Source organism: Arthrobacter sp. Hb9-2, assembly GCF_059091165.1.
The window spans coordinates 1-55907 of sequence record NZ_JBNHGJ010000011.1 but is presented as its reverse complement, the minus strand read 5'-3'; the positions used below and the strand labels follow the sequence as shown (position 1 = coordinate 55907).

Here is a 55907-nt window from a genome sequence, read left to right as displayed (position 1 = left end):
CCGCGAAGCCCTCACCCTCACAGTCCTGCTTCCCTACTTGGCCATGGGGGCAACGCTGGTGTTCGTCTACGTCTGGACCGGCAGGAACCTGATGTTCTCCTACTTTGTCCATGCAGCAAAGAACCTGCTGGCGGTGGTGTTCATCTACGCCATTCCGCCGGAATTCTACGAGCAGCTCCAGCAGGTCCCGGCCTGAGCAGTCATCCCAGGCGCCAGCCTAGGAGGACTGCTGGCTGAGGGCCCGCAGCGAAAAGACCTGCCTGCCTTTGGTCCTGCCAGTGATGAACACCTTTATCCCGTCTGAAGCATTCGTCCCGGCAAGGTACCGGTAGTTCCCGCCGGGATTGTAGGCAGGTGGTGTGTCCGGATCCGCAGGAAGGCCCGGACCGAATTCGATAACGTCCGCACCCACCCGGTAGCGCCCCATCCCCTCCATCACTTGGAAGGCGTCAGGTGAACCCAGCGGCAGCACGCCGTCGAGCACTCCCCCGGGCCGGAAGGTGAGTTTCAGGGCAAAGGAGGTGTCCGCGCCGTCGAACCCGACACTCAGGAGCGTTTGGTCGCCCTGGCCTCCACCACAATCTCCGTGTCCAACCGGTGCACCACGGTGGGCCGGCTGCTGAAGTCCATGCCGGCACTGAACTTGCCCCCCATGCTCGAGCGCGTAGATTCCGTCTTTCCGCGCTTTTCGGTGCGAAGGGGCAGGTAGAAATTCGCCGCCACTGTCTCGGAGAGCAGTACCGTGTTGCCGTTGCCGAAACGGAGGAACGTGGGGTTGCTGGCCAGCCCGGACACCACACCGGGAACCAGGTCGTCGCAGCCGCCAAACGCCGTGGTGACGGAGGCCCCGCTCCGGAAGCGGTAAAGGCCGCAGCTCCCCAGTGACGCCTGCGCCGGGGCGAGCGCCGCGAGCAGCTCCGGCGCTCGCCCCCGGACTGGACCAAGGGAACGTCCGACGGCGATGGATGGGCTTCGGGGACAGCGTCGGCGGCCCGATGTGGCTGGGAGGAGGACTCGGTGTGGTGGGTTTCCAGCATCGCCTGGACGTGCTGGTCCGCCGCCTCCACTTTGCGCCCTACAAATCCTCCGGGCCACGCACGCGGAAACTCGCAGCACCTACCGTAGGAGCACCTGCCACCGTACCTTGGTGGGATGGGACTGAACATCCAGATTGTCATCGACTGCAGGGATCCGCACTACCTGGCCGACTGGTGGGCCGAATCGCTCGAATGGGCGGTGGAACCGCAGGACGAGGGCTTCATCCGCTCCATGATCGAGCAGGGGTTCGCCACCGAGGACCAGACAACGGTGCACAACGGCAAGCTGGTGTGGCGGGAAGGCTGTGCGATCCGCCCACCGGAGGAACTGGAGGCAAAAGCACCGGCCAGGCGGCTCCTGTTCCAGACGGCCCCTGAAGGCAAGACCGTCAAGAACCGCGTGCACTGGGACCTTGACTTGGCAGGGCGGGACAAGGACGAGGTGCGCCGGGAACTCGAGGCCCGGGGCGCCACTTTCCTTTGGAGCGCCAGCCAGGGGCCACATTCGTGGCACACCATGGCGGACCCTGAGGGCAACGAGTTCTGCATCAGCTGACCCCGATTACTAGACTTGGACGGTGAGCAACCAAATCCCCGCCTCGGTGTCCGACGTCTTCGATCCCACCCGCTGGCGTGTTGTGTCCGGCTTCGACGACTTCCAGGACATGACCTATCACCGGCAGGTGGAGCGGGATTCCGACGGCGAATGGGTGCGCGACCTGCCCACGGTGCGGATTGCCTTCAACCGCCCCGAGGTCCGCAATGCCTTCCGTCCCGGCACCGTTGATGAGCTGTACCGGGCGATGGACCACGCCCGGATGTCTCCTGATGTTGCCACTGTGCTGCTCACCGGAAACGGCCCCTCCCCCAAGGACGGCGGGCACTCGTTCTGCTCCGGCGGGGACCAGCGGATCAGGGGCCGGGACGGCTACCGGTACGTAGTACAAAACACAGCAAACGGCGAGACCCAGGAAAGCATCGATCCCGCGCGCGCCGGGCGGCTCCACATCCTGGAAGTCCAGCGGCTGATGCGCACCATGCCCAAGGTGGTCATCGCCGTAGTCAACGGCTGGGCAGCCGGCGGCGGGCACTCCCTGCACGTCGTCTCAGACCTCACCATCGCCTCACGCCAGTTCGGCAGGTTCAAGCAGACGGACGCAACGGTCGGAAGCTTCGACGCCGGGTACGGCTCGGCCCTGCTGGCGCGCCAGATCGGGCAGAAGTCCGCCCGCGAAATCTTCTTCCTCGCCCGCGAATACTCCGCGGAGGACATGGTTCGGATGGGTGCCGTCAACGAAGCCGTGGACCACGAACGCCTCGAAGAGGTTGCCCTGGAGTACGCCGCCGATATCGCCCGGCAGTCGCCCCAGGCAATCCGGATGCTCAAGTTCGCTTTCAACCTCGCGGACGACGGCCTGGCGGGCCAGCAGGTGTTCGCCGGCGAAGCCACCCGGCTGGCTTACATGACTGACGAAGCGGTGGAGGGCAAGGAAGCGTTCCTGGAAAAACGCGATCCGGACTGGTCCGGCTTCCCGCACTACTTCTAAGGCAGGACGCTCGATGAACACCGAACCCCAAGGTAATGAAATCCTGAACACCGGATCCCTCCGAGCAGGCACGCCCGGAAGCGGCGTCCTGGACATCGACCCGGCGCTGAAGGCGCTGGCAGCCGCCCTCCACGGCGAGGGCCCCGCCGTCGAACTTTCCGTGGGTGAAGACGGTGCCCTGGTTGTGGGCCACCTTGAAACGCCCGGCTGCGATGATGCGGTTGCCGTGGTGCGCACCTCCGGTTCCACCGGCGCCCCCAAGGCCACGGTCCTGACGGTGGAATCCCTGGCCGCTTCCTCGATGGCCACCGCGCTGGCCCTCAAGGGCGAGGGCCAGTGGCTGCTGGCACTGCCCGTCCAGTACGTGGCCGGAATCCAGGTCCTGGTCCGTTCGCTGTTCGCGGGCACGCGCCCGTGGGTGATGGACATGTCCGGCGGGTTTACACCCGAAGCCTTTACGGCCGCCGCACAGGAACTGACCGACAAAATCCGTTTCACCTCGCTGGTCCCCACCCAGCTGCAACGGTTGCTTGACGCGCCGTCCCCGGAGACCCTCGCGGTCCTCCGGCGCTTCAACGCCGTCCTGCTGGGCGGCGCGCCCGCCCCCGCCTCGCTGCTGGCGGCCGCTAGGGATGCCGGCGTCCGGGTCATCACCACCTACGGTTCGGCCGAGTCCTGCGGCGGCTGCGTTTATGACGGCTTCCCGCTGGAAGGGGTGTCCATGCGCGTGGAAGAGGACGGCCGCATCCTGCTGGGCGGCGACACGCTCGCTGCGGGCTACCTGGAAGCACCGGATGAAGCCGGGAGCACCTTCTTCGAGGAGGACGGCGTGCGCTGGTACCGCACCAGTGACCTCGGCAGCATTGACGACGACGGGCGGCTCACCGTCCTGGGCCGCGCCGACGACGTGATTATCACCGGCGGGATCAAGGTTTCCGCCGCGCACGTTCAGGAGGAACTGGAAAAGTCCGACGCCGTCGCCGCCGCTTTTGTGGCCGGCGTACCGTCCGCGGAATGGGGCCAGGCCGTGGCAGCTTACGTGGCCTTGGCCACCCCGCCTGAAGGGACCGCAGTGCCCGCGGAGCCAGCCGGAACCGGAGGGACCGGGGACCACGCCGTCGTCCTTGAACAGGAGTGGCACCGGACACTGGGCATCCTTGCGCCGAAAACAGTCCTTGCGGCGTCCTCCCTGCTGATGCTGCCCAACGGCAAGCCAGACCGCCTGGCCATGGCCGCCCAACTCAACGCCCTGCATCAGGGAAAGTAAAGTAGACCTGCACCACCCCGGCGGGCCCCCATCCTGCCGCCTTCCCCAACAACGCGAGGTACTGACCGTGGCCACAGCCGCACAATGGATCCAAGGCGCCCGACTTCGAACACTGCCGGCCGCGATTGCGCCGGTACTGATCGGCTCCGCCGCCGCCTATGAAATGGATTCGTTCCTGCTCTTCAACGCCATCCTCGCGGCGCTGGTGGCCCTACTGCTCCAGGTGGGCGTGAACTTCGCGAACGACTATTCGGACGGTATCCGCGGCACGGATGACGACCGCGTGGGCCCGCTCCGCCTGGTGGGCTCGGGCGCTGCCAGCCCCGAGCACGTGAAGCGTGCCGCCTTTGGTGCCTTTGCCGCCGCCATGGTTTTCGGGCTGATCCTGGTGGTAATCACGCAGAGCTGGTGGTTGATCCTGGTGGGGCTCGGCTGCGTGATGGCGGCTTGGGGCTACACCGGAGGCAAGAACCCGTACGGCTACATGGGCCTGGGCGACGTTTTTGTGTTTGTGTTCTTCGGGCTGGTGGCCACCCTGGGCACTACCTACACGCAGGCGGGGCAGATTAACCTGCCGGCCATTATCGGCGCGATCGGCACCGGCTTGATTGCCACCGCGCTCCTGATGGCCAACAACGTCCGCGATATCCCCACCGACATGCAGGCCGGCAAGAAGACACTCGCGGTGCGGCTCGGCGACAAGCATGCCCGGGAGAGCTACGTGCTGATGCTCGCCGTAGCCATCATGCTGGTGGTGATCCTGGCCCCCGGGCGGCCGTGGATGCTGATCGTCCTGCTGCTGATCCCGGCCTGCCTCATGCCGGCATGGCTGATGATCAACGGCCGCAAGCGCAAGAGCCTGATCCCGGTCCTGAAGCAGACCGGCCTGATCAACCTCGGCTACAGCCTGCTGTTTTCACTGGGTTTGGTGCTGAGCCACGGCTTCTAGGACTGCCGGGGCCGCGCGGCTTCTTGCCGCCGGGAGACTTGCGCTACAAACTGTTGCGCTTGGGGTCCTTGGCGTCATTGCTGATGGCAACATCCGGGTTGGCGTCCAGGAGGGTGTCCTCCGCGTGGGCGTCCTGGACTTCATTGGCTGAACGGATCGGCTTGGCCTTGCCCGAGAAACGCTGGTGGATGGCCGCTGCGGCCTCATCCCGCTGCTTCTGGAAGAAGAGGTAGCTCACGGCGAAAGCGATCAGTGCTGCACAGATCACGGACATCAGCACGCCCAGCTGAAGGAGCATAAAAACCACAAACAGGGGCGCGAACAGAGCCAGGCGGATCAGGGAATATTTCAAAAAGGCCACTATTCAAGTTTAGCCGCCTCCCGCCCAAGGCCCCTGCGCCTCCTGACGATAGACTTAATGGCATGCTCCTCCGTGTGGCTTTGGCCGTCGCAGTCCTCGTCATCTTTGTGTATGGCCTCGTGGATGTGATCCGCACTGATGGACGCCTCACCCGAGGGATCTCCAAGCCAGCCTGGATCGTTGTCATGATCGTCCTGCCAGTGGTCGGCGCCATTCTCTGGCTCCTGATCGGCCGGCCCCGTGGCAGCTCCCCGCAGCAGCAGAGCCAGCGCCATCCCACCGCGCCTGACGATGATCCGGACTTCCTCCGCAACCTCGAAGCCCGCCGCCGCAACCAGGCAGAAGCAGAGCGCCTCAAGAAGCTCAAGGATGAGCTGGATGCCAAGGCGAAGGACGACGGCAAGGGTAGCGGCAAGGACAAGCACGAGACCGACGAACACGATGCCGACGGCCTGAAGTAGGGGCGCATCGCTGAAGGGCAGCCGGCGGGCTCCCCGTTGTTAGGCGGGTTGTTAGGCTGGCTGGCGTTGGCGGGCCGACGATTCCGCCAGCACACCCTCGCAGCTGCGAACGACAACCCGGCAGGCATCAAGGGCTGCACGGTCAGTTAGCGGGTTCTCGGCCACGGCGCGCCATCGAATCAGATGGCGGCGAGCCGCATCAGCGAGCTCGCCCGGCGTCGTGTCTGCATCCAGCCCCAGGCGAGCGTATGACGCTGCGCCCCAGCCGCCGAGCAGGCCCTCAGCCTCCGCAGCCAGTTCGGGGCTGAGCGGCACGCCCGTGGTCCGAAGTGTAGCGAGCAGCCTCAGTTCCCTGAACTCATGCGCGTTGGCCTGAAGCCGCTCCAGGTCTGCGGCCAGGTGCCCGGTCCCCGGGCGGGGGGAAGTGCGCAGCAGCGATTCCACTCCCACCAGGGCCGTCCGGGCCTTCAATGCCTCGGCACGCGCCTGGAAGTGGCGGTCCAACAGGTCCAGCAACGGATCCAGGCCGCTGCGCCTCGCGAGCTCGTGCGCCAACGGGGTGGGTTCGTTGAATCCATTAGGGATCAGGACGACGGCCAGCCGGATGCCGAACAGCCCGTATTTCTCCAGCAGGGAGGCCCTGGACTCCGCACTCAGCCCTTCCGGAATGGTGGACCGAAGGAACCTGTCAGCCGAGAGCAACATCTTTTCGCGGTCGGCGCGGTCCAGTCCCGCCAGCAGTTGAAGTGCGGCGAAGTCCTGCTGCCGCATTGTCCGGGCGCTCTGGGCAAGGAGGCCAGCCACCGGCACCACTCCCAGTGCGAGCTTCCGCAGGTTATGGTCATGATGGTACCTGTCCGCAATCTCTCCTGCGGAAAGCAGCGAATCGATGCGGCCCCCACCCACTTCATCGGCCCTCGCGAGGACCGCGATTGCGTTGACCGTGCCCGAGCGTCCCGCTTCCGTGTCGCGGAAGGATTCGAGGAACCGCAGGTCGGCGGCGTGCATGTGGCGCATGAGGTAGATGATCGCGTCCGCTTCCGACTGCGTATCCGCTGGGGCCAGGAAGGTGGTGGAGCGGGCAGACACATCTTCGGACAGTGAAGCGATACCGGGGGTATCGATCAGGGTCATGTTCCGCAGCGCCGGCGACGGCCATTCCACGTCCAGCCGGTCCACATCCCTGGCCTGCACCTCCCCCAGCACGAACACAAGCCGGCCATCCACGCGTTTGAGCGGCAAAATCCGGGGCTTGCCGTCCAGTGGATACAAGGTGATCCGTGGAGTGTGCCCGTGCCGATACCACGTGATGATCCGGGTACATTCGCCCGTGTCTGTGGGCGCTATTTCCTCGCCGATTATCGCGTTGAGCAGGGTGGACTTGCCGGCTTTCACCATGCCGGCAATCGCAATGCGCAACGGCTCCTCGAGCCTCCGGGCAAATCCTTCGAGAACTGCGGCGCTTGCGGGATCATCGCCGTAGACTTTCAATGCCTCCTGGACCAGGTCCACGGCTCCCGCAATTGTTGAGCGATTCATTGTGCGCCCTGATGAGTCCTGTTTGCGGCATCCGATACTTCTGCAGCAACTGCTTCCGCCGCGCGGTAGAGGGCATCCACCTTCTTGAGCTCAGCCGTGATGTCCCTGATGCGGGCGCCCTTCTCCAGAGCGTAGGTGTTGGCGGCCTTCTGTGCCGCCGAGACAGAATCGGCGAGGGAGCGGTGATGCTCGTCCGCTATCTCGGTGAAGTGGTCGCGGATAGTGCGCTGCACCAGCCGCAGCCGGTCCTTCAGTTGCTTGCCAACCTGGAAGGTAACGTCATCGAGCTGCCGCCTGACCAGGGCCTTGGCTTCAACCTGCCGGCGCTTGAGCCGCGCTTCCTTATCTTCGCGGTAAGCCTTGCGTCCCAGCAGTAGGCCGGCGCCCAAGGAGAGCGGGTTGATGAGTGCCATACCGAAGATCCCGGTCAGGAGCCCGAACATGAGCACCCCGCCGTAGGACCCGCGCATGCCGATCAGCACCTTTTGCACCGGATTCACGTGTCCTGAATCCATTCCGGGCATCGCATCCACGGGATTTATCAGGTCTACCGAATTGGAGGCGTGCATCACCGGCAACCTCGCTTCCTCTGCCGCGAAGTGTTCAGCCACCTGGGCAGCCAGCCATTCCGCCCGCTCGCTGGTCAAAACGAAGGTGTCAGAAATGGCGGCGGCAACACATTCCTCCAGCCACTGCGAAAACTCCGCCCAGACGGGTCCCGGGTCCTCCTGCTCAATGGCTGTTTCGGCTTCGCGTTGGACTTGGCGAAGGCGGTTTCGGAGATCGTACTCCATGTCGGCGATCAGGTCGCTGACGCCGTCGTTGAGCGTGATTTGCCAGCGTGCCGAGCGTTTCCGCAGGTCATCCGCTTCTGCCTTTGCCAGCTCCAGCTCCGCTATCATCTGGGGGGTGCCTTCAGGGTTTTCGAGTGCTGCAAGCTCAGATTGCAGGGAAAGGCGCAGGTTTTCGGTGACCCCCAGCAGGTCCTGGCTGACCGAGCGGCCCTGGATGCGCTGCGCCTGCCCCACGATCCCGTTGCGAAGGTAGGCAATTAATTCAGGGAAGCCTGATTCAACGTTCAGTTCACTGTCCTGCAGCCGTGCTGCTTCGAGGCGGAGGTCGGAGGACACGGGAAACAGCGGAATATCGGCGGCGACCGTGCTGAGGTGGCATCGGTCCATCTCTTCAACCCGCCGCCAGTCGGGGTAAAGGTCGGTTTTGGTCAGTACCCCCACAACGTTGGGGGTGATCCGCATGGCCTGGCGGAGGAAGCGCAGCTCCGGTTCGGTGTACTCCTGCGAGGCGTCCGAAACCAGGAGCATCGCATCAGCCGTGGGCAGTGCCGTGAGGGTGGCCAGGGTGTGGGCCGACCCCATGCCCCCCACACCTGGTGAATCGATGACGCTAAGTCCGCCGGCCAGGATCTTGCGGGGCAGGCATATTTCGGCAGCCAAGAGTTTCTTGCTGTTCCCGGGGTTCCCCTTTTCGGAAACATAGGCCGGGAGCTCGGCGATAGGGATTGGCTGGCGCTCAGCGTTGCCGTCGTCGCCAGGGTCCGCGTCTGCTTTGGGGGTCAGAACCGCTGCCGACGCCGGATCCCCGTAGCGGACAACCGTGGGCACCGAGGTAGCGATGTCGTCGTCAACAGGGCATGCCGGTGCGCCGACCAAGGCATTGATGAGCTTGCTCTTGCCCTGCTTGAACTCACCCACCACGATGACCCGGATGCTGGGATCCCTAAGCCTCCCCAGGGTCAGGTCGAGGCGTTTTTTGAGATCCTCCCGGTCTCCAGTGCCGACGAGTTGAAGGCCGTGCTCCACAAGTTGGATCAGCTGCCCAGCCGTCACCGCTGTCAATGGGTTTGCCGGTCCAGTTTCTGCCACAGCCAGTCCTTTGCCTTATGCCTCAGATCGGTTATAGCACCTGAACCGGCTCCTAGGCATCAAACTCCAAATGGTCCTCCGTCTCCTCAGCGTCAGCGGCGTCGTCGACATCGCTGAGGACCGGGTCTTCCTGGGTGAAGTTGGGCTCGTTATCGAAGTATGCGGCCGTGTCCTCGCTAAAGGAATCACTGATGGAGATGGATGGGCTGGTGGTGTGGCCCGTATTCTCCGCGTGGGCATCAGTGGCAACGCCAAAGTCGAACAGGTTGTCGATCCTGGTATCGGCGAAGCCCATGTCGCTTCCAACACCGGGGGCAGGGCTGTCGAAGGCAAGCGAGTCACTGTCGAACCATTGCTCAACGTCGCCGTCCGCCCAGATGTTTTGGCTCACGGACTGGTCCATGACGGCGCCGCGGTCATCTCCCGCGGAAGGGTAGGAGTAATTGGCTACTACGTGATGAAGCTGCTCCACCGCGTGTCCGTGGTCATCGTGCCCGCCGGCACCGGGAGGCGGAGTCCAGCCACCGCCGGCAAGGCCGGTGCTGGCGTCGTTGCCGCCGGGGTTGTACTGCTGGTCGAAGCGGGATGCATTGACGCTGATGGGAGCGTAATCCAGGACGACTGGCATCGCGGCATCAACATCCGCGGAACGGACACCGGCCAGGCCGTGGTTCTCCAGCACGCCTTCGGGATCATCCAGGAAGTCCTGCGCCGCCTGGCGGTCACCGAAGAGGTTCATTAGGAACTGGACGACATCCTTTGCGACTGTCATGTGCTGGTCCTCAAATCTTTTCTGTTGTCCGATTCTCCGGCCTGGATGTCGAGCCTGGATCAAACGTACTGTTGCTGCCGGGGACGGGGCATCGGGGCGGTTCCCCTAACCGGTGGTCGCCCTCGTGGGGAACCGACACCGAACCTCTTTGGGGCGTTAGGGGCTAGTCATCGGCTTGACTTTCCGGGCCCAAGGCAACCCGCAGCTTAGCCAGCAGATCCGAACGGTTTTCAGCACCCAGCCGGCGCCGCATCCGGGCGATGTGGTGCTCCGCGGTCCGGGGGGAGATGTAAATGGCTTCGCCAATTTCACGGTACGTCTTGCCATCAAGCACCAGCCTGGCGACTTCTTTTTCCCGTTCGCTAAGCCCTGCGCCATCCGGATGCATCGTGTTACCCGTATCGGCGGCGGGAGCATTGCGGGATTCGGCTGGCACGGATGCACCCGTGCCAGCCGAACTGGCCTGCGGGTGGAGGTCCCGGGCGCAGGACAGCAGGCGCACCATGTCTTTGCGGTCATCCGACCGGGCTGCCGCGTGGCCGGCAAGCCTGGCTCCTTCCCAACGCATTCCCACGCCGCCCAGGCCCCGCGCCGCCGTCTCGACATCGTCAGGATGGAACCGCTCGGCCAGCACGGTTACCCAGGCTCTCCCGGCCGCCGCGAATACGGCGGCGATGTGGCTTTGCCCTGCGGCGCGGGCCAACGCCGCGGCATGCGGTGCCAGGTCGGCGGGCCGCTCGTTCAGAAGGGCTGCCTGGACTGCCGACCAGTGGAATGGTACGGCCCACAGCGGCGGATCTCCGAGGCGCTCCAGCAAGTTCCATGCCTCATCAAGGTAAGGGCTGACCCTGCGGCCCTCGCGAAGGCGGGCGGCTGCGATCATCAGCTCGCCCCACGGCAGAAGGCTGTACAGGTCTACGGCCGTGTGGAGCGTCGCTTCACGCGCCCGTTCCCAAGCCTTGATGAGCCCGGGAACGTCACCGTTACGGCGGGCAATGCCCACTTCCAATGCCGAACAAAGGAACTCGTCCCGCGGCACCAGCGGCCAATGGTTCGCCTTCGATGCCTCATTGATGGAGAGCCGGGCGTCATCGAGCCGGTCCTGCATCATCGCTGACCATGCTTTCAGCAGGAACAGCCTTGGCTTGGCTGCATCGCCCCCCTGACCAGCGGCAGCTGCTGACCGGCAAATTGTTTCCGCCAGGTTCGGCTCCCCGCTGTTCAGGGCCATCAGGGCTGCCAGCGCAGCCGGCGTCTCGGGCAGGGGAAGTACGGTACCCGCTGCGTTGAGCATGTCCGAGGCATGGATGAGCATCTGGAGGCCCTGATGGGGGTCGCCGGCAAGCGACTGGAGGATGCCTTTGCCGGTTTGCGAAAGGGTGGTTGCGAGCAGCGTCGGGGACGCCGGTGGTGCGTCGGCGCGGAAGATGGCTTCCGCATCGGCCCGGTTGCCGGAGCCAATCAGGGCAACGGCAGCAAGGGGTCCGGATGGGCCCAGCCGGGAGGGTCCCAGCCAACGGTAGACGTCGGCCCCACGGCCCAGCATGCCTCGCTGGGCCCAGACGGCGGCAGCAACGTCGGCGGCACGGCGCACGTCCGGCGGATCCTTCTGTACCAGGAGGGTGTCCACAATGCGGGCAGCGGTATCAAGGTCGCCGTTGGCAGCGGCCGCCTGGGCACGCCGCGCCGCGGTGGCTGTCTCGTCACTGCCGGCCAGGAGGGCTTCATCGTAAAGCTGGTACGCCAATCCGGGATCGTGCTCAAGGGCCTTGTCGCCGGAACACTCCAGTTCCGCTGCCACGCGCGTATCGGCAAGTCCGGCTCGGGCCAGTTCCCGGGCGAGGTCTCCCAACGGCTGGCCGTTCGCTACGTAAACCGTCACGAGCTCCCGCTGGAGGGCATGCACCTTAGTTGTGGGGGCGACAGTGAGCAGCTCATGCTGTACAGGGCCGGCGACAGTTCCATCAGGAGTCAAGAGGCCAGCGGATTCTGCCCGTTGCATCAGGGCATCAAGGCTGCCCGCCCCGTCGCCGTCGATCCTGCGCTGCAGCTCAGCGGGCAGCGGTCCCGGCAGGGCAAACCCTACCGACAACGCCAACAGCAGTTCCCGGACGGCTCCATTCTCGCCCTCGAGTTGGCTGGCCAGGGGCTCTGCACTGTGGGGTGCAGATCCCTGGTGGTCCTGCACAGGAGGACGAAAGGCGGGCTTTTGTGCGTGCGACTGATAGCTGACCATCTTAGGCCGCCGGCGTCGTGGTCGTGGCCGAGGCCGTGAAGGACCGGCCGGAGCCTGGGAACTCCTCCAGCAATGGCAACGGGGAAGGGTCACCCGTTGGCGACGGCGGATCCTGAACCGCCGGCGAAGGCGAACCGTCCGTTACCGGCGGCGCCGTCATTGCTTTGTCTGTAGAAGTAGCACTTGCCGTTCCGCTCGGGTTGCCGGTCGCTGTTCCGGTCGGGCTGCCGGTCGCTCTTCGGGACGCCGTTCCGGTCGGGCTGCCGGTCGCCGTTCCGGTCGGGCTGCCGGATGAGTTTTCGGACGGCGTTTCGGAGGGACTTCCGGACGAGGTGCCAGACGGAATGGCAGACGAGGTTTCAGAGGGAGTGGCAGACGAGGTTTCGGACGGACTGCCGGACGGCGTTCCGCCGGCGGTCGCCGTGCCCGAGGGTGTGGTCGTCGTACCTCCGGTCGCTGGCGCAGTTACCGTTGCCCCGTTGCCCTCAGCGACGGCAGCCGGAGCTGCACCGCCGGCGGAGGTTTCGGCGGAAGCACCGTTGTTAATAGCCGCAACAGCCGACAACCCGCTGGTGGCCCCCGCCTCCAACTCGAGGCCTGCCGTCTGGGAGGAGTCACCCTCCTTCGCGCTGGCCTCGATGCCTGTCACTGGCAGCCGGGCATCCCCCGCAGCTGCGGCCGCGGAGCCGGTCCCACTGCCGCCGGTTCCTGTGGGCGGAAGTGTCTCCAAGGAGTCCGAAGCCCCAGCCGGCGGGACGAACACAGATGTCAGGCCGCTGAATCCTTCCGGGCTTTGGGCGGCGGTGGCGCTAAGAACCGTGAATAGGGCAGCGGTAGCCGCGATAGCAGTGAGCCGCACCCTCGGTTTCGGCGCGTGCGCTCCGCCCCTCTCCCTGGAGCTTGGCGCGCGGGCCGCTGCCGTGGCGGAGCGTGGCGCCGTGGTGGTGTTTCGTGACCAGGAGGCCACCCGAACAGGTATCTGCCCACTTTTCAGGGCAGGACTTTGTCCGCTCTCACCATATGTGCCGGCTGCACCGGGATCCACTGCGGCAGAAGCCTCAGCGGGGGTGGGCTGTCCCAGCACTGCGGAAACGGCGGCGCCAAGGCAGATTGACGATTTGGGGTCGGCATCCACAGCGATGGGCCTGTCAAGCTGCTCCGAGATCAGCTGTGCAACGAGGGGAATCCGGGAAGATCCGCCAATGAGCAACACAGCTGTGAGATCCGGAGGCTCCAACTCCAGCTGCCCCAGCGACTGTTCCAGCGCGTCCACCGTGTCCCGGATGTGTTCCTCGATCAGTGACTCGAATTCGGGGCGGACCAGGCGGACCTGCTGCTGGATGCCTGGCAGGAGCACGGAGATGCTCGCCTCGCTGTCAGAGGAGAGCGCTTCCTTGGCTTCCACGCACTCCCGTCGCAGCCGGGCCAGTGCGGCGAGCACTCCAGGCTCGGCAGTGTCCAGCCCGGCCAGTGCCCCACCGGTGTTTTCAGCCACGTAACGGAAAAGGGCGGCATCAAAGTCGGCGCCGCCCAGGTCTTCAAAGCCCTCCGGGCGCCCCAGCAGTTCGAACCGGTTGCTGGCAGTTTTGCGGAGAACAGCAGTATCGAAGGTCCCCCCGCCGAGGTCGTAGACGGCGATGGTACTGCCGGCCTCCACCCGCACCTGCGAGGCATAGTGCAGGGCGGCGGCTTCCGGTTCGGTCAGCAGGGTGACTTTCCCAAGTCCGGTTGCGGCAAGGGCGTCCTTTATGAGGGAGGTCCTGTGGGTGCCCCATGCGGCGGGATGGGTCAGGATGATTTCCGACGGCGGCTCAGCCTCGCGCTCGGTTGCCCGGTCTGCCACCCACCGGGCCATGGTGGCGAAGACGTCCTCGGGTGGAAGGGACAGCATGCCTACAGAGATGGGCACGGCGTCGCCCACCCGGCGCTTGAACTCACGAACTACGCGCCCGGGGGAATCGAGCCCGCGGCGTTCCGCGGCCTCCCCCACCAGGACGGGGCCTTCCTCCGGGTAATACACCACAGACGGCACAGCTGATCCCCGAAGGCCCAGCGGCAGGCACTCCGGAACCGGCGCGGCTCCGTCATGAAAACGGACAACAGCGGCCGCCGTGAAACTGGTCCCCACATCAATGGCGAGAACGTAGCTCATGGGTACCTCAGCAAAACTCGTGGTCGCCAGCAAGCTTCATCACGGGCGCACGTCACCAAGGTAGCATCACGGCCGGGACCGCGAATACCCCCATTGCTACACCGAATTGTTATTTGCCCGCAGTACTGCGGGTGCTAAGAAGAAACCCCTGCTCAGAGGCCCGAATACGAGTGGAGGCCGTTGAAGAACTGGTTAACGATGGTGAAGTTGAAGATGACGCAGAGGTAGCCAACGATCGACAGCCATGCCGCGCGCGTTCCTGTCCAGCCGCGGGTTGCACGGGCGTGCAGGTAGCCGGCATAGACAACCCAGATAACAAACGTCCACACTTCCTTGGTGTCCCAGCCCCAGAACCGGCCCCAGGCTTTCTCGGCCCAGATGGCGCCGAACATCAGCGTGAAGGTCCATCCAATGAACGCGATGGCGTTGATGCGGTAGGAGAGGTTCTCCAGGCTCAGCGCGGACGGCACCAGGCGCATGAAGCCGAGCTTGTCCGTACCGCCGGCGGCGACGGTCTTCAGCCGGCGCGCCTGGACCAGCTGCAGCGCTGACATCGCGAACGTCAGCGTGAACAGGGCCGAGGAGAGCACGGCGATGGACACGTGGATGATCAGCCAGTAACTCTGCAGGGCGGGAACCAGGTGGCCAACGGGGGTCCAGTACGCCACGGAAGCGGCCACCAGCATAATAATGACCAGCCCCACCACAAACGTGCCAAGGAAGCGCAGGTCGCGGCGGATCAGCACCAGCAGGAACACGGCCACGGCAACGAAGGCACCGGTAGTGAGGAACTCGTACATGTTGCCCCAGGGCACCCGTCCCGCGCCCAGCGCGCGGGTCAGCACGCCTGCGCCGTGGATCAGCGCACCCAGGACTGTCAGGGCTACCGCCACCCGGGCGGGAGCGCGCCGTTCGGCAGCGTACTTCATGTCGCCGTCGGCGGTGATTGCTCCCCCGGCCCCGTTCCCTGCTGACGGGGAGGCGGACGACGACGGCCGTTCAGCCCTGCCCGCCGGCCCGGCGAGGTGCGACTCGCTGCGTGCTCCCGCCCGGGCCCCTACCGGCACCCGGGCCGGGTCTTCCGCCTGCGCGGCCTTGAGGTCGATGGCGCGCAGGGCCCTGCTGCTCTTGGCCAAGTCCCAGGCGAAAGCTATGAAAGCCACCGTGTACGTGCCTGCAGCGAGCAGCATAAAGAGCTCGCTGTACTGGCCCATGGTTTCGTTGATTCCGTACGGCATTACTGGTCCTTTTCGGGCCCGGTGGGGCCTGCTGGGGTGGTGACTGAGCCTGTAGTGGTGGCGGCGCCGGGGTAATTGTCCTGCTCGCGGCTGGGTGTTTGCTGGGAGGGTTCCGGCCCGGCCGGATCTGCGTCGAGCTGCCATTCCCCGGACAGCAGGTTCCGGACGGCTTCGGCTTCAGCGGCGAGGCGGTGGTCCTCACCGCGGGCCAGGAGCCCGTACTCCACCATGGTGCGGCCGTCTGCGTGGGTGCCCGTGCGGACCCAGACGCGGCGGCGGTTGACGTAGAGGGAGAGGATCAGGCCGGCCACCGCGAGGAGCGCAAAAATCAGGGCGTAGAGCTGGCCGGGGTTGTGGTGGATGTCCACGCCGATGTACCGCTTCACGCCGTCGAAGCTGATGGTGCCCTTGCCGTCGGGCAGCGTGTAGCTGCTGCCAGGGCCCAGGGTGATGCCGCCGGCGTCCAGGTTCCTCGCGTTCAGCGGAGTCAGGTCCTGCACATCCAGCTCGAAGACGTTCTGCGGGGCGCCATCGTCCAGGCCCAGGTCCCCGTAGTAGGAGTTCAGCGTCAGCTGCGGGTTGAAGAGGTCGGGGTCGCCGCTGAAGGACACCCCCTCGTTCGAAACGAAGGCCGTGGGCAGGAAGAAGCCGGCGAAGCCCAGCTGGTCCGGCTTGGCATCGGGAACCTTGATGACCACTGAGGAGTAGTAGTTGTCCCCCTGCAGCTTGGCTACCACCGGCCCCTGCATCGCCACGTTTCCGTCGCCATCCCGAATGGTCACCACGGGAGCGTACCCGTTGCCGGTGAGGTAGATGCTGGTGCCGCCCAGGGTGATGGGGTCGTTAACCTTCAGGATTTCCTTCTGCGCTGGAGCGTCAGGGTTCTCCTTGGTGGTCACGGCGGCGGAGAAGTCGATGGGCTGGCCGAACTTGCCCTCCGACTCCCGGTCGAAGGTGATGTCGAACTTGTCCAGCTGCACGGAGTAGGGCTGCAGCTGGCCGGACTGGAAGTTGGTGCCGGGCGTGAACTGGTCGTAGCCCACCAGTGTGTTCACGAACGTGTCACCCTCCACGAGGATCCGCTGGCCGCTATAGCCGAACAGTCCGCCGATGGCCACGGACACCAGCACCCCGATCAAAGACGTGTGGAACACCAGGTTCCCCACTTCCTTTGTGAAGCCGCGCTCAGCGCCCAACGAGGGACGTTCTCCGCCGCTGTCCCGGACCTCCACGCGGTAGCCGCGCTTCTTCAGCACCGCCGCGGCACTGGTGATGGCGTCCGACGCCGGGATCCCGGCGTCGGACGGAATGACCAGGGTGCCGTACTCGGGGAGGCGGGACAGGCGCTTGGGCGTCCGCGGGGGCTGGGACCGCATCGCCTTGTAGTGGGCGATGGCCCGGGGCACCACACAGCCGATGAGGGAGATGAACAGCAACAGGTAGATGGCCGAGAACCAGGCCGAGGAGTAGACGTCGTACAGCTGCAGGGTGTCCAGCAGCTTGCCGTAATCCGGGTTGTCCTTGATGTACTGGGTGACCACGGACGGGTTGGCCGGGCGCTGCGGGAACAGCGAGCCCGGGACCGCAGCGACGGCGAGGAGCAGCAGCAGGAACAGCGCTGTGCGCATGCTGGTCAGCTGGGTCCAGGCCCAGCGGAGCATGCCCATCGGCCCCAGCGCAGGCAGTGCGGCTTCCGCCTTGGCCTCTGATATCTTGGCGCCGGGCTCATTGCCACCGGCCGGGACGGAAGTTTTCTTTTCTACGTTCACGCGCTCGCTCATCAGATCGGCAACTTCACATCGGTTTGGAACCAGTACTGCAGCCCGGTGACCCAGGTGCCCCAGATGCCGCTGGCCATCAGCAGCCCGAGGACCACCAGGATGCCGCCGCCAATGCGCTGGATTGCCAGCCGGTGCTTGCGGAAGAACGCCATGACGCCCATGCCCCGCCGAAGTGCCAGGGCAATCAGCAGGAAGGGGATCCCCAGGCCGAGGCTGTAGACGAAGGCCAGGAACGCGCCCTTGGCGGCGGACGAGCCGCCGGAAAGGCTCAGGAGCTGGACCGCGGAGTAAGTGGGCCCGATGCACGGTGCCCAGCCCAGGCCGAACGTGAGGCCCAGGAGAGGCGCCCCCCACAGCCCGGCCGGCGGCTTGGCGTGGATCTTGGCGTCCCGCTGCAACCAGCTGAACCCGCCCATAAACACCACGCCCATAACGATCACCAGGATGCCCAGGACCTGTGTGATCCAGGCATTCTGCGGCCCGGCGATCAGGCTGCCCAGCTGGCCGAACGCACCGCCGAGGAGGACGAAAATCACGGAGAAGCCCAGCACGAACAGCCCTATGCCCAGCAGCATCCGGCCGCGCTTCTGCTTCTGCAGGTCTACCCCTGACAACCCCGTGACGTATCCCAGGTAGCCGGGAACCAGCGGAAGGACGCACGGGGACAGGAAGGAGACCAGTCCGGCCAGCAGCGCCACCGGAATGGCGAGGAGGAGCGAGCCGTTGAGGATGGCTTCGGCGAAGGGGCTGTTCACGGGTCTGCGCTACTCTGCCACGGCGGCAGCGACGAGGGCTTTCAGGGTGCCCTTCTGGATCTCGCCGAGGACGCGGGAGGCCACGCGCCCCTGCTTGTCCAGCACGAGGGTCGTGGGGACTGCGCCTGGCGGAACCAGGCCGGAGACTGCCAGCAGGACGCCGCCGTCCTTGTCGTCGAAGCTGGGGTAGGTCAGGTTGAAGGACTTATCGAAGGCTTCCGCGGTGGCCTTCTCGTCCCGCAGGTTGACGCCGTAGAACTGTACGCCCTGGGGCTTGAATTCCTGGTGGAGCTCTTCGAGGATGGGCGCCTCAACCCGGCACGGGGCGCAGGCCGCGAACCAGAAGTTCAGGACGGTGACCTTGCCCTGGAGGTCAGCCGGCGCAACCGTGGTTCCGTTGAACAGCGTGCCGTTGATCTGGAGCGCGGACTTCCGGTCGCCCGCCGCGAACTCCGTGACGGAGCCGTCGCCGGCCACATAGTTCTTGTTGTCCCCGGCCCTTGCCTGTTCCGCAAGGGCATCTTCCTGGGCACATGCCGAAAGGCCCAGGGTGATCGCGGTCAGCGCCAGGCCGCCGGCAGCAAGGACGCTGCGGCGGGAGCTGATGGGCAGGCCGGGCCTGCCCTTTTGGATAGAACTGTCAGTCACTTCTAGGCTCCAGGGGTGCTGGCTGCACCGGGAAGAAGGGACGCCGCGGGTTCGCTGTACGCGACGCGCACCAGGGTGCCGTCGTCGTCGAACATCAGCGACGTGATGGAGGTGAGTGTGCACTCACGCTTTCGCGGGTCGTGCCACAGGGGCTTGCCTTCCGCGCTCAAGCGGGTGGCCCAGATGGGAAGCTGGTGGCTGACCATGATCGCTTCGGGCCCCTCTGTTCCGAAGTCGCCGTCGGCGAGCTCGATAGCGCGGAGGCGTGCCTCCTGTGCCGCTGCCATAACCCTTGCCGCCTGCTGCTTGTACGGCTCGCCCCAGGAGGGCCGGAGGGGGTTGACCAGCCGCGGCCAGTGCTTGGGCCTGCGCAGTTCCGCCTTGCTGACCTTCATGCCCTCGAAGTAGTTTTCCGCCTCGATGATCCGCTCCTCCGTGTGGATGGGCAGATGCAGGGCGTCCGACGTCGGCCGTGCAGTTTCCTGCGCGCGGTCCAGCGGCGAGGCGGCCAGGTACGTGATACGGGCCCCGTTTTCGGAGCGCTGCCGGAAGTGCTCAGCGAGGGTGCGTGCCATCTCCAGCCCAAGCTCGGAGAGGTGGAATTCGGGCAGCCTTCCGTACAAAACGCCGTCAGGATTATGGACCTCGCCGTGGCGGAGCAGGTGGACAGTGGCTTGGGGCATGTTTACCAGTTTCTCAAAGATGGCGTTCGATCCGAAATCTTCTACATCCAGTAGAACTGAAATTTATGAAGAAATGTTCCGGAGTCGGGAACAAAAGATGCATATGCATGTTTATAGTAGATGCAGCAGTTAGTTGAGACTTCAACCGATGAAGGTTCAACAGCAAGACCGTCAACAGGTAACACCCCAAAGGAGCAACATCATGGCACTTCCCGCAGACGTCACCACCGGCACCTGGACCCTCGACAACTCCCACAGCGAGATCGGCTTCACCGTCCGCCACGCAGGCATCAGCAAGGTCCGCGGCCAGTTCAAGGAAGCAGCAGCAACCCTGGAACTGAGCGAGGACGTGGCGGAATCCCGGATCAACGCCACCATCAACACCGCCAGCTTCGACTCGGGCGACGCCAACCGCGACGGCCACGTCAAGGGTGAAGACTTCTTCGACGTGGAGAAGTTCCCCGAGATGTCCTTCGTCTCCAACGGCCTGGTGGCCAAGGGCAACAGCTACGAGCTGACCGGCGACCTGACCATTAAGGGTGTCACCCGCCCGGTCACCCTGGAAACCGAGTTCAATGGTGTGGCCGTGGACCCATTCGGCAACACCCGCGCCGGTGTTTCCGCTGAAACCACCATCAGCCGCAAGGACTTCGGCCTGACCTGGAACGCTGTCCTCGAGACCGGCGGCGTCCTGGTGAGCGACAAGGTTGCCATCAACCTCGAGCTCGCCTTCATCGCTCCCGCAGCCTAGTCATCCTTTCCGCCGGAACCCCGGCACCGGCCTTCGCGCCGGTGCCGGGGTTCTGTCATTGATGGCTTTCGCCGTCCGGCCTGCGCAGTGAAACCGTGGCCCGGTGCGCAGGGGCAGTCCCTGCGCACCGGGCCTCGCCGTGCCGCCGCCGGGGCGGGGCTACAGTGATGGCCATGAGCAACTTTGACAGCACGGGGCCCCGCAACGGATTTGCCGGCATGTTCTCGGTGGCGGGACTTCCCACTGAGGTCAAGGTCTCGTTCTGGATCTGGTTCCTGGGCGGCATCCTCGGCCTCCTGGGCGGACTGCTGGGCATGCTTGCCTCGCTGGTGCTTTTCGCGGCGGCGCCCGCTGCGGCCGCGCTGGTTCTGTTGCTGATGCTGCTGGCGGCGGCCGTGGGAGCCGCGCAGATCGTCTTTGCCCTCAAGATGAAAGAGGGGAAGCAGTGGGCCCGGCTGGCCCTCACAGTCCTGACGGGCGTCACCCTGGTCCTCGCCCTGATCAACCTGGCCATGCGTGTTGGCCAGGGCGGCAACTGGGCGGGCTTCCTGATCAGCCTCGCAGCAACGGTCCTGCTCTGGCTGCCGAACTCGCAGGCATGGTTTGCAGCGCGGGGGAACAAGGGTTAGCAAGGCATCGCAGGGCAACTGCCGAGCAGGGGGCGGAATACCTCCCTGGAATGACCCATCTGCCGCCAGTCCGGGGGTACGGTGGACTTAAGCCATGCTGGGGGTAGGGCACAGGACCGAAACCCGGCAGCCTACCAGAACCCGACATGCCAAAGGACAGCTCATGAGTAATCCTCCCGTCCCGCCTCCCGTGCCCAACGATCCCGAGCAGGGCAACCAGCAGCCGCGCTACGGGGAAAACGCCCCGCAGTACGGACAGAACGCTCCCCAGTACGGCCAGAACCCGCCGCAGTACGGACAGAACGCTCCCCAGTACGGCCAGTCCGGCGCCCCGCAGTACGGGCAAAACACTCCACAGTATGGCCAGAACCCGCCGCAGGCTCCGGGCTTTGGCCAGCAGCCGTACGGTCAGCAGCCTTACGGGCAGTCCCCGTACGCGCAGTACCCTTCGGAGCAGCCGCAGCCCACAGGCAGCAACGGGGTGCCGCAGCTGGTCAACATCTCGTTCTGGCTGCTGATCGCCTCGGCCGCCATCTTCGTCATCTCCATGCTCACCGGGCTCACCCAGCTGGACGACCCGGTATTCCGCCAGACCTTTGAGCAGCAGATGGAGGGCAGCGGAGCGGGCGTCACCTACGAGGACATCAAGGGCGTCATCGCCGGCACCCTGGTGGTCTTCGCCATCCTCGGCGCAGGGCTCTACCTGCTGGTGGCCTTCTTTGTCCGCAAGGGCAAGAACTGGGCGCGCATCCTGGGTACGGTGTTCGCTGCACTGTCCATCTTCAGCCTCTTCGGTCCTCCCAGCATTGGAACCATCGGCACCCTTCTGGGGATCGCCGCCATCGTCCTGCTGTACCTGCCGGCGGCTGCCCCGTACTTCCGGAAGCAGCAGCCCTTCGCCAACCCTTACGGTGGCGGCTTGGGCAACCCCTACGGCCGGTAGGTTTACGCACTTCCCACACCTGCGGGCGTGGGCCCCGGAACCGCCTGAGAAATCTAGGCGGTCTGCCCCGGGGCCTGCGCCCGTTGTGCGTGGTAGGCCAGGATCTGCAGTTCGGTGGCCATGTCCACCTTGCGGAGGTTGACCCCCTCCGGCACCTGGAGCATCACGGGGGCGAAGCTCAGGACGCTGCGGACGCCGGCGGCCACCACGCGGTCGCAGACATCCTGTGCCACGGCCGCCGGCAGCGCCAGCACCACCATGTTCGCTCCGGTCCGGTGCAGCACGGTTTCCAGGTCGGCTACGTCGCTGACGCGCAGCCACCCCACCTCGTTGCCCACCACCATCTGGTCGGCGTCGAAAATGGCCACGACGTCGAACCCGCGGGATTCGAATCCGCCGTAACGTGCCAGGGCCTTGCCAAGGTTGCCTGCGCCGACGATGGCGACCTTCCAGTCGTGCGTCAGTCCGAGTGCCGCCGCGATGTGGCGGCTCAAGTACTGCACCTCGTAGCCAACACCGCGGGTACCGTAGGAGCCCACGTGGGACAGGTCCTTGCGCAGTGTGGCGGAACTGACGCCTGAGGCTTCGGCCAGGGATTCGGAGGAAACGCGCTCCACTCCCTCGGCAAGCAGGGTGTTCAGGGCACGCAGATAGAGCGTCAGCCGGGCCACCGCTGCGGGCGGAATCTGTTTGGCTGGCGTGCCAGTGGTACCCGGAAGATCCGGGACAGCCTGGGGAGTTGAATCCAGCGAAGCCACCAGCCCCTCCCTCGCATCGCGTTGTGACTCCACTCTAGAGCCCTCCGGCCGATGCCAACAAAGCAGCCGGCCACAAAGCACGCGCGGTCACCGGTGCTGCTCCCCTACTCTGCCATGGCCCGCTGAAGCACGCGTTCCAGCCGGATCTCATCGATCTTCCAGAAGTCGCGCTGCACGCCGTCCACCAGCACTACCGGGATTTCCTCGGCATAGCGGTCCCGCAGTTCCGGCTGGTGGTCCACCAGCTCTTCCGTCCACTCAAGGCCCAGCGAGGCAGTAACCCGGCCGACGGCGTCGCGCGCCTCTTCGCACAGGTGGCAGTCAGCTTTGGTGATCAGGACGACGTGCGGTGTTGCCATGACTTAACCGTAGCCCCGTTGACTGTGCCCCGCGACGCCGACAGTGTCCACCGACTGGATTGACTAGACTCGACACCATGCCCGAGGAGAAGTACGTCGCCGTAGTCACCAAGCCGGTTGCGGCGCCGCAACCCGGCGAGGCGGCGTTCTTCGATGTGGACAACACCCTCATGCGCGGCGCCAGCCTCTTCCATGTTGCCCGCAAGATGCACCAGCGCGGAGCCTTCACCATGGGCCAGGCTGCCGGGTTCGCCTGGAAGCAGTTCAAGTTCGTGGCCCGCGGCGAAAACATGGACGACGTCCACGCTGTCCGCGACTCCGCGCTGACCCTGGCCGCAGGCATCACGGTTGACGACGTCAAGGCCCTCGGCGAAGAGGTCTACGACGAGATGATCGCGTCACGGATCTGGCCGGGCGCCAAGGCCTTGGCCGAGCAGCACCTGCGGGTGGGCCGGCGGGTGTGGCTGGTCACTGCGACCCCCATAGAAGTTGCCACTGTGATCTCCACCCGGCTGGGACTCACGGGAGCCCTGGGGACGGTCGGGGAGATCTCGGAAGGCATGTACACCGGCCGCCTGGTGGGAGACATCCTGCACGGCTCCGCGAAAGCTGTGGCTGTCCAGGCAGTGGCGGATGCCGAAGAACTGGACCTGAAGCGCTGCTGGGCCTACAGCGACTCCTTCAATGACATCCCGCTGCTTAGCCTGGTGGGCCATCCGGTGGCCATCAACCCGGACGCCCGCCTCCGCCGCCACGCCCGCGACAACAACTGGCCCGTTTACGACTTCCGGGCAGGCCGCCGCGCAGCCACCTTCGGCCTCAAGGCAGCCACTGCCGGCGGCGCCGTCTACGGACTCTGGAAAGGCTTCGCCCGCATCCGGGGTCCCCGGGCATAACGGGCACCAAGGCATAACGGGCACCAAGGCATAACGGGCAGGGCAAAAACAAAATGCCCGCCACCTCGGAAGGCGACGGGCATTTCCACGCTGTTCGAAGTATCTCTACTTCTTGTTGCGGCGCTGGTGACGGGTCTTGCGAAGCAGCTTGCGGTGCTTCTTCTTGGCCATACGCTTGCGACGCTTCTTAATAACTGAACCCACGAAAGTTCCTTACAAACTAGATGCAGTACCTGTCTGATGGAAAGTGTTCGTGGACAGAGCTACGAACTGAACAACTGACAGATTCTTACAATGACGTAAAACGTTCCTTAACAGGGTACCGCTTATCCGGAGCCGCTTCTGACCGGTCCGGCTGGGACCGGCGAAAACACGGCGAATGCGACGAAACGACTCAGGCGGTTTCGGTGTGGCCGTCCACCACGGCGCCCTTGAGGTACTGCTCAACGGCGGCTTCGGGTACCCGGTAGGAGCGGCCGAACCGCACTGCCGGCATCTCTCCGGAGTGGACCAGCCGGTAGACAGTCATTTTGGAGACGCGCATGACCTGGGCTACTTCTGCCACGGTCAGGAACTTCGCGTTGGAGAAGTTCTGTTCTGCCGACATTTCCCTATTTTCCTTTGCTGACGGATGGACAACAGTGACCCCAGGTACGTGCCAATGCGGTGTTACGATGCTGAGCCATCCACCAACCACCTTCTAGATACTCTAGATGTTCGTGTGGCCAATGTGAAAGTAGTACTGTCCCCCTATTTACTCCGCCACTCCGCAGCGGGCGCCTACCTTCTCCGCTTGCGGGCGGAGGCGGCCAGCTGGTCCAGCACCGAGACCGAAGCGTCCCAGTCCATGCAGGCATCGGTCACGCTCTGCCCGTACACCAGCTCCGACCGGCCGGCCGCGTGCTCGGCAACATCGAGGTTCTGCGCGCCGCCCACCAGGAAGCTTTCCAGCATGACGCCGGCAATTGCCTGCGCGGAAGCGCCGCCGTCCTCGAGCTGCGCGCCGATCTCCAGCGCTACTTCTGCCTGGCGGTGGTGGCTCTTTCCGCTGTTGGCGTGGCTGGCGTCAACGATGAGGCGCGGGTTCAGCTGCTTGCCGGCGAGCTTGGCTGTTGCAGCCTCGACGTCGGCAGCAGAGTAATTGGGCCCTTTGCGTCCGCCACGGAGGATGACGTGCGTGTCAGGGTTTCCCGCCGTGGCCACGAGCGCGGCCCGGCCGTCGCCGTCGATACCAAGGAAAGCCTGGGCCGCCGCGGCAGCACCGCAGGCGTCGATGGCAACCTGGAGGTCGCCGTCGGTCCCGTTTTTGAAGCCGATGGGCATGGAGAGCCCGGAGGCGAGCTGCCGGTGGATCTGGCTCTCGGTGGTGCGGGCCCCGATGGCGCCCCAGGAGATAAGGTCCGCCATGTACTGCGGGCTGATGGGCTCCAGGAATTCGGTGGCGGTGGGGAGGCCGAGCGCGGTGACCTGCTGCAGGAAGTGCCGTGCCGTGCGAAGGCCGGTCACCATGTCGTGGCTGCCGTCCAGGCGGGGATCGTTGATCAGGCCCTTCCAGCCCACCGTGGTGCGGGGCTTTTCGAAGTAGGCCCGCATCACGATCAGCAGGTCCTCCTTGTGCTTCTCGGCCTGGCTGACCAGCCGCCGCGCGTACTCCAGCCCGGCCTTGGGATCATGGATGGAGCACGGCCCCACGATCACCAGCAGGCGGTCATCCACACCGTCCATGATGGCGCGGACTTCGTCACGTCCGCGTTCCACGACGTCCGCCACGCGGGCGTCCAGCGGCAGTTCAGCGATGAGTTCCTGCGGCGTGGGCAGGGCGGTGAATTCGCTGACGCGCAGGTTCGACGTCGATTTCGCTGCAGCTTCACCAAGGGGGCGGGCTGCGGTGGCATTTGCGGGGGCTGTTGCGGTGCTCATGTTCGGGTCCTGTTCCAGATAGGAAGCGGGCCCAGATCAGAACCCGCCGGAGAAACGGCGAAGGGCAGAGAATGATCTCTGCCCTGTTGGCTCTGAAGGAAAGTTGGATGCGTGTCAGTTAGACGCGGGCCCCTCCAGAGCCAACGAAAAATACGCATACCAACGGTTTGTCATGCCATGAACCATAACCGCGGGCCGCTGTGGCCGCAAACTGTTACGTCGCATCCCGCGACAGGCTTGCCACCAGCTCCGCGTGCTTCTGGTCGGTCAGGCGGTACCAGTACATAATCCCGACGGAGGCCAGCACCAGTGCCCCCGGCAGCAGCCCTGCCGCCGCCCTGATGGCGAGGGTGGCAGTATCAGACTGCTCCGCTATCCCCGAAACGTAGCCGCCCCAAGCCAGTGAGAAAGCGACGACGGCGGCGCCGAATCCCATGCCGAGCTTCCGGGTGGCGGCCAGGAGCGCGTAGTTGATTCCCTGGACCCGGACTCCCGTTTTCCACTCACCGTATTCCACGGTGTCGGCGATCAGGGCCCAGGTCACGATGCTGACGGACGCTGAAGCAAGGAGCCCCAGCACGAGGCCCGCCAGGCCGAGCAATGGAATGTCCGCGGGGGCCAGGAAGACCAGCGCTCCGCCCATCGCCCCGAATCCGCCGCCAACACTGTAGACGGCCCGCTTGCCCCATCGGGCCACCGGAACCGGCATCAGGACAGCCAGCGTCAGCGTGATCACCACTTGGGCTGCGGCCATGACGGGGAAGAGGTCCACCCGGGACAGGACGTCCCGGAGGTAGTAGAACTGGGAGGCGCCGGTGGCAGAAGTTCCGGTGACGAAAAGGACGGAACTCACGCAAAGGATCACCAGCGGTGAGTTTGCCTTGAGGGCTGCCACGCTCTGGCGAAGGGTGATCTTGGGGACGCTGCCGGGGACCTGCTCAACGCACACTATGCCCGTGAAGCAATAGAGCAGTGAGCCAACGACGGCGAAGGTGATGGTCAGCCAGGTAAAGATCTGCTGCATGTCCTGGCCGGCACCGAGGAGCGGTGCAATGAAAAAGCCGAGGGTGGCCCCCACCGAGAGGCCGCCGATGGTACGGGCACCACCGAGCCTGGCGCGTTCCTTGGCGTCCTGGGTCATGGCCCCCACCAGGCACCCGTAAGGCACATTGACCATGCTGTAGGCAACACACACCAGGGCGTAGGTGCAGTAGGCGTACAGCAGTTTCAGGGACGGGTCGACGTCCGGAACATGGAACACCGCCACACTCAGCAGCAGGGGAATGAAGCCGAACATCAGGAACGGGCGGAACTTTCCCCACCGCTTGCTTAGCACACGGTCCACGATGCGGCCGGCCGCTATGTCCGTGAAGGCGTTAAAGACCCGCGCAACGAGCAGCAGCGATCCTGCCGCCGCTGCCCCGATCCCCGCTACATCGGTGTAATAAACAAGCAGGAACATGTTCCCGGTACTGATGATCATGCTGTTGGCCGCATCGCCGGCCCCGTAGCCGAGAACGCTGAGCCTGCCCAGTTTCTTCATTGCTTCCTTGTCTACCGGGCTGAGAAACCGCTTTCTCATGCCCGCAGAAGAAACTTACCCCAAAATTTTGCGAAGAAACAGCAGCTGCCGGATCCAGTGGTGTTCCTGGCCGCCTTCGTGGTTGTTAAACCGGTAGACCTCAATCTCCTTGGCGGCTCCGGTGCCGGATGAATCCGGGGTGCCGGAGCCGTAGGCATTGAAGCTGGCGAAGACGGTGGACGGCGGGCAGATATCGTCCATCTGGGCTGCGGAGTACAGGGCCGGCGCCGTTGCCAGGCGCGCCAGGTTGACGCCGTCGAAATAGCGCAGGACCGCGAGCATCGGTTCGTATCGGTCCCGGTGCCGGGCCAGGAACTGGGCGATCTCCGGGTACGGGCCGCGCGGGGTGATGTCGATGGCGCGCGGGAAGTCCTGCAGGAACGGAACATCGGGCAGCGCGGCGATCACGCCGTCGAGCCGTCCCGCAGCCAAGCCTGCGGTGGCAACCACGATGCCGCCGCCCTGGCTGACGCCGGCGAGAACCACCTGTGCCGGATCGATCTCCGGATGGCTTTGGACCGCTTCCACGGCCCGGAAAGCGTCCACATAGACCCGGCGGTAGTAGTAGCCTTCCCGGCTTGCGATGCCCCTGGTCATCAGGCCTGCGTGGGCCACGCCGCCGGCGGAGGGGTGCGGGTCGGGCGTCTCACCCAGGGTGCCGCCGTAGCCCTGGCCGCGGGTGTCCATGATGAAGTGCGCGTAGCCTGCCTGCGCCCACTTCGTGTCCTGGTTGACCAGGCCGCGGCCGCCGGAGTAGCCCACATACTGCACCACTACCGGCAACCTTGTTCCAGCGGCCCTGTTGGCGGGGAGGTGCAGCCAGCCCTTGATGGCGGCGCCCCCATAACCGGCGAACGTGGCATCGAAGGTATCGATGACCGACAAGTAGTTCTCCACCGGTTCAAAGGATGCATTCAACGGAAAGGCCCGGGTTTCGGCGATTGTGGCGTCCCAGAAGGAAGTGAAGTCGGCGGGCGGCGTCACGTCCGAGGTGTAGCTGCGGAGCTGGGCCAAGGGAAGGTCGAAGAGTGGCATGGGCTATCCGGTCCTGTCAGGTAGTTGGCATGGTCTACGGCACTGCTTACAGGCCGGCGAGACACTTCTCGAAGATCTTAGGGGTGGCCGCACAGTCCCGGCACGGCCGCATGACGCCGCGTTCAGCGACGTGGCGTCATGCGTCCGCGCGTTGCGGATCTTTGCCTGCTCAGGACCTACAGGCGCGACAGCTCCGGGGTGAACATCTGGAGCTGGTGTGACCGCACCACCAGGCTCCGCAACTCGGTCAGTCCGCCGGATACCGCGCCGGCTGCCCGGGCCTGAACCAGGACGTTGCCCAGCGCTGTCGCTTCCACCGGCCCAGCCACGACTTTCCTGCCGGTGGCATCGGCGGTGAGCTGGCAGAGCAGCCGGTTCTGGGAGCCGCCGCCCACCACATGCACCACGTCCACTGACCGGTCAGCGAGGCGCTCGGCGTCGCGGATGGTGCGGGCGTAGCCGGCGGCCAGGCTGTCCATGATGCAGCGGGTAATCGCGGCAGGATCGTTCGCCAGTACTTCTCCGGTGCGGCGGACCGCGGCGCGGATGCGGTCCGGCATGTTGTCCGGGGCAATGAAGTAGGGGTCGTCCGGGTTAATCTGTGGCCCGCCTGGCGGCAGAGCCGCAGCCGCGGTCAGCAGGGCCGGAAGCTCGGGCCGGAACCCCTCGGAGGCCCACGTCCGCTGGCATTCGCTGAGGAGCCAGAGGCCGCCCATGTTGCGGAGGTAGCGGATGGTGCCGTCAACGCCGCGTTCATTCGTGAAGTTCGCCTCGCGGCTGGCCTCTGTAAGGACAGGGTGCTTCAGCTCAAGCCCCACCAGGGACCAGGTACCGGAGGAGATATAGGCAAAGTCCTCCTCGCCGTCCTCGGCTTTCGCGGGGACGGCGGCGACCGCGGAGGCGGTGTCGTGCGAGCCGACAGCCACCACTTCTGTGTCCTGCGGAAGGCCTACGTGGGCGGCAATGGCCGGCAGGAGGGTGCCAACAGTTTCACCGGGCTGGACCAACGGGGGGAACAGGTCCTTCCGCAAACCCAGCGCAGTGAGGAACTCGGTGGCCCACTCCCCCGCCACGGCGTCGAACAAGCCCGTGGTGGAGGCGTTGGTGGCCTCGGTCCGGCGCTGCCCCGTCAGGAGGAACGCGATCAGGTCCGGGATCAGGAGCGCCTGGAGGCCGTCCAGGTCCGGCTCGCTGGCCAGCTGGTAGATCGTGTTGAACTGCAGGAACTGCAGCCCCGTGGTCCCGTACAGCCGTGCCGGGTCCAGCTTCCGGTGCACCGGCTCCACAGCGGTCCGGCTGCGGTCGTCCCGGTAGCTGAACGGCTGGGCGGTCAGTTCGCCGGCGGCGTTGACCAGGCCGTAGTCCACGGCCCAGGTGTCGATGCCGATGCTGGCTACACGCTCACCTTGCACGGCGGCAACGGTCGCCGCCGCCGAGAGCCCCTTGAGCACTTCGGCGAAGAGGGCGTTGAAGTCCCAGCGCAGCCCGCCGTCGATCTCCACCACGCCGTTGGGGAAGCGGTGGACAACTTCCAGCTCAACGCTGTTTTCCCCGCCGGCATTAACGCGGCCCAGGATGACCCGGCCCGAGGAGGCGCCGATGTCGACGGCGGCGAATACCTTGGCGGGGCCTGCGGAAACTGCCCCGGCCTGGGCCGGGGCAGTTTCGTTGGTGCGTTCGGCGCTCATCGCAGGAAGGCTGCGGCCACTCCGGCGTCCACGGGGATGTGCAGGCCGGTGGTGTGGGACAGTTCGTTGCTGGTGAGGACGGCGGCGGCGTTGGCCACGTGCTCGGGCAGGACTTCGCGCTTGAGCAGGGTGCGCTGGGCGTAGTACTCGCCCAGTTTCTCCTCGTCCACCCCATACACGGCGGCGCGCTTGGCGCCCCAGCCGCCGGCGAAGATGCCGGAGCCGCGGACCACGCCGTCGGGGTTGATGCCGTTGACGCGGATGCCGTGCTCGCCCAGTTCCGCGGCGAGCAGGCGCACCTGGTGGGCCTGGTCCGCCTTGGTGGCGGAGTAGGCGATGTTGTTCGGGCCGGCGAACACGGAGTTCTTGGAGGAGATGTAGATGATGTCCCCGCCCAGGCCCTGGGCAATCATGACCTTCGCGGCGGCCTTGGCCACCAGGAACGAGCCCTTGGCCATCACGTTGTGCTGCAGGTCCCAGTCCTTCTCGGTGGTTTCCAGCAGCGGCTTGGAGATGGACAGGCCGGCGTTGTTGACCACCAGGTCCACACCGCCGAACGCCAGCACAGCGGCGTCGATCGCGGCAGCGACCTGGGCTTCGTCCGTGACGTCTGCCTGCACGCCGATGGCAACGTCCGGGCCGCCGAGTTCTTCGGCGACCTTTTCGGCGTTCTCCAGGTTCAGGTCGGCGATGACCACGCAGGCGCCTTCCGCGGCGAGGCGGGTGGCGATGGCCTTGCCGATGCCGGAGGCGGCGCCGGTGACCAGGGCGATGCGGGTGGCGTGGGACTTGGGTTTGGGCATCCGGGCCAGCTTGGCTTCCTCCAGCGCCCAGTACTCGATCCGGAACTTCTCGGATTCCTCGATCGGGGCATAGGTGGAGATCGCCTCGGCGCCGCGCATCACGTTGATGGCGTTGATGTAGAACTCGCCGGCAACGCGGGCGGTCTGCTTGTTGGCGCCGAAGGAGAACATGCCCACGCCGGGAACCAGCACGATGGCCGGGTCCGCGCCGCGCAGGGCCGGGCTGTCCTGGTCCGCGTGGCGGCTGTAGTAGGCCTGGTAGTCCTCGCGGTAGTCCGCGTGCAGCTCGTGCAGCCGGGTAATCGAGTCCTCGACTGAGGCGTCGGCGGGCAGGTCCAGGATCAGCGGCTTGACCTTGGTGCGCAGGAAGTGGTCCGGGCAGGAGGTGCCCAGGGCGCCCAGGCGCGGGTGCTCGGCGGCTTCGAGGAAGTCCAGGACGACGGCGTCATCGCTAAAGTGCCCCAGCTGCGGCTTGTCCGTGGAGGCCAGGCCGCGGATCACCGGTGCCAGGGCTGCGGCCTTGGCACGGCGCTCTGCCTCGGGCAGTGCTGCGTAGCCCGGGAGCTTGGGTCCGAAGGGTTCGGTCTTGCCGTTGTCGCGGATGTACTTCTCGGCCTGTTCGATGATCCACAGCGAGTTCTGCTCTGCTTCTTCGCTCGTGGCGCCCCAGGCGGTGATGCCGTGGCCGCCCAGGATGGTGCCGATGGCCTGCGGGTTGGCTTCCTTGATGGCGGCAATGTCCAGGCCCAGCTGGAAGCCGGGGCGGCGCCAGGGCACCCAGAGGACCTTGTTGCCGAAGATCTTGGTGGTGAGGGCCTCGCCGTCCACCGCGGTGGCAATGGCGATGCCGGAGTCCGGGTGCAGGTGGTCCACGTGCGCGGCGTCCACCAGGCCGTGCATGGCGGTGTCGATCGAGGGGGCTGCGCCGCCCTTGCCGTGCAAGCAGTAATCGAACGCGGCAACCATCTCGTCCTCACGCTCAACACCGGGGTAGACGTTCTTCAGCGCGTTCAAACGGTCAAGGCGCAGCACCGCGAGGTTTTCCGCCTTCAGCGTGCCGAGGTCTCCGCCGGAGCCCTTGACCCACAGCAGCTGGACGTCCTCGCCCGTCACCGGGTCCTTCTCGGTGCCCTTGGCCGAGGTGTTGCCGCCGGCAAAGTTGGTGTTCCGCTTATCCGCACCCAGGCGGTTGGAACGCGAAATCAGGTCTTCAACAGTCTTGTTACCTGTGTTCTGCATGTTCATGCTTCTACGCGCCCCATCCGGCTTGCTGGCCGCCTACGCGGTCCTCATTGATCTTCTTCTGGTAACCGCTGGCCTTGAACGCGGCCATCGGGTCCGCGGGCAGGCCGCGGGATTCACGCCACTCGGCCAGGACCGGCCGGACGTCGGTGTAGAACGCATCGTTGAAGATGCCATTGGCGGCCAGGACATCCCCGGCGCGCTGTGCCTCGGCCAGGGCTGCGGTATCCACCAGCAGCGCCCGGGCCGTCATTTCCTGCACGTTCAGGACCGACCGGATCTGGCCCGGGATCTTTTCCTCCAGGTTGTGGCACTGGTCCAGCATCAGCGCAACACCGGAATCCTTGCCGTAGCCGCCGCCACGGATCACCTCGTACATGATGCGGAACAGCTGGAACGGGTCCGCGGCACCCACAATGAGGTCGTCGTCGGCGTAGAAGCGGGAGTTGAAGTCGAAGGAGCCCAGCTTGCCCAGGCGCAGCAGCTGCATCACGATGAACTCGATGTTCGTGCCCGGGGCGTGGTGGCCGGTGTCCAGGCAGACGAACGCCTTCTCGCCCAGCGCGAGGGTCTGGGCGTAGGAGGTGCCCCAGTCCGGAACATCGGTGTGGTAGAAAGCCGGCTCGAAGAACTTGTACTCGAGAACCAGGCGCTGCTCGTCGCCCAGGGCGGCGTAGATCTCCTGCAGGGACTCGGCGAGGCGGTCCTGGCGGCCGCGGATGTCGTCCTGGCCCGGGTAGTTGGTGCCGTCCGCCAGCCAGATCTTCAGGTCCTTCGAGCCCGTGGCGTGCATAATCTCGATGCAGTCCAGGTGGTGGTCGATGGCCCGGCGCCGGACCGTCTCGTTGGACGAGGTCAGGGAACCGAACTTGTACTCATCATCCTGGAACGTGTTGGAGTTGATCGTGCCCAAACCAACACCCAGCCCTGCCGCGTACTCCTTCAGGGCGGCGTAGTCATCAACCTTGTCCCATGGGATGTGCAGCGCAACGGTGGGAGCCAGGCCGGTCAGTTCGTGGACCTTCGCCGCATCCGCAAGCTTTTCCTGCACGGTGCGCGGGGTGCCGGGCGTGCCGAACACCTTGAACCGCGTACCGGAATTTCCATAAGCCCACGAGGGGACCTCGATGGCAAGCTCCTCGAGCCTGCCCAGCGCCGTTGCTACGTCATTCATGATGGTTCTTTCCGGTGTCTGGTCTTGCTGTGGTCTGGTTGGTGTTGCAGTGTCCGGCGTGGCCCCGCTGCTGGAGCGCACAGTGCCTGGCCTGCACTGTCAGCGTGCAGCGGATTCTGCCGCCGCGAGCTGGCTGTCGAGGTTGAAGACTTCCTCAAGTACCTGGAACCCCTCATCGGGAGCCTGGTCCGTGTCTTCGAAAAGCTTGGCCATTTCCGCCTGCCAGCGGGCGTTTACGTCCGCGAGGGCCATGCGGGCCCGGGCTGCGTCGAAGTCGTCGCACTCCAGGTAACCGATCAGGAGTCCGTCCTCGCCGAGGAAAAGCGAGTAGTTGTTCCAACCGGAATCCTTGAGGGCCCGGAGCATCTCCGGCCACACGGCAGCGTGCCGCCGCCGGTATTCGTCGATCAGCGCCGGCTGGACCGAGGAACGGAAGCACACCCTCATTTGGAACTCTCCTGAACTTGCAGATCTTTGAATCGTTTCATTGTTACGATTCAAAGTACTCTTGAACGTGAGCAGGTGTCAAGCATTCCGGGACCTGTTCCTCACCAAGACCGGGAGGCATCTGCACTCGGCCCACCAGCACGGAGAATCATGAACCGCTCAGCCAGCATCAAGGACGTAGCCAACCACGCCAGTGTGGCGGTGGGCACTGTTTCGAATGTGCTGAACTACCCGGACAGAGTCTCGCAGCGGACCAAGGAACGGGTACTGCGTGCCATTGATGAACTAGGTTTCGTCCGCAATGATGCGGCACGCCAGCTCCGCGCCGGACACAGCCGCACCATCGGGCTCATCGTCCTGGACGTGGGAAACCCCTTCTTCACCTCCGTGGTGCGCGCCGCCGAGGATGCGGCCGCCCTCCAAGGCAGCGCCGTGCTGCTGGGCGACAGCGGCCACGACGCCGGCCGTGAGGCCAATTACATCGACCTGTTCCAGGAGCAGCGCGTCCAGGGGCTGCTCATTTCGCCCGTGGGCGACGTGACCGAGCGGCTGGACCTCCTCCGCGAGCGCGGCGTGCCCACGGTCCTCGTGGACCGGCTGGCTGACGAGGAGAAGTTCTCCTCCGTGGCCGTTGACGACGACGCCGGCGGCTACCTGGCTGCCAGGCACCTGCTGGACACCGGCCGCCGTCGGCTGGCCTTTGTGGGTGGCTCCACGTCCATCCGCCAGGTGGCTGACCGCCTCCAGGGAGCCCAGCGGGCAGTGAAGGAAGAACCGGACGCCACGCTTGAGGTGCTGGTCTCGGAAGGCCAGACTGTCCTGGCCGGCCGCAGCGTCGGCAACATGCTGGTGGAACGGGACCGCCGCGGGCTACCCGACGGGATCTTCTGCGCCAACGACCTCTTGGCGCTCGGCGTTATGCAGTCACTCACCATGACGCACACCTACCGGATCCCGGAGGACATCGCACTGATCGGCTATGACGACATCGACTTCGCAGTCTCCGCCGTGGTGCCCCTCTCCTCCATCCGGCAGCCAACCGAGGCCCTGGGCAGGACGGCCATCGAACTCCTGGCGGAAGAGGTTGAAGCCCAGCACGCGAGGCACCGCGCAGTCGTCTTCACCCCGGAACTGGTGGTGCGTCAGAGCACCGGGGGCGCGTCCGCTGACTGACCGGCCTCTGCACCGGAACGATTACCCGGCCTGCAGCAGCCAGGCCATGGATTCAGTCCTGGAGGTAAAGAAGCGGGTGGGGCAGGGCGGGACGTGGACGCCCAGGAAGAAGTTCGCCAGGATCCGGTCCACCGGACTGGAGCCGAGCAGCGCGATCCGGTTGGCGGCACAGGGGATGGAAAACACCGAACGCGCCGTCCTGGTGACATTTTCGGTGGTGGCCATGTCCACGAGCATCGGGTATGTCTTGTCCCCTGCTATCGCGTTGACGGCCGCCATCGCTGCCTGGGCGTCATGTTGTTCTATGCGGACCTGCGGCTCCCAGATAAGGTGGATGACACCGTCGGAACGCAACTCCACCGTGCCTTTGCCACCATCAACCATTAGAGGCTCCATGCCAAGTCTCCCTCCCAGTGCAGACTCCCCTATTCTGCTCCAACTTTGACCTGGCGGCGCTGCCTTCTGCTTTCACAGCCTTCCCACAGGCTTCCCGAACCGCAGGCACAGTGCGCCCCTGTATGAAAGAGACATGACACTTCGCGTGAGACGACCATCGGCCCTCATTGTCGTGCTGGGCATTGATGGTGCCGGCAAATCCACTGCCGCGCGCGAGGTGGCGGACCTTCTGCCCGGCACGCCGGTGCTGGTGCTCGGCAACTACTCGGGGAGGAAAACCATCGCCGGCCTGGCCCGGCGCTTCGCTGTACCCCTGCCCGTGCAGGTCGCGGATATTCTCGAAACCGCTGTGCGGGTCTTCAACGTTGTGCTCAATCACCTGCGTGCCCGGCGCTTTGACGGCCTGGTCATCATGGACCGGCATCTGTACTGCCAGCTGGCCCTGCGGAAAACCCGGGGCATCCGCCGCCACCGGATGCTGGAAGCCCTGCTGGGAAAGCTGCCGAAGGCCCAGGCTGTGGTCTACTTCGACATCCCGGCTGAGCAGGCGTACGAACGCATTGCCCTTCGGGGCGAGGACCAGGAAAGCCTTGAGGATCTCCAGAGGTTCCGGAAGGCCTACACGGAGCTGCCTTGGTACCCCGGATTCACTGTGGTTGATGCGGGCGGATCCACCAAAAACAGTGCCCTGCAGCTGCAGCGGGTCATCGCCAATGCCTTGGAATCTCCTGCCTCCCTGCCCTTGTGAGACCACACCGGAAATCCTTTGCGCCAAACACACTTACTGCTCTTGTGGGGTGGGGGTAGCAGAAGCAAGGATTGGTTATGGATGACCTGCGGCACAGAGCCAGACACCTGCTGCAGCGCAAGGACCTTGGCCTGATCGATCTCTGGATCCTCTACTGGAACCACGGCGGGCACTGCCATCCCTTCGATTTTGATGCCTTTATCCATGACGTACTTCCTGTCGCGTGGTTCGACCTGGATGCCCTTCAGTCGGCGGTGGAGGAACTGTCGCTGGAAGCCATCGCCTAGGTGTATTGACCTGAAAGGTAAGGGCCTCCGCCCTGCTGGGTGAACGAGGGAACGGCGGCCCCACGCGACGCAGCTTCCTGGTTGGCGCGGGAGCATTGGCAATGGCCGCAGCGCTCTCAGCCTGTTCGGGAGAAGAAATGGACCGTCCCAAAGAATCAACCCTGAACTTTGCTGCCCTGAGTGCCAGGCCGGGAAGCAAGCCGCGGCAAGCACCTGCCCCGGGCCAGCAGGGCCTGGGGCTGGAGGCTGTCCGGGACACCTTGCTCTACGTCCCGTCCGGGCTGCGGCCCGGCCAGCCGGCCCCGCTTATCCTCCTGCTGCACGGCGCAGGGGGTGAGGCCGCGGGAGGATTATCACTGCTGTCCGCCTTTGCCGAAACACACAAAATCGTCCTGGCGGCACCGGCTTCGCATGGCTCAACCTGGGACGGCGTCCGGGGTCCCCTCGGCCCCGACGTCCAGGTGATCAACCGGGCCATGGAGCGAGTTTTCAAACAGGTCTTCGTGGACCCGAACCGCATCGGTGTGGGTGGCTTTTCAGACGGCGCTTCCTACTCCCTGGCTATGGGCCTGGCCAATGGCGACCTCTTTTCCCGGGTGATCGCCTTCTCCCCGGGGTTTGTCCCGCCCGTCCCGCGCAACGGCAAACCCAGGGTCTTCGTTTCCCACGGAGACAGTGACGCCGTCCTGCCGATTGAGCGCACCAGCCGCCGGCTGGTGCCCGCACTTCAGGCCGAAGACTACGACGTCACCTACCGGGAGTTCCCGGGCCCGCACACGGTACCCGCAGCCATTGCCCAGGAAGCCATCGACTGGCTGGCCTGGCAAAAGTAACGAAACTGGACGCTAAACCTTTTCCACCACAAGGTTGCGGTAGGCGGCGCGGAGCGGTGCCATCTGCCTGAACCCCAAGTAGCCTCCGCCCAGCACCGTGTCCGATGGATCCTGCCAGTCAAGGAGCGGCAGCCCGTTGATGGAAAAGGCCACGTTCCGGCCGTCCTTCACAACTTCCATTCGGTAGAAATCCACGGCGTCCTCTGTTGGCGGCAATGGGTCCGCGCCCTGGGCCACCAGCTCGAAGCCGGCGCTCTTGCGGAGGTTGCAGGTCCGGAAAGCCCGCTCCGACTGGTACTTGTGCCGGAAATACGAGACGTGCAGGGCGTCCATGTCCCCCGAGTGGTACTGCGCGTAGTAGCCGGTCCGCGGCGTGAGTTCAGGGGAGAACAGATCCCGCCCGCCATGCCCGTTCGCAGCGAAAAACACCATGGCCAGCCCCGGTTCCTCAAGGGGGAGGAACTCCCAGCTGACCCGGATGCCGTCGGGAAACTCCTCCGGGCACCAGAACGTCCAGTGCGCGTGGTCCCCGAACTCCTCGTCATCCAGCGAGCCGGACAGCTCCAGGGCCCCTTCGCGGCTGCCCAGGCTCACGGGCCCTTCGCCTACCCAGTCCGCCACGTCCCCGGGACCGTTGAGCGGGTTGCTGTAAAGCACCTTCGTTCCCAGGCCGGCCGCTCCCACCTAGCCGCGCCCCGCCGTCGTACGTGCCAAACCCAACGGGGCCAGCCCCAACTCCTGAAGCTGCCCCGCAACGTGCTCTGCCACCACGGCTGCACCCTGCTGGGAGAAGTGTGTGTTGTCCGTCAGCCCGTCGGGCCAGTACGCATGTTCACCCGGTGCGAAGTGGCAGAAGAGGGATGCCGACTCCTCCCGCCCCAGCCGCACGTACAGCGCGCGGGTCCACGAGTTGAGGTCGATGACCGGCAGCCCCAGCTCCATGCCGATCTCCCGCACCACTTCCGGATAATCCTCGAGGCTCTCCTCCAAGGAAGCGTCCGACGACGGGCCAGCCAGGAAGTGCCGCCGCTCCACCGATGTGCACAGCACGGGCAGCGCCCCCAGGGCCCGGACCTCGGCCACCATCCTTTGCAGGTTGGCGGCATAACCCGTACGTGCCGCCAGGTGCGGCTTCTTTTGGTCGTTATGGCCGAACTGGATCAGCACCAGGTCGCCATGGGCTGCCTCCGCCAGAAGCTGGCCCCAGAGCCCCTCCTCCCGGAAGGACTCAGTGCTGGCGCCGCCCTTGGCGAAATTGTGCACGGCAGCCCAGGTGTAAATATGCGGGGGCAGTTTGGCTCCCCAGCCGCTCATGGGGTACTCGTGCGTGGGGCAGTTGGCGACCGTGGAATCTCCGGCAAGCAGGACTTTCATGGTGTGCTTTAGTGCTTTCTCTTGGTGCATCAGCCCTTGACGGAACCGATCAGCATGCCTTTGGCAAAGTGCTTTTGCAGGAACGGGTAAAAGATCAGGATGGGCAGGGTTGCCACCACGATGACGGCGAACTTGATGCCCTGCTCCGGCGGGATGTAGGCAGGATCCACGTTGCCGGTGCCCAGGAGGTCCGATGCTGCCGTGACCTGGCGCAGGTACATCTGCAGGGTCCATTTGGAGTTATCCGAGAGGTAGAGCAGCGGCGACATGAAGTCGTTCCAGATGCCCACGGCGTAGAACAGCGCGAACGTGGCCAGGACGGGCTTGGACAGCGGGAGCAGGATCCGCCAGAGGATCCCGATCTCGGTGGCGCCGTCCATCTTGGCCGATTCCTCCAGCTCCTGCGGGAGTTCCTGGAAGAAGTTCTTGATGATGATCAGGCTGAACGGGTTGATCGCCGCGGGCAGGATCAGGGCCCAGTAGGAGTTCAGCAGGCCCAGGTCCTTGACCAGCAGGAAGGTGGGGATCATGCCGCCGGAGAACACCATGGCGAAAACCACAAGGGACAGGATGACCTTGCGCCCGCGGAGGGTGCGTTTGGCCAGCGGGTAGGCCATGGTCACGGTGAATGCGAGCTGGATCAGGGTGCCGACGGCTGTGACCAGGACAGTGGTGACCAGCGCCCTGGTGAACGCAGGTGTGGAGAAAATGTACTCGTAGGAGCCCAGGGTGAACTGCTCCGGCCAGACGAAGAACGCACGCCGGGTGATTTCCGCTTCGGTGGCGAAGGATCCGGCCATCACGTAGATGAACGGCAGCAAGGTGATGATGCCGACCAGGGACAGGAACACGTAATTGGCAGCGTCGAAGATCCGCCCGCCGGTGGTGTTGTGGATTTTCATGGCTAGAACAGTCCGCTCTGGTTGAAGCGTTTGGCCAGGGCGTTGGTGCCGAAGATCAGCACGAGGCCCACCAGGGATTTGAAGAGCCCGACGGCGGTGGAGTAGCTGTAGGCGCCCTGCGTGATGCCGACAAAGTACACGTAGGTATCGAACACGTCGGCCGCGGAGCGGTTCAGGGCGTTGGTCATCAGGTAGATCTGCTCGAAGCCGGTGTTGAGCATCTGCCCGATGGCCAGGATCAGCATCACGATGATGGTGGACCGGATGCCGGGAAGCGTGATGTGCCAGACGCGGCGGAACCGGCCGGCGCCGTCGATGATCGCGGCCTCGTACTGGTCCTGGTCAACGGTGGCGAGCGCGGCGAGGAAGATGATGGTTCCCCAGCCGGTGTTCTTCCAGATCTCCTGCAACACAATCAGGGGACGGAACCAGTTGGGATCCGACAGGAAATCGATGTTCGTTCCCATCACCGAGTTCAGGAACAGGAACAGCGGGCCGAAGTCCAGGGCAAAGAGCAGGAAGCTCAACGAGGCAACGATGGTCCAGGACAAAAAGTGCGGGATATACACGAGGGTCTGGACGGTGCGCTTGAGGATCGAGAGCCGGACTTCATTCAGCAGCAGTGCCAGGACGATGGTCAGCGGGAACGCGATGCCAAGGTTCAGGAACGCCAGGATCAGGGTGTTGCCCAGCAGCCGCGGGAAGTCCGGGTTGGAGAAGAAGTCCCGGAAGTGCTGGAACCCCACCCACGGGCTGCCGTTGACGCCCAGGAACGGAACATAGTCCTTGAAAGCAATGCTGACCCCGTACATGGGCCCGTAACGGAAGATGGCAAAGTACACCACGCCGGGCAGCAGCAGCAGGTACAGCCACTTGTAGTGCGCGAAGTGGACGGAGAACCTTCCCCGCTTCCGGGGGGCGGACGCAGGAGGCTGCGCCCGCTCCCCGGCTTTGGTGGCAATGACAGGGGCTGTCATTTACTTGTTGTCCTGCCAGAGCTTGTTGATCTCTTCCTTGACCTTGTCGCCACCGCTGGTGTTCCACAGCTTAATGGCGTCCTTCAGGCCCTGCTCGTCGATCTGGCCGGCGAGGTACTTGATGCGGGCATCGGCAACGATGTTGTCCAGCTGCGCACCCTTGGAAACATAGGTGGCGGACACGTACGGGGCGGCCGGATTGTAGACGGCGCTCTTCAGGTCTTCGGCCATCACTTCGGTGCGCTTGTCGAAGACCTGCTGTTCGTACTCGCTGGCCTGCTTCACCGGGTAGAAGGTGTTTCCGGCAACGTTCATGCCGAGCTGTGCGTAGCTCTTGATGTCCGTGTTGACGGCTTTGGCTTCCTCGGTTTCAGGTTTGATGGTGGCAGCCTTGCCATCCTCCAGCGTGAAGTTCACGCCTTCGATGCCGTTGTTGAGCAGCACGGCCACGTCCTTGCCGTTCATGGTGTTCAGGAACTCCAGCACGGTCTTCAATTCAGCCTCGGTCCTGACGCTGGACTTGGGGATCGCCAGGAAGCCGGAGTAGCCGTCGGTAGGGTGGGCGTTTAGCTCGCCGTCCGGGCCTTCAAGGTTGCCGACGAAGCCCACCTTGTTGTCGAAGTTGTTCGGGTCTGCCTGCTTGAACAGGTTGATGAGGACGCTCACCCGGGAGTCGACGTCGACAATGATGCCGCCCTTGCCGTTCAGGAACGGCTCGTTCCACTTGGTGGGGTCGAACGTGGCAAAGTCCGGGTTGATGAGCTTCTCGTCCACCATCTTCTTGACGAACCGGTTGGCTTCCAGGAATTCCTCGGTCTCAAAGCTCGGGATCAGTTTCCCGTCCTTTTCGGTCCAGCGGTTGCCCGCGCCGTACCAGGTCTCGATGAAGTCGTACGGGCTGTTGGTTCCCAGGGCGCCCCACTTGGGGATGGTGATGCCCCAGGTGTCATTCTGGCCGTTGCCGTCCGGATCCTTTTCGGTGAATGCCTTGGCTACCTCGTACAGGTCCGCCGTGGTCTTGGGAGCCTCAAGCCCCAACTTGTCCAGCCAGTCCTGCCGGAACATCACGGCAGCACGCATGGGGGCGCGGCCGCGGTAAACGCCATAGACCTTGCCGTTGATGCTCGCGTTTTGCTGGATGTCCGGGAAGGTGGTCTTCAAATTCGGGTATTCAGCCAGCTTGTCCGTCAGGTCCCAGAAGGCACCGGCTTCGGCGTTCTTGACGAAACCGGGCGTTTTACCCTGGATGACCATCACGTGCGGGATCTCGGAGGATGCCAGGGTGATGTTGGTTTTGTCCTCGTAGGAGGCGTTGGGGGCCCACGTGATATTGACGTCCTTGCCAGCCAGCTCCTCGAGCTTCTTCTGGACGGCGCCGTCGGCGGAAGGCGGCTGCGCTTCAAGGAAGGGAGCCATGACGTTCACTGTGGAGAGGTCTGCGGACTGGGTTTCACCTCCGCCGCAGGCCGTCAGGGTGAGCGCCGTAGCGGTAACGACGGCGGCGGCCAGGGACATTCTTCTGCGGATCATTTTGTTCCTTTTCCACTTCTTCGGGGTCGGTTTTGCTGTCACCGCGCAGCGATGAGCCCGGGCAGCAGGAGGTCAGTTTTATGTTTAGGGCCGTGCGCTCAGCGCGCTGTCAGCGCCTGGTTATGCTGCAGACCGCTGGCAGCGGCCTGCAATTGCTCATAGGCGGCGGCCATGGAGTCATCGTTGGCGGTAAAGAAGCGGTCACACAGCCACCCGGTCAGGAACAGCCAGGCTCCGATGCTGAAGAACGGGATCAGGCCTGGGACGGCACCGCTCGCATAGGCCACGGCTGCAGAGACGAACAGCAGAATGACTGTGCCCGCGAGGTGGCGGAGGGCGAAGCGTGACGACATCAGGAAGTACTGGGGCAGGGGAAGGTGGTACCGGGCAAACATGGGGAACAGGTAGCACACCGCGCCGGCAACGAAGATGGCTCCGACAAAGGTTGCAGCGGCTGCCAACTGGGACAACAGTCCATCCGAGCCGGAAAAGTAGTTCCAGTTCATGGCGAGGGCCACGGCCACCCCCATGACGGGGAGGGCCAGGGCGTTGCCGCGGACAAGATTGCGGCGGTACTCGTGGGCAAAGCCGGGCAGCAGGCGCGCGGCGTCACCCTTGGCCCTCTTGCGGACCAGGATTTGCGCTGCTGCGGTGGCAGGCCCCGCACCCAGGACACCAAGGCCCAGGACGGTGAAGGCGAGCCACAGCATGTTCAGGCAAGCGACCCAAAGGAGTGTGTCAAAGAACGAGTATGCCCGGGCGCTCCACGACGACGTTGACATGGCACGGCTCCCTTCGGTTCTCTATCGTTGCAGAAACGAAGACCGGAGTGGTCCACGTCACGTAAGTAATCGGTTTCTCGAAAATCTAGACCCCTGCCATGGGCGGGTCAAGCTAGTTTTTGAATCGTTACATAAGTGGACGGCAAGCCTGCGCGTGGCGCACACTGGAAGGCGGAAAGCGCTTGCCATCATGCGCTTGCAGGAACTCATGCCCTGTCCGGGCGGAATGGAGCACCATGGGAACGCCAGCCGGCACCGTCGCCGGGACCCACCAGCCCCGGGACCTCACTACCTCCGCGGGAGCCAGCGCGCAGCCAGCCGGCGAGCCTGGGGCGGAGCAGTCCGGCAGCCGTGCTTCCAGGGTGGCGCTGGTAGGTGTCCACGGCTTCGGCACCCACCACTTGCGGAACCTTGAGCGCCTCCAGGCGGCCGGCGTCGTCGACCTTGTTGCCGTTGCTGACCCCAATCCCCCTGAGCCGGGTTCGGTCCCCGCAACGACGCACGTTTTTCCTGGGCTGGCTGAATTGCTTTCGGAGACCGGCGGGCTTGACCTCATCATTGTCGCCACCCCCATCCAGACCCATGCCCCGCTGGGCCTCGCAGCACTGGCCACCGCCGCCGACCTCTATCTGGAGAAGCCGCCGGTCGCGTCACTCGCGGACTTCACCAAGCTTTGCGACGCTGCCGAAGCCTATGGGCGCAGCGTCCAGATCGGCTTCCAGAGCCTGGGTTCCCACGCACTGCAGGCGATCGGGAAGCTGCTCGCCGACGGAACCATTGGCAGGCTGGAGGGTATCTCGGCAACCGGCCGCTGGGTGCGGGACCGGGCCTACTACAAGCGGTCACGCTGGGCCGGCAAACGCACCATCGACGGTGTGGACGTGGTGGACGGCGTGGCCACCAACCCCCTTGCGCATGCGGTGGCAACAGCCCTTCGGATTGCGGGAGCACGCACTACTGCGGACATCGCTTCGATTGAGACCGAGCTTTACCGTGCAAACGACATCGAGTCCGATGACACCTCGGTGATCCGGATCCGCACCAGCTCGGGGCTGCCCATCACCTGCGCACTGACACTGTGCGCCGCCGAATCCGTGGAACCCTACGTGACCCTGCAAGGCTCGAAGGGCACCGCCGTCTTCCACTACACGGAGGACCGGCTCACGGTGGAAACTGCCGAGGGCCGCTCCGAGGAAGTCTTCGGCCGGGATGACCTGACCGAAAACCTGCTGGTCCACCGCAACAGCGGAGCACCGCTCATCAGCCCGCTCCTGGACAGCGGCGCTTTTATGCTCGTCCTGGAAGCTATCCGGACCGCTCCGCTGCCGGCCCCCATCGACGAGGCATACCTCCGGTGGGAGGGCGAGGGAGATGCGGCGCACGCTGTGCTTCTCGGCATCGAGGATGCCCTGGAACGCGCCGCCGGGCAGCACGCCACCTTTAGCGAACTCGGGCTCCCTTGGGCCGGTACCGCCCCGCACGTCTTCACCCTGCCGGTTTCCTGAATGCCCCGCACCCCAGCTGCAAAGCCGGTAATTTCCGTGATTGCGCGCGGGCAGCTGCAGGCCAACCGCCTGCTGACGGACGGGCTCTTCCCCTGTCTTACGGCGGGAGCACGCCCCTCGTTCAGCTGGCAGCTCGTACAGCCCGAGGAATCGGATCCGTCCCGTGCCATGCACACCGGCTACGAGATCGTGGTGCAGGACGCCGCAGGGTCCCGGGTGTGGAATTCGGGCCAGGTTGCTTCCGACTGCCCCGTCTCTGCTGCCTATAAGGGACCAGCGCTCGACGACGACGCGGACTATGTGTGGCGGGTCCGGGTGTGGGACGCGGCGGGCCTGCCGGGAGCCTGGTCGAAACCGCAGCAGTTCAGCACCGGCCTCTCGGACGCCGGGTGGGGAGCAGACTGGGTGCACCGCGCTCCGGGTGGCCACGCTCCGCTGGAGGTCCTGGACGGGGCGCTGCGCGTAGCCGGCACACCCTTCCTGCCCATCCCATGCCCTCCGCTTCGCGCTTTTCGGCTGCGGGCGCGCGTGAGGCCAATGATGGGCGGGGCCGGTGTCATCGTCCGGAGCTCCGGCCCCGGGACGGGGCTGCTGCTGGAACTCGATGCCGGCGGCGGCCTGGTGCTTCGCCGGGCCGCCGAGTGGGAAATTCCCATATATTCGGCCCCCGCCACCGAGGTCCTGGCCAGTTCCCAGGCCAGCCCGGCGACCACCGGGTGGCGGGACCTGGACGTCACGGACGACGGCGACGCCATTACTGTGGCCGTGGACGGCATCGAACTCCTGGCCTGGAAGGAGCCGGCAGCTCCCGGCGCGCAGGGCCGGCTGGCCCTTCACCAGGGGCCCCGCAGCCAGGCGGAATATTTGTCGCTTCACGTCACAGACACCTCCAACGGAAAACCCGGCGACCTGCTGCTCGACCATCAGTTCGGCGCCGGCACCGATCTTGCCCGCGCTAACCTCGCCCACTGGGCCGGCACCACGGCACGCCGCCAGCCGGACGAGTGGACGCTGTTCAGCAGCACCATCAGGCTCACAGGCACGGTGGCCAGGGCCCGTCTCTTTATGGCGGCGAACCATCACGCAGAGCTCTCCCTGGGCGGCACCAAATGCCTCAGCACCACGTCCTTTGGCTACCCGGGCGAAGGGTATTACGACGCCGCGGACGTCACCGGACTGCTCACCGGGCTTTCGGACGGCACGGCGGGCACCTCGGCACGGCCGCAGGACGTAGAGGTGCCGCTGACAGCGCTGCTGCACTGGTACGGACCCGGGCAGGGCCGCGCCGCCGGCCTCCCCGGGCTGCTGGTCCGCATCAGTGTTGACTATGCTGACGGCCGGCGCGAGGTCTTTGCGTCAGGCCCGGACTGGCTGGCATCCGAGGCGCCCTACCGCCAGTCGGGCTACCGCAATGACGAGGGCGACCCCGTGGAGCATCTGGACGGCCTGGCCGCAGCTGCCCTGCCCGCCGTCGAACAGATGCCGCCCGCCTTGAGCTACGGCAGCCACCCTTGCCCTGAGTTCCCGGCCCTGCATCCGCGGCGGACGGTGCTGGCGGAAGAGTTCGCGGCGCCGCAGGCGTTCCTGACCGCCGACGACGGAACGCTGGTGGCGGACTTCGGCCAGGTCATTCCCGGCCGCCCCGAGGTGGACTTCCTCAACGGCATCCCCGGCCGTACCCTCATGATCCGGGCGGGTTACGTCCTTTGCGCCGACGGCAGGGTGGACACCGGCAAGACCGCCAGCCAGAACACCGACATGTCCTTCCCCTACACCCAGGCCGCGGGGCCGCAGCAGTACCGGGCTACGGTGCACCTGGGCTTCCGGTACCTTGAGCTGCCCGGCGTGGACGCCGCGGACCTGTCCAGGGTCGGTGCCGTGGTGGTCCACGGCCGGCACCCCGGCGAGGGTACGTTCAGCAGTTCCGATGCCACGCTGAATGACGTATTCCGGCTGCTGCGGGATTCGGCGCTCTACGGAGTGCAGGAGCAGTTCGTGGACACGCCCACCCGGGAGAAGGGCCAGTTCCTGGCCGACGCCGTCAATATCTCCTATGCCACCATGGCCCTCTTCGGCGAACGCGCCTACACCGCCCAGGCTCTACGGGAGTTCGGCTGGTCGGCTGCCCGCTACTGGACCGACGGATCAGACAAAGGCCGCTACAACGCCGTCTACCCCAACGGGGACGGAAAACGGGACATCCCCGATTTCTCGCTGATGATCCCGGAGTGGGCCGAGGAGTACCACCGCCGGACCGGTGACCTGGCATTGGTCAGGGAGCTGCTGCCGCATCTCCGTGACACGGCGGACTACGCCTTGCGGTACATCCCGGCAGAAGGCCCGACGGCGGGACTGGTCACCCAACTGGGTGGCGGCTCCGGCCCGTACCTCCACGGCATCGTGGACTGGCCGGCCCCGGGCCGCTTCGGCTACGACATGGACTGCGCCGCCAAGACCACCGTCAATTCCCAGGCCTACTCCGCCCTCATCTCAACGTCCCGGCTCTGTGCCCTTGCCGGGCAGGAGGATACCGCTGTTGAGTACGCCCGGCGGGCCCGCACCCTGGCAGGGGCCATCCGTACCCGCCTCCGCGTGGACGGTGTGATGGTGGACGGCCTCCTCGCCGACGGCACACCCAGCTCCCACGCCTCCCAGCACGCCACCTCGTTCCCGCTGTCGTTGGGGATCACCGGCACTGAGCACGCCAGGGCTGATGCCCTGCGAATCGCCGGCATGGGCATGCGGCAGGGACCCCTGACGGTGCACCGGTTGGTCCGGGCGCTGCTGTCCCAAGGCCTCGCCGATGCCGTCCTGGACCTGCTCACGAACAAGGACCAGCCCGGATGGGCGCGGCTCCTGGAGCGCGGCGCAACCTTCACCTGGGAGGCCTGGGACCTGGCGGAAGGCACGGACTACAGCCAGTCACATGCTTGGTCCGCCTCCGTGGTCAAAGAGATCCTCGAGCACCTGCTCGGCGTCCGCTACGCCTCGGCCGGCGGCCGTGAACTCCTGATCGAACCGCCGCTGTGCCGGCTGGAGCATGCCCGCGGCACCGTTCCGGGAGGCAACGGCGACGTGGAAGTCAGCTGGAGCCGGGACAGCGGGCTGGTGCGCCTGGAATGCACCGTCCCGGCCGGCGTTACTGCGGTCGTCCGGCTGCCGGCCGGCACCTACGGAATCAAGGGACCGACGCCGGATGCCGCCGTCGTTCTTTCCACTGCGGAAGGCGGGGCTGCTGACGCCTGGAACGCCCGGGCCGCGCATCCTAGAAGGGATTTCAGGGTGCACGCCGGGAACTGGACGTTCACGCCCGGCAGCTGATTCCTCCGCTTGAGTGGGCCGGGCCCCTAGCCCCTTTGTTTCCGGGCGTTGAGCCAGAGCAGCACACCGATCACTGCTGCGGACAGCATGCCCAGCGCACCGGTGGTCACGAGTCCGAGCCGTACGCCGAACTGCTCGGTCAGCCAGCCGGCCAGCAGGCCGCCCAGGGCATGTCCTCCCAGCAGCAGTGGCAGGTACAAAGCCATCACCCTGCCGCGGATCTCCGGGCCGGCCTCCAGCTGCACGGCGGTGGCGGCACTGGTCAGGAACAGCAAGGTCATCAGGCCCACCACCACCAGCATGACAACGAAGAGGATGAGGGTGGGCATCAGGGCCGCCACCAGCTGGGAGAAGCCGAAGAGGCCTGCAGCCAGCACGATCCCCTTCCGGCCCAGGCTCCGGAGGCGGGCGGCGAGCAACGCACCGGCCAGTGCTCCGATGGCACTGACGGTGTTGAACAGCCCGAACCCTTCAACGCCGTTGTGCCATACCCGTTCGGCAAAGGCGGCCAGCACCACGGGCCCGTTCATGCCGAACATCCCCAGGAGTCCGGCCAAGGCAATGACCAGCAGCAGCGAAGGCCGTTCCCGGACGTAGCGGAACCCGGCCAGGAGCTGGCCCCTCCCCCGTTCCGCAGGGATGCTCGGGTGCAGCTCGGCCGGCCGGATAGCGGCGATCAGGCAAAGCACCAGCAGGCACAGCAGTGAGTTCGCGGCGAACGCTGCGGCCGATCCCACTTGTGCAATGACGATTCCAGCCAGCGCAGGCCCGGCCATGGCGCCAAGCTGGCCGATGGCATTGTTGATGCCGATTGCCGGCCTGAGTGCGGCGTCGCCCACTACTTCGTTGACGAACACCTGGCTGGCGGGCTGGTTGATGGCCGACGTTACGCCAAGCGCTACGCAACTGGCGTAGACGGCCCAGACGGTGACGGTTCCAGTCGCGGCCCACACGGCCAGGGCCAGGGCCAGGAAGGCTATGACGGCCTGGCAGACCATCATGATCCGGCGCTTGGGAAACATGTCCACCAGCAAGCCGCTGAGGGGTCCCACGATCAGCATTGGCAGGAACTGCAGTGCCACCGCCACACCTACGGCGGCCGGGCTGCCGGTGAGCTGCAGCACCAGCCAGTCCTGGGCCAGCCGTTGCATCCATACCCCTACACTGCCGGTGAACACCAGGACCAGGAAGAGCCTGTAGTTGCGCTGCTTGAGGGGCTGGTACCAAGGAGGCTGGCTCTTCGTCGAGCGGAGGGACTGTTCGGAACGCTGGCGGTCGGAAGACACGTCGGACTCAACTCACATTAGTGACGGGCAGAACCGGGAAATGTTTGCAGCTTGCGGGAGTTGCCCGCCGCTGGTGGAACTCAGTACTGAGGGGCCTGATAATTCAGGAGCGGGTGGAGCGCAGTTTGACCGCAGCAGCGGCGAGGATCAGGGTGCCGGGAACCACCACGAACAGTGCTGCCAGCATCCAGACAAACACCACGGCCCCGAAGAGCGCGGCGGCCAGCAGGAGGGACCCAGTCCAGTCCTTTAGCGACAGGGCCTGGCCAGTCTCGAGCGAGGAGCGCCAGGCGCTGCGGGCGTCGGCGCGGGAGCCGGTGAAGTCGGACCACGCGGCGGCGGTGCGGAGGAGCACAATGGCTGCGGCAGCAGCCAGGATCAGGGTTGCCGGCAGCACCACTTCCCGGCCCGGCAGCTGCCCTACCCAAGCGAGCAAAAGGTTAAGGACAATCACGACGGCGGCTGCCGCCGTCGTGATTCCTAGCCTCCAGCTGCCCGGCAGGGCAGCCGTGAACGTGCCCCACAGGCCGCGGACGGAATCGTCCCGGCCGGAGAGGTGCCGTTCCAGATGGGCGATCCCCGCCGCATAGGCGGCGGGGATCGTCACCAGCGGAATGGACAGCACCAGCACCAGCACCCCGGCCAGGAGGGTCTCGGAGAACAACGCGAAGCGGTTGACCGGGACGGGCTCGTGGTGGTTGGGGGCGGGTGTGGTGCTGTCCATGACGCTCATTTTCTGTATCGGCTTCCGGGCGTCAGCCCTTGAGGCCCTGGGTGGAGACGCCTTCAACAATGTACCGCTGGAAGACCAGGAAGAAGATCAGCACCGGCAGCAGGGCCAGGACGGACATGGCGATCATTGCACCGTAGTCCGAGCTCTGGGTCTGGTCCACGAACAGTCGCAAAGCCAGGGGCAGCGGGTACTTGTCCGGGGTGTTCAAGTAGAGCAGCGGGCCCAGGAAGTCGTTCCAGCTCCAGATGAAGGAGAAGATCGACGTGGAGATCAGGGCCGGCTTCATCAGGGGCAACATGATGGAGGTGAAGATCCGGACGTGGCCGGCGCCGTCGATCCTGGCGGCCTCGTCCAGCTCGCCTGGCAGGTTGCGCATGAACTGGACCATCAGGAACACGAAGAACGCGTCAGCGGCCAGGAACTTGCCGATCAGCAGCGGCACGTAGGTATCCACCAGGCCAAGCTGCTGGAACACGATGTACTGCGGGATGATCACCACGTGGAACGGCAGGAGCAGGGTTGCGATCATCATGCCAAAGAAGACGCTGCGGCCCGGGAACTTGATCCTGGCGAAAGCGTACGCTGACACGCTGGCCGAGAGGACGGTTCCCACCACTGCACCAATAGCCAGGATCAGCGAGTTGGTGAAGAACTGCAGCGTGGACACGCCACCGATGCCTTCCATCGCGGTGACGAAGTTGTTGAAGCTGAAGTTGTTGGACCACAGCGACGTGTTCGCTCCGCCAATCTCGGCATTCGGCTTGAACGAGGAGGCGATCATCCACAAACCCGGGTACAGGACCACGGCCGTCAGGGCGAGGGCCACCGCGTGGAAGAGGGTGCTCTTGGCGCGCTTGGCCCCTGCCGATTCTGACTTGGGGTTGTAATTCAGCACCTGTGCGTCCGGGGCGGACTGGGTGGGAGTTGCCGTGGTTGTCATTTTGCATCACCGCTGTAGTGGACCCAGGACTTGGACGTGCGGAAGAAGATCAGGGTAATGATGCCGACGACGATCACCAGCAGCCAGGCCATCGCCGAAGCGTAGCCCATCCGGAAGTCGCTGAAGCCCCGCAGGTACAGGTAGAGGGTGTAGAAGAGGGTGGAGCCGGCAGGGCCGCCTTCACCGTTGGAGATGATGTAGGCCGAGGCGAAAATCTGGAACGCGTGGATGGTTTCCATCAGCAGGTTGAAGAAGATCACCGGGGAAAGCATGGGCCAGGTGATGTTGAAGAACTTCCGCACCGGGCCAGCGCCATCCATGGATGCGGCTTCGTAGAGATCGGCCGGGATCTGCTTCAAGCCGGCGAGGAAGATCACCATCGGGGCGCCGAACTGCCAGACGGTCAGCAGGATGAACATGGGCATGGTCATGGAAGGGTTGCCCACCCAGCCGCCGATGTTGATTCCGAAGAAGGACAGGCCCTGGTCCACCGGGCCGGAATCGCCGAACATGGCTTTCCAGACGATGGCGATGGAAACGGACGCGCCGATCAGGGACGGGGCGTAGAACGCTGAGCGGTAGAAACCCTGGCCGCGGCGCTTGCTGTTCAGCAGCATCGCCACTGCCAGTGCTGCGGCGAGCTTGAGCGGGGTACCGAAAACCACGTAACCGACGGTGACGCCCACCGACTGCAGGAACCGTTCGTCCTGGAAGAGGGTGGTGTAGTTGTCCAGGCCGATCCACTTGGGCGGATCGAACAGATTGTAGTTGGTGAAGGACAGGTAGAGCGAGGAAATCATGGGCCCAACAGTGAGGGCGATGAATCCCAGCAGCCAGGGCAGCAGGAAGGTGTAGCCGGCGCGGGCATCCGCCCCGCGCTGCCGCGACTTGCGCGGCAGCGGGGAGTCGGACTGTGCCGAACGCCTGCTCAATGTTGGGCTTTGAGTCACGAGTTCAATCCGTCAGTTGTGAAAGCCTGAATCAGGCGTTCTGCTTGATGAGGTCTTCGGCTTCCTTGAACCATGCGTCGGCTGCGCCGTCGATGGTCAGCTTGCCGTAGTTCAGGTCCGAGCTGACGCGCTTGAAGGAAGCCTCGAGGGTACCGAAGCCCACGATGGGCGGCTCGGGAGCGTCCTTGAGGTACTGCTCGATGGACTTTTCGTAATCCACCACGAGCTTGTCGGTGCCTTCGAAGGTGGTGCCGTCGCGCTGGGTCTTCGACGCCGGAACACCGCGGGAGGTCTTGAAGATTTGGCCAACCTCGGGATCGTTGACCATAAAGTCGATGAAGCGGGCAGCGGCATCCTTGAACTTCGTCTTGGCGCTGGCAACCATGAGCATGGAGGGCTTGAGGAACAGGCCCAGGTTGTCCGCGTCGTCCGAGGGCGGCGGGACCAGCTTGAGTTCCTTGGCGCCGCTGTCCGCGAGGTAGCCGGCCATGAAGTTGTCCCAAGTGACTTCGGTGGCGGTGACGTTTGAGCCGAAGGGAGACTTCGGGGCCAACTGGGTGACGCGCTCTTCGGTGATGATGGCCGGGGTGCCGCGCAGGCCCGCCGTCGTGTTCCACCACTTCTTCATGTCGTCCTTGGTGAAGCCGAGCTTGCCGTCTTCGGTGAAGGCCTCGATGTTGTTCTGGCGCAGCCAGATGTTGAACATCCACCAAACACCGGTGTAGTCGGTGGAGCCGAAGATCGCGCTGTTGCTCTTGGTGCCAACCTCGGTCAGGAAGTCGTTGAATTCCTTGTAGCTCCACTTACCGGTGGGCTCCGCGATGCCCAGGGACCCCAGCTTGGCGGGATCGTAATAGACGGCGAAGGCGTTGGTGCTGGTGGGGATGCCGTAGGTCTTGCCCCTGATCTGGCCTGAAGGCAGGAGGGACTTATCAAAGGCGTCGGTGTTGATGTTCACGGTGCCCAGGTCCAGGAGCTGGTTGCGCTGGCCGTAGTCGCGCAGGTAGGAGAGGTCCCACTGCATCACGTCCGGCAGGCCGCCGCCGGCTGCTTCGGTGGCACGCTTCTGCCAGTAGCCGGCGAAGTCGGTGAAGTTGCCGTTGACCTTGATGTCCGGGTTTTTCGACTCGAACAGGGCGATCGCCTTGCGGGTACGCTCGGCGCGGTCGTCGTTGCCCCACCAGGTGTAGTTGATGGTCACGGGGTTCTCGGCGGAGCCGGTTTCTCCGGCGCTGGTGCTGGAGCCTGTTCCACAGGCCGCCAGAGCGGCGGCAGATGCGGTGCCGACGGCTACGGTGGTGAGGAAATGCCTTCTGTTAATCATGAGAGCCTCCTTGCTCGATGTGTGCAATCCCAGTCGCTCACCCTACAACGTGAGTAGTGAGCTGGCTTACACGGCTTCTGAAACGATACAATATCGGCATTCCCGGAAATGGGCAAGCGTTTTCCAAAGATCTGGTTTTCGAGCCAGTTCCATCTTCCCAGCAGACAAAGGAGTCCCATGACTTTGCAGGAAACCCCAAGCCCGGCCAGCGTCTGGAACAACATCGAAGGTATTGCGTACGGCGGCGACTACAACCCCGAACAGTGGCCGGTCAGCGTCCGGCTGGAGGACCTGGAGCTGATGCAGGAAGCGGGGGTGAGCTTCCTCAGCGTGGGGATCTTCTCCTGGGCCCTGCTGGAGCCGGAAGAGGGCAAGTACCGCTTCGACTGGCTGGACGAGGTGCTGGACAACCTGGCGGGAATCGGCGTCAAGGTAGCCCTGGCAACTGCGACGGCCGCTCCCCCTGCCTGGCTGGTACGCAAGCACCCGGAAATCCTGCCTGTCACGGCGGACGGAACCGTGCTGGGACTGGGCTCGCGGCGGCACTACACGCCGTCGTCGGCCGTTTACCGCCGCTACGCGACCGGCATCACGCGGGTGCTGGCGGAGCGATACAAGGACCATCCGGCCCTTGCCCTCTGGCATGTGGACAACGAGTTGGGCTGCCACGTCTCGGAGTTTTATGGTGAAGAAGACGCGGCAGCCTTCCGGCTCTGGCTTGAGCGGCGGTACGGGAGCATCGATGCCCTGAACGCTGCCTGGGGTACGGCGTTCTGGTCCCAGAACTATGCCTCGTTCGCGGAAATCCTGCCGCCGGGCGTTGCGCCTTCGACGTTGAACCCGGGCCAGCAGCTGGACTTCCAGCGCTTCAACTCCTGGGCGTTGATGGACTACTACCGGGACCTCGTTGCCGTCCTGCGCGAGGTCACTCCCGGGGTGCCGTGCACCACCAACCTGATGGCATCCAGCGCCACGAAGTCGATGGACTACTTCGACTGGGCCAAGGACCTGGATGTCATCGCCAACGATCACTACCTTGTTGCGGCCGATCCCGAACGGCAGATCGAACTCGCTTTCAGCGCTGACCTTACCCGCGGCATTGCGGGAGGTGACCCGTGGATCCTGATGGAACATTCGACGTCGGCCGTCAACTGGCAGCCGCGCAACCAGCCCAAGATGCCCGGTGAAATGCTGCGCAACTCGCTGGCCCACGTGGCGCGGGGCGCTGACGCTGTGATGTTTTTCCAGTGGCGGCAGAGCTTCGCCGGCTCGGAGAAGTTCCACTCTGCGATGGTGCCGCATGGGGGCCGGGACACGCGCGTGTGGCGCGAGGTGGTTGACCTGGGTGCGGCCCTGAAGCGACTGGCTCCGGTGCGTGGTTCGCGGGTGGAATCACGCGTGGCTATTGTGTTCGACTACGAGGCCTGGTGGGCGGGCGAAATCGACTCCAAGCCCAGCCAGGATGTGAAGTACCTGGACCTGCTGCGGGCCTTCCACCGGTCGCTTTTCCTGCGGGGAGTGTCCGTGGACATGGTGCACCCGTCGGCGTCGCTTGAGGGTTACGACCTTGTCCTGGTGTGCACCCTGTACTCGGTCACCGACGAAGCCGCAGCCAATATTGCTGCTGCCGCCTCTGCCGGTGCCACAGTTCTGGTGAGCTACTTCAGCGGGATTGTGGACGACAAGGACCACGTGCGGCTGGGCGGCTACCCGGGTGCATTCCGCGAACTGCTGGGCGTGCGCGTGGAGGAGTTCCATCCCCTGCTGGCGGGCGGGCAGCTGAAATTGAGCGACGGCAGCGTCTCTTCTATCTGGAGCGAGCACGTCCACCTGACGGGCGCCGAAGCGGTCCAGACTTTCACGGAGTATCCACTGGAGGGCATACCGTCCCTGACCCGGCGGGCGGTGGGTGAAGGGGCCGCGTGGTACCTCGCCACGTTCCCGGATCGGGACGGCATCGAGGCGGTCGTGGACCGGTTGCTCGAGGAGTCAGGCATTGGGCCCGTTACAACGGCCGATCCCGGGGTGGAGTTGACGCGCCGGCGTTCTGCCGATGGCCGCAGCTTCCTGTTCGCCATCAACCACTCGCGGACGTCCGGGGCTGTCCAGGCCGCCGGCGTTGATCTGCTCTCCGGCCAGCCGTTCGACGGGGTTGTGCCTGCAGGCAGTGTTGTGGTGGTAGCGGAGGACTGACCTCCATTTATCAGGGCGCCGCTTCAGCGCGGCGCCCTGAGGCTTGACGTGCGTACGACGGCGGCGCCTCCCTTGGCGCCCCGTCGCACCTTATTGCGGCTGGGCACCGCACCACGGGAACGCTTCGCTGTTTGCGGCTTGGCGCGTTGCTGCCGCCGCGTTTTCCACATACAGCTTTTATCAGCAGTTTTTGTCAGACCCTGCTGGAAGACTTTGTTCATGGAAGCGGTTCAGGAGTTGGCAGAAGTAAGCGGGGCGAGGAACGTTGGCGTACCGTCGGTTGCCGTTCTTGGGGAGGCCCCTTCCGCTGTCCCGCCGCGAGCCGGACTAGGGGACGCCCATCCTGTTGTCCCATCCGTTGCCGTTATCCGGGAGGCCCTGGCCGCCGTGCCGATTTGTGCTGATGGTGCGGGCATGATTGATCAGATTCGCCAGTTTGAGGATGTGAAGGTCTTGGCGGCGGCGCGGCAGGCCGAGATCACTGTTGCTTTTGACCTGCACCAACGGCGGGAGCAGGCCGCTGCCGGGGTCCCTGCCCAGGAGCTGGGTGCCGGGGTCGGTACCCAAGTGGCGTTAGCGCGGCGGGAGTCCCCGGCGCGGGGAGGCCGGCTGCTGGGCCTGGCCAAGGCACTGAGGGAGATGCCCCGCACGTTTGAGGCTTTCCGGTCTGGGCGCCTGAATGAGTGGCGGACCACGCTGCTGGTGAAGGAAACCGTATGCTTGTCGGTCGAGGACCGGCAGGCCGTGGACGACGAGCTCGCCGCGGACACCGGCACCCTTGACGGGTGTGGGGACCGCGCCATCGTTTCCGCCGTCCGTGCCGCAGCGTACCGGCGGGACCCCCGGTCTGTCGCGAAGCGGGCTTCCCATACCGTCCCAGAGCGAACCGTCAGCCTGCGCCCTGCGCCCGACACCATGGCTTACCTGACGGCACTGGTTCCGGTCGCGCAGGGCGTCGCCGCCTACGCAGCCCTCACCCGCGATGCCGACGCACTTAAGTCTTCTGGCGATGAACGTCCTAAGGGCGCGATCATGGCCGACGCCCTCGTCGAACGCGTCACCGGCACCCCGGGCGGGATCAACGGGGTCGAGATCCAGCTTGTGATGACCGACCGCA

At 65.1% G+C, this 55907-nt stretch carries 54 protein-coding genes (1 of these 54 running past the window's edge); 18 read left to right on the top strand and 36 right to left on the bottom strand.

The features are described from left to right. On the top strand, window positions 1-196 hold the end of the coding sequence (locus AC5RV1_RS08605) for a CPBP family intramembrane glutamic endopeptidase (protein ID WP_493994195.1). Its footprint begins 566 nt before the window's first position; 196 of the gene's 762 nt are visible here — the last part of the coding sequence; its start codon lies beyond the left edge, outside the window; the stop codon is at window positions 194-196. Window positions 197-217: 21 nt separating this feature from the next. Here AC5RV1_RS08605 and AC5RV1_RS08600 read toward each other — a convergent pair whose 3' ends face one another. After that, on the bottom strand, window positions 218-484 hold the full coding sequence (locus AC5RV1_RS08600) for a hypothetical protein (RefSeq protein WP_493994194.1): 267 nt from the start codon (window positions 482-484) through the stop codon (window positions 218-220). 62 nt (window positions 485-546) lie between these two features. Further along, window positions 547-798 (bottom strand): hypothetical protein, encoded by a 252-nt coding sequence (locus AC5RV1_RS08595; RefSeq protein ID WP_493994193.1) that lies wholly within the window; start codon window positions 796-798, stop codon window positions 547-549. 354 nt (window positions 799-1152) lie between these two features. On the opposite strand from AC5RV1_RS08595, the gene AC5RV1_RS08590 reads away from it, so the two are divergent. The 4 genes from AC5RV1_RS08590 to AC5RV1_RS08575 all read left to right on the top strand — a co-directional run bounded on the left by AC5RV1_RS08590 (window position 1153) and on the right by AC5RV1_RS08575 (window position 4800). Further along, on the top strand, window positions 1153-1593 hold the full coding sequence (locus AC5RV1_RS08590) for a VOC family protein (RefSeq protein ID WP_256250015.1): 441 nt from the start codon (window positions 1153-1155) through the stop codon (window positions 1591-1593). Between the two features lie 22 nt (window positions 1594-1615). Further along, window positions 1616-2584 carry a 1,4-dihydroxy-2-naphthoyl-CoA synthase gene (locus AC5RV1_RS08585; RefSeq protein ID WP_493994192.1) on the top strand — a complete coding sequence of 323 codons (969 nt, stop codon included), beginning with the start codon at window positions 1616-1618 and terminating at the stop codon, window positions 2582-2584. 88 nt (window positions 2585-2672) lie between these two features. Next, complete coding sequence (locus tag AC5RV1_RS08580; RefSeq protein ID WP_493994229.1) at window positions 2673-3851, top strand: AMP-binding protein; 1179 nt, start codon at window positions 2673-2675, stop codon at window positions 3849-3851. 67 nt (window positions 3852-3918) lie between these two features. After that, window positions 3919-4800 carry a 1,4-dihydroxy-2-naphthoate polyprenyltransferase gene (locus tag AC5RV1_RS08575; protein WP_163166710.1) on the top strand — a complete coding sequence of 294 codons (882 nt, stop codon included), beginning with the start codon at window positions 3919-3921 and terminating at the stop codon, window positions 4798-4800. Between the two features lie 43 nt (window positions 4801-4843). Here AC5RV1_RS08575 and AC5RV1_RS08570 read toward each other — a convergent pair whose 3' ends face one another. Next, window positions 4844-5161, bottom strand: coding sequence for a DUF4229 domain-containing protein (locus tag AC5RV1_RS08570; RefSeq protein WP_493994191.1), 318 nt, complete (start codon window positions 5159-5161; stop codon window positions 4844-4846). 62 nt (window positions 5162-5223) lie between these two features. On the opposite strand from AC5RV1_RS08570, the gene AC5RV1_RS08565 reads away from it, so the two are divergent. Next, on the top strand, window positions 5224-5622 hold the full coding sequence (locus tag AC5RV1_RS08565; protein ID WP_493947125.1) for a PLD nuclease N-terminal domain-containing protein: 399 nt from the start codon (window positions 5224-5226) through the stop codon (window positions 5620-5622). A gap of 51 nt (window positions 5623-5673) precedes the next feature. Here the strand turns inward: AC5RV1_RS08565 and AC5RV1_RS08560 are convergent, their stop codons facing one another. The 10 genes from AC5RV1_RS08560 to AC5RV1_RS08515 form a co-directional block, all read right to left on the bottom strand. Continuing rightward, complete coding sequence (locus AC5RV1_RS08560) at window positions 5674-7161, bottom strand: dynamin family protein (protein WP_493994190.1); 1488 nt, start codon at window positions 7159-7161, stop codon at window positions 5674-5676. Then, entirely contained in the window at window positions 7158-9044 is a 1887-nt protein-coding gene (locus tag AC5RV1_RS08555) for a dynamin family protein (protein ID WP_493947127.1), read from the bottom strand. The genes AC5RV1_RS08560 and AC5RV1_RS08555 overlap by 4 nt, the downstream gene beginning before the upstream one ends. A 52-nt stretch (window positions 9045-9096) precedes the next feature. After that, window positions 9097-9816: an IniB N-terminal domain-containing protein gene (locus tag AC5RV1_RS08550; RefSeq protein WP_493947129.1), complete on the bottom strand. Its 720-nt coding sequence runs from the start codon at window positions 9814-9816 to the stop codon at window positions 9097-9099. 163 nt (window positions 9817-9979) lie between these two features. Then, window positions 9980-12052, bottom strand: a complete 2073-nt coding sequence (locus AC5RV1_RS08545; protein ID WP_493994189.1) for a helix-turn-helix transcriptional regulator — start codon at window positions 12050-12052, stop codon at window positions 9980-9982. Window position 12053: 1 nt separating this feature from the next. Beyond that, window positions 12054-14204, bottom strand: a complete 2151-nt coding sequence (locus AC5RV1_RS08540) for an Hsp70 family protein (RefSeq protein WP_493994188.1) — start codon at window positions 14202-14204, stop codon at window positions 12054-12056. A 152-nt stretch (window positions 14205-14356) separates the two neighbouring features. After that, window positions 14357-15442, bottom strand: a complete 1086-nt coding sequence (ccsB, locus tag AC5RV1_RS08535) for a c-type cytochrome biogenesis protein CcsB (protein ID WP_493947132.1) — start codon at window positions 15440-15442, stop codon at window positions 14357-14359. Further along, the gene (resB, locus tag AC5RV1_RS08530) at window positions 15442-17223 is read right to left on the bottom strand and encodes a cytochrome c biogenesis protein ResB (protein WP_493994187.1); all 1782 of its coding nucleotides are present in this window, start codon (window positions 17221-17223) and stop codon (window positions 15442-15444) included. Before resB ends, ccsB begins: the two co-directional genes overlap by 1 nt. Continuing rightward, on the bottom strand, window positions 17223-17978 hold the full coding sequence (locus AC5RV1_RS08525; protein ID WP_493947134.1) for a cytochrome c biogenesis CcdA family protein: 756 nt from the start codon (window positions 17976-17978) through the stop codon (window positions 17223-17225). Before AC5RV1_RS08525 ends, resB begins: the two co-directional genes overlap by 1 nt. Before the next feature lie 9 nt (window positions 17979-17987). Beyond that, complete coding sequence (locus tag AC5RV1_RS08520) at window positions 17988-18626, bottom strand: TlpA family protein disulfide reductase (RefSeq protein WP_493994186.1); 639 nt, start codon at window positions 18624-18626, stop codon at window positions 17988-17990. Between the two features lie 2 nt (window positions 18627-18628). Beyond that, window positions 18629-19309: a histidine phosphatase family protein gene (locus tag AC5RV1_RS08515; protein ID WP_493994185.1), complete on the bottom strand. Its 681-nt coding sequence runs from the start codon at window positions 19307-19309 to the stop codon at window positions 18629-18631. 202 nt (window positions 19310-19511) lie between these two features. Here AC5RV1_RS08515 and AC5RV1_RS08510 point away from each other — a divergent pair, with 202 nt between their 5' ends. The 3 genes from AC5RV1_RS08510 (at window position 19512) to AC5RV1_RS08500 (ending at window position 21632) form a co-directional block, all read left to right on the top strand. After that, window positions 19512-20060: a YceI family protein gene (locus AC5RV1_RS08510; protein ID WP_493947136.1), complete on the top strand. Its 549-nt coding sequence runs from the start codon at window positions 19512-19514 to the stop codon at window positions 20058-20060. A gap of 173 nt (window positions 20061-20233) precedes the next feature. Beyond that, window positions 20234-20689: a hypothetical protein gene (locus tag AC5RV1_RS08505; protein WP_493994184.1), complete on the top strand. Its 456-nt coding sequence runs from the start codon at window positions 20234-20236 to the stop codon at window positions 20687-20689. A gap of 163 nt (window positions 20690-20852) precedes the next feature. Next, window positions 20853-21632: a hypothetical protein gene (locus tag AC5RV1_RS08500; protein ID WP_493994183.1), complete on the top strand. Its 780-nt coding sequence runs from the start codon at window positions 20853-20855 to the stop codon at window positions 21630-21632. A 53-nt stretch (window positions 21633-21685) separates the two neighbouring features. On the opposite strand, the gene AC5RV1_RS08495 is transcribed toward AC5RV1_RS08500, so the two are convergent. Next, window positions 21686-22390, bottom strand: coding sequence for a redox-sensing transcriptional repressor Rex (locus tag AC5RV1_RS08495; protein ID WP_163166736.1), 705 nt, complete (start codon window positions 22388-22390; stop codon window positions 21686-21688). A gap of 104 nt (window positions 22391-22494) precedes the next feature. After that, window positions 22495-22749: a glutaredoxin family protein gene (locus tag AC5RV1_RS08490; protein ID WP_493947139.1), complete on the bottom strand. Its 255-nt coding sequence runs from the start codon at window positions 22747-22749 to the stop codon at window positions 22495-22497. Between the two features lie 77 nt (window positions 22750-22826). On the opposite strand from AC5RV1_RS08490, the gene AC5RV1_RS08485 reads away from it, so the two are divergent. Beyond that, the gene (locus AC5RV1_RS08485) at window positions 22827-23645 is read left to right on the top strand and encodes an HAD family hydrolase (RefSeq protein WP_493947140.1); all 819 of its coding nucleotides are present in this window, start codon (window positions 22827-22829) and stop codon (window positions 23643-23645) included. 105 nt (window positions 23646-23750) lie between these two features. Here the strand turns inward: AC5RV1_RS08485 and AC5RV1_RS08480 are convergent, their stop codons facing one another. From AC5RV1_RS08480 to AC5RV1_RS08440, 9 genes are all read right to left on the bottom strand, one after another. Continuing rightward, complete coding sequence (locus tag AC5RV1_RS08480) at window positions 23751-23849, bottom strand: 30S ribosomal protein bS22 (RefSeq protein ID WP_003792170.1); 99 nt, start codon at window positions 23847-23849, stop codon at window positions 23751-23753. Window positions 23850-24039: 190 nt separating this feature from the next. Then, window positions 24040-24252: a helix-turn-helix domain-containing protein gene (locus AC5RV1_RS08475; RefSeq protein ID WP_163166742.1), complete on the bottom strand. Its 213-nt coding sequence runs from the start codon at window positions 24250-24252 to the stop codon at window positions 24040-24042. Between the two features lie 173 nt (window positions 24253-24425). After that, window positions 24426-25565, bottom strand: a complete 1140-nt coding sequence (locus tag AC5RV1_RS08470) for a 3-deoxy-7-phosphoheptulonate synthase (RefSeq protein ID WP_493994182.1) — start codon at window positions 25563-25565, stop codon at window positions 24426-24428. Window positions 25566-25779: 214 nt separating this feature from the next. Then, on the bottom strand, window positions 25780-27147 hold the full coding sequence (locus AC5RV1_RS08465; RefSeq protein WP_493994181.1) for a glycoside-pentoside-hexuronide (GPH):cation symporter: 1368 nt from the start codon (window positions 27145-27147) through the stop codon (window positions 25780-25782). 15 nt (window positions 27148-27162) lie between these two features. Next, a complete protein-coding gene (locus AC5RV1_RS08460; RefSeq protein ID WP_493994180.1) occupies window positions 27163-28182 on the bottom strand; it encodes an acetylxylan esterase in 1020 nt (339 codons plus the stop codon). A 176-nt stretch (window positions 28183-28358) separates the two neighbouring features. After that, window positions 28359-29870: a rhamnulokinase gene (locus AC5RV1_RS08455; protein ID WP_493994179.1), complete on the bottom strand. Its 1512-nt coding sequence runs from the start codon at window positions 29868-29870 to the stop codon at window positions 28359-28361. After that, entirely contained in the window at window positions 29867-31918 is a 2052-nt protein-coding gene (locus AC5RV1_RS08450; protein WP_493994178.1) for a bifunctional aldolase/short-chain dehydrogenase, read from the bottom strand. The genes AC5RV1_RS08455 and AC5RV1_RS08450 overlap by 4 nt, the downstream gene beginning before the upstream one ends. A 4-nt stretch (window positions 31919-31922) precedes the next feature. Further along, window positions 31923-33089 (bottom strand): L-rhamnose isomerase, encoded by a 1167-nt coding sequence (gene rhaI / locus AC5RV1_RS08445; protein ID WP_493994177.1) that lies wholly within the window; start codon window positions 33087-33089, stop codon window positions 31923-31925. Window positions 33090-33188: 99 nt separating this feature from the next. Next, the gene (locus AC5RV1_RS08440) at window positions 33189-33536 is read right to left on the bottom strand and encodes an L-rhamnose mutarotase (RefSeq protein ID WP_493947147.1); all 348 of its coding nucleotides are present in this window, start codon (window positions 33534-33536) and stop codon (window positions 33189-33191) included. Between the two features lie 150 nt (window positions 33537-33686). On the opposite strand from AC5RV1_RS08440, the gene AC5RV1_RS08435 reads away from it, so the two are divergent. Beyond that, window positions 33687-34709 carry a LacI family DNA-binding transcriptional regulator gene (locus tag AC5RV1_RS08435; protein ID WP_493947148.1) on the top strand — a complete coding sequence of 341 codons (1023 nt, stop codon included), beginning with the start codon at window positions 33687-33689 and terminating at the stop codon, window positions 34707-34709. A gap of 21 nt (window positions 34710-34730) precedes the next feature. Here AC5RV1_RS08435 and AC5RV1_RS08430 read toward each other — a convergent pair whose 3' ends face one another. Next, window positions 34731-35105: a DUF7793 family protein gene (locus tag AC5RV1_RS08430; RefSeq protein WP_493947149.1), complete on the bottom strand. Its 375-nt coding sequence runs from the start codon at window positions 35103-35105 to the stop codon at window positions 34731-34733. A 133-nt stretch (window positions 35106-35238) separates the two neighbouring features. Between AC5RV1_RS08430 and AC5RV1_RS08425 the strand changes: the two genes are divergently transcribed. The 3 genes from AC5RV1_RS08425 (at window position 35239) to AC5RV1_RS08415 (ending at window position 36973) form a co-directional block, all read left to right on the top strand. Further along, window positions 35239-35853 (top strand): AAA family ATPase, encoded by a 615-nt coding sequence (locus AC5RV1_RS08425; RefSeq protein ID WP_493947150.1) that lies wholly within the window; start codon window positions 35239-35241, stop codon window positions 35851-35853. A 77-nt stretch (window positions 35854-35930) separates the two neighbouring features. Then, window positions 35931-36140 carry a hypothetical protein gene (locus AC5RV1_RS08420; RefSeq protein ID WP_458781085.1) on the top strand — a complete coding sequence of 70 codons (210 nt, stop codon included), beginning with the start codon at window positions 35931-35933 and terminating at the stop codon, window positions 36138-36140. A gap of 137 nt (window positions 36141-36277) precedes the next feature. Further along, entirely contained in the window at window positions 36278-36973 is a 696-nt protein-coding gene (locus AC5RV1_RS08415; protein WP_493994176.1) for an alpha/beta hydrolase, read from the top strand. Window positions 36974-36985: 12 nt separating this feature from the next. On the opposite strand, the gene AC5RV1_RS08410 is transcribed toward AC5RV1_RS08415, so the two are convergent. The 6 genes from AC5RV1_RS08410 to AC5RV1_RS08385 form a co-directional block, all read right to left on the bottom strand. Then, on the bottom strand, window positions 36986-37630 hold the full coding sequence (locus AC5RV1_RS08410; protein ID WP_493994175.1) for a DUF1961 family protein: 645 nt from the start codon (window positions 37628-37630) through the stop codon (window positions 36986-36988). A 27-nt stretch (window positions 37631-37657) separates the two neighbouring features. Next, a complete protein-coding gene (locus AC5RV1_RS08405; RefSeq protein ID WP_493994228.1) occupies window positions 37658-38347 on the bottom strand; it encodes a rhamnogalacturonan acetylesterase in 690 nt (229 codons plus the stop codon). Window positions 38348-38376: 29 nt separating this feature from the next. Continuing rightward, window positions 38377-39249 (bottom strand): carbohydrate ABC transporter permease, encoded by an 873-nt coding sequence (locus AC5RV1_RS08400; protein ID WP_461172442.1) that lies wholly within the window; start codon window positions 39247-39249, stop codon window positions 38377-38379. Window positions 39250-39251: 2 nt separating this feature from the next. Further along, window positions 39252-40226: an ABC transporter permease gene (locus tag AC5RV1_RS08395; RefSeq protein WP_493994174.1), complete on the bottom strand. Its 975-nt coding sequence runs from the start codon at window positions 40224-40226 to the stop codon at window positions 39252-39254. Beyond that, window positions 40227-41756 carry an extracellular solute-binding protein gene (locus AC5RV1_RS08390; RefSeq protein ID WP_493947155.1) on the bottom strand — a complete coding sequence of 510 codons (1530 nt, stop codon included), beginning with the start codon at window positions 41754-41756 and terminating at the stop codon, window positions 40227-40229. A 98-nt stretch (window positions 41757-41854) separates the two neighbouring features. Next, window positions 41855-42538, bottom strand: a complete 684-nt coding sequence (locus AC5RV1_RS08385) for a YesL family protein (RefSeq protein ID WP_493947156.1) — start codon at window positions 42536-42538, stop codon at window positions 41855-41857. A gap of 236 nt (window positions 42539-42774) precedes the next feature. Here AC5RV1_RS08385 and AC5RV1_RS08380 point away from each other — a divergent pair, with 236 nt between their 5' ends. Both AC5RV1_RS08380 and AC5RV1_RS08375 read left to right on the top strand, forming a co-directional pair. Continuing rightward, the gene (locus AC5RV1_RS08380) at window positions 42775-44043 is read left to right on the top strand and encodes a Gfo/Idh/MocA family protein (protein WP_493994173.1); all 1269 of its coding nucleotides are present in this window, start codon (window positions 42775-42777) and stop codon (window positions 44041-44043) included. Then, window positions 44044-47364: a family 78 glycoside hydrolase catalytic domain gene (locus AC5RV1_RS08375; protein ID WP_493994172.1), complete on the top strand. Its 3321-nt coding sequence runs from the start codon at window positions 44044-44046 to the stop codon at window positions 47362-47364. Window positions 47365-47390: 26 nt separating this feature from the next. On the opposite strand, the gene AC5RV1_RS08370 is transcribed toward AC5RV1_RS08375, so the two are convergent. The 5 genes from AC5RV1_RS08370 to AC5RV1_RS08350 all read right to left on the bottom strand — a co-directional run bounded on the left by AC5RV1_RS08370 (window position 47391) and on the right by AC5RV1_RS08350 (window position 52597). Then, complete coding sequence (locus AC5RV1_RS08370; protein ID WP_493994171.1) at window positions 47391-48650, bottom strand: MFS transporter; 1260 nt, start codon at window positions 48648-48650, stop codon at window positions 47391-47393. 103 nt (window positions 48651-48753) lie between these two features. After that, window positions 48754-49383 carry a Poxvirus protein I5 gene (locus tag AC5RV1_RS08365; RefSeq protein ID WP_493947160.1) on the bottom strand — a complete coding sequence of 210 codons (630 nt, stop codon included), beginning with the start codon at window positions 49381-49383 and terminating at the stop codon, window positions 48754-48756. A 22-nt stretch (window positions 49384-49405) separates the two neighbouring features. Then, window positions 49406-50323, bottom strand: a complete 918-nt coding sequence (locus AC5RV1_RS08360; protein ID WP_493994170.1) for a carbohydrate ABC transporter permease — start codon at window positions 50321-50323, stop codon at window positions 49406-49408. Beyond that, window positions 50320-51273 (bottom strand): carbohydrate ABC transporter permease, encoded by a 954-nt coding sequence (locus AC5RV1_RS08355; RefSeq protein WP_493947162.1) that lies wholly within the window; start codon window positions 51271-51273, stop codon window positions 50320-50322. The genes AC5RV1_RS08360 and AC5RV1_RS08355 overlap by 4 nt, the downstream gene beginning before the upstream one ends. A 31-nt stretch (window positions 51274-51304) precedes the next feature. After that, a complete protein-coding gene (locus AC5RV1_RS08350) occupies window positions 51305-52597 on the bottom strand; it encodes an ABC transporter substrate-binding protein (protein WP_493994169.1) in 1293 nt (430 codons plus the stop codon). 177 nt (window positions 52598-52774) lie between these two features. Between AC5RV1_RS08350 and AC5RV1_RS08345 the strand changes: the two genes are divergently transcribed. Together AC5RV1_RS08345 and AC5RV1_RS08340 are read left to right on the top strand one after the other, a co-directional pair. Then, a complete protein-coding gene (locus AC5RV1_RS08345; protein WP_493994168.1) occupies window positions 52775-54790 on the top strand; it encodes a beta-galactosidase in 2016 nt (671 codons plus the stop codon). Between the two features lie 414 nt (window positions 54791-55204). Further along, window positions 55205-55907, top strand: a 703-nt coding sequence (locus tag AC5RV1_RS08340; protein WP_493994167.1) for a 13E12 repeat family protein, incomplete at its 3' end; no start/stop codon positions are given.

What these genes read in the sequence shown, in the direction of transcription:
- AC5RV1_RS08510 (WP_493947136.1), top strand. Translation starts at nt 19,512, where the DNA reads ATGGCACTTCCCGCAGACGTCACCACCGGCACCTGGACCCTCGACAAC.
- AC5RV1_RS08545 (WP_493994189.1), bottom strand. Translation starts at nt 12,052, where the DNA reads ATGGTCAGCTATCAGTCGCACGCACAAAAGCCCGCCTTTCGTCCTCCT.
- AC5RV1_RS08360 (WP_493994170.1), bottom strand. Translation starts at nt 50,323, where the DNA reads ATGACAACCACGGCAACTCCCACCCAGTCCGCCCCGGACGCACAGGTG.
- AC5RV1_RS08365 (WP_493947160.1), bottom strand. Translation starts at nt 49,383, where the DNA reads ATGAGCGTCATGGACAGCACCACACCCGCCCCCAACCACCACGAGCCC.
- AC5RV1_RS08385 (WP_493947156.1), bottom strand. Translation starts at nt 42,538, where the DNA reads ATGTCAACGTCGTCGTGGAGCGCCCGGGCATACTCGTTCTTTGACACA.
- AC5RV1_RS08460 (WP_493994180.1), bottom strand. Translation starts at nt 28,182, where the DNA reads ATGCCACTCTTCGACCTTCCCTTGGCCCAGCTCCGCAGCTACACCTCG.
- AC5RV1_RS08420 (WP_458781085.1), top strand. Translation starts at nt 35,931, where the DNA reads ATGGATGACCTGCGGCACAGAGCCAGACACCTGCTGCAGCGCAAGGAC.
- AC5RV1_RS08430 (WP_493947149.1), bottom strand. Translation starts at nt 35,105, where the DNA reads ATGGAGCCTCTAATGGTTGATGGTGGCAAAGGCACGGTGGAGTTGCGT.
- AC5RV1_RS08560 (WP_493994190.1), bottom strand. Translation starts at nt 7,161, where the DNA reads ATGAATCGCTCAACAATTGCGGGAGCCGTGGACCTGGTCCAGGAGGCA.
- AC5RV1_RS08475 (WP_163166742.1), bottom strand. Translation starts at nt 24,252, where the DNA reads ATGTCGGCAGAACAGAACTTCTCCAACGCGAAGTTCCTGACCGTGGCA.
- ccsB (WP_493947132.1), bottom strand. Translation starts at nt 15,442, where the DNA reads ATGCCGTACGGAATCAACGAAACCATGGGCCAGTACAGCGAGCTCTTT.
- rhaI (WP_493994177.1), bottom strand. Translation starts at nt 33,089, where the DNA reads ATGAATGACGTAGCAACGGCGCTGGGCAGGCTCGAGGAGCTTGCCATC.
- AC5RV1_RS08540 (WP_493994188.1), bottom strand. Translation starts at nt 14,204, where the DNA reads ATGAGCTACGTTCTCGCCATTGATGTGGGGACCAGTTTCACGGCGGCC.
- AC5RV1_RS08450 (WP_493994178.1), bottom strand. Translation starts at nt 31,918, where the DNA reads ATGAACATGCAGAACACAGGTAACAAGACTGTTGAAGACCTGATTTCG.
- AC5RV1_RS08465 (WP_493994181.1), bottom strand. Translation starts at nt 27,147, where the DNA reads ATGAGAAAGCGGTTTCTCAGCCCGGTAGACAAGGAAGCAATGAAGAAA.
- AC5RV1_RS08565 (WP_493947125.1), top strand. Translation starts at nt 5,224, where the DNA reads ATGCTCCTCCGTGTGGCTTTGGCCGTCGCAGTCCTCGTCATCTTTGTG.
- AC5RV1_RS08505 (WP_493994184.1), top strand. Translation starts at nt 20,234, where the DNA reads ATGAGCAACTTTGACAGCACGGGGCCCCGCAACGGATTTGCCGGCATG.
- AC5RV1_RS08590 (WP_256250015.1), top strand. Translation starts at nt 1,153, where the DNA reads ATGGGACTGAACATCCAGATTGTCATCGACTGCAGGGATCCGCACTAC.
- AC5RV1_RS08390 (WP_493947155.1), bottom strand. Translation starts at nt 41,756, where the DNA reads ATGATCCGCAGAAGAATGTCCCTGGCCGCCGCCGTCGTTACCGCTACG.
- AC5RV1_RS08500 (WP_493994183.1), top strand. Translation starts at nt 20,853, where the DNA reads ATGAGTAATCCTCCCGTCCCGCCTCCCGTGCCCAACGATCCCGAGCAG.
- AC5RV1_RS08375 (WP_493994172.1), top strand. Translation starts at nt 44,044, where the DNA reads ATGCCCCGCACCCCAGCTGCAAAGCCGGTAATTTCCGTGATTGCGCGC.
- AC5RV1_RS08455 (WP_493994179.1), bottom strand. Translation starts at nt 29,870, where the DNA reads ATGAGCGCCGAACGCACCAACGAAACTGCCCCGGCCCAGGCCGGGGCA.
- resB (WP_493994187.1), bottom strand. Translation starts at nt 17,223, where the DNA reads ATGAGCGAGCGCGTGAACGTAGAAAAGAAAACTTCCGTCCCGGCCGGT.
- AC5RV1_RS08345 (WP_493994168.1), top strand. Translation starts at nt 52,775, where the DNA reads ATGACTTTGCAGGAAACCCCAAGCCCGGCCAGCGTCTGGAACAACATC.
- AC5RV1_RS08425 (WP_493947150.1), top strand. Translation starts at nt 35,239, where the DNA reads ATGACACTTCGCGTGAGACGACCATCGGCCCTCATTGTCGTGCTGGGC.
- AC5RV1_RS08485 (WP_493947140.1), top strand. Translation starts at nt 22,827, where the DNA reads ATGCCCGAGGAGAAGTACGTCGCCGTAGTCACCAAGCCGGTTGCGGCG.
- AC5RV1_RS08380 (WP_493994173.1), top strand. Translation starts at nt 42,775, where the DNA reads ATGGGAACGCCAGCCGGCACCGTCGCCGGGACCCACCAGCCCCGGGAC.
- AC5RV1_RS08405 (WP_493994228.1), bottom strand. Translation starts at nt 38,347, where the DNA reads ATGAAAGTCCTGCTTGCCGGAGATTCCACGGTCGCCAACTGCCCCACG.
- AC5RV1_RS08435 (WP_493947148.1), top strand. Translation starts at nt 33,687, where the DNA reads ATGAACCGCTCAGCCAGCATCAAGGACGTAGCCAACCACGCCAGTGTG.
- AC5RV1_RS08395 (WP_493994174.1), bottom strand. Translation starts at nt 40,226, where the DNA reads ATGACAGCCCCTGTCATTGCCACCAAAGCCGGGGAGCGGGCGCAGCCT.
- AC5RV1_RS08515 (WP_493994185.1), bottom strand. Translation starts at nt 19,309, where the DNA reads ATGCCCCAAGCCACTGTCCACCTGCTCCGCCACGGCGAGGTCCATAAT.
- AC5RV1_RS08550 (WP_493947129.1), bottom strand. Translation starts at nt 9,816, where the DNA reads ATGACAGTCGCAAAGGATGTCGTCCAGTTCCTAATGAACCTCTTCGGT.
- AC5RV1_RS08400 (WP_461172442.1), bottom strand. Translation starts at nt 39,249, where the DNA reads ATGAAAATCCACAACACCACCGGCGGGCGGATCTTCGACGCTGCCAAT.
- AC5RV1_RS08440 (WP_493947147.1), bottom strand. Translation starts at nt 33,536, where the DNA reads ATGAGGGTGTGCTTCCGTTCCTCGGTCCAGCCGGCGCTGATCGACGAA.
- AC5RV1_RS08470 (WP_493994182.1), bottom strand. Translation starts at nt 25,565, where the DNA reads ATGAGCACCGCAACAGCCCCCGCAAATGCCACCGCAGCCCGCCCCCTT.
- AC5RV1_RS08415 (WP_493994176.1), top strand. Translation starts at nt 36,278, where the DNA reads ATGGACCGTCCCAAAGAATCAACCCTGAACTTTGCTGCCCTGAGTGCC.
- AC5RV1_RS08350 (WP_493994169.1), bottom strand. Translation starts at nt 52,597, where the DNA reads ATGATTAACAGAAGGCATTTCCTCACCACCGTAGCCGTCGGCACCGCA.
- AC5RV1_RS08490 (WP_493947139.1), bottom strand. Translation starts at nt 22,749, where the DNA reads ATGGCAACACCGCACGTCGTCCTGATCACCAAAGCTGACTGCCACCTG.